At 41.8% G+C, this 57,671-nt stretch carries 40 protein-coding genes and 4 pseudogenes (2 of these 44 running past the window's edge); 30 read left to right on the top strand and 14 right to left on the bottom strand.

Features of this window, described 5'->3' with window-relative positions; genetic code table 11:
• The 7 genes from V7K40_RS26245 to V7K40_RS26215 form a co-directional block, all read left to right on the top strand.
• A protein-coding gene (locus V7K40_RS26245; protein ID WP_334964933.1) for a beta-ketoacyl synthase N-terminal-like domain-containing protein crosses the window boundary here: on the top strand, positions 1-1,115 show its 3' end. Its footprint begins 4,471 nt before the window's first position; 1,115 of the gene's 5,586 nt are visible here — the last part of the coding sequence; its start codon lies beyond the left edge, outside the window; the stop codon is at positions 1,113-1,115.
• A gap of 134 nt (positions 1,116-1,249) precedes the next feature.
• Entirely contained in the window at positions 1,250-2,977 is a 1,728-nt protein-coding gene (locus V7K40_RS26240) for an SDR family NAD(P)-dependent oxidoreductase (RefSeq protein WP_334964931.1), read from the top strand.
• A 254-nt stretch (positions 2,978-3,231) separates the two neighbouring features.
• A complete protein-coding gene (locus V7K40_RS26235; protein ID WP_334964929.1) occupies positions 3,232-8,004 on the top strand; it encodes a PfaB family protein in 4,773 nt (1,590 codons plus the stop codon).
• Positions 8,005-8,205: 201 nt separating this feature from the next.
• Positions 8,206-9,879 carry a PfaD family polyunsaturated fatty acid/polyketide biosynthesis protein gene (locus V7K40_RS26230; RefSeq protein ID WP_334964927.1) on the top strand — a complete coding sequence of 558 codons (1,674 nt, stop codon included), beginning with the start codon at positions 8,206-8,208 and terminating at the stop codon, positions 9,877-9,879.
• Between the two features lie 2 nt (positions 9,880-9,881).
• Positions 9,882-11,405 (top strand): thioester reductase domain-containing protein, encoded by a 1,524-nt coding sequence (locus V7K40_RS26225; protein WP_334964925.1) that lies wholly within the window; start codon positions 9,882-9,884, stop codon positions 11,403-11,405.
• 29 nt (positions 11,406-11,434) lie between these two features.
• Positions 11,435-11,704 (top strand): hypothetical protein, encoded by a 270-nt coding sequence (locus tag V7K40_RS26220; RefSeq protein WP_334964923.1) that lies wholly within the window; start codon positions 11,435-11,437, stop codon positions 11,702-11,704.
• Between the two features lie 468 nt (positions 11,705-12,172).
• Positions 12,173-12,976 (top strand): SDR family oxidoreductase, encoded by an 804-nt coding sequence (locus V7K40_RS26215; RefSeq protein ID WP_334964921.1) that lies wholly within the window; start codon positions 12,173-12,175, stop codon positions 12,974-12,976.
• A gap of 20 nt (positions 12,977-12,996) precedes the next feature.
• Here the strand turns inward: V7K40_RS26215 and hetI are convergent, their stop codons facing one another.
• A complete protein-coding gene (hetI, locus tag V7K40_RS26210; RefSeq protein ID WP_334964919.1) occupies positions 12,997-13,719 on the bottom strand; it encodes a 4'-phosphopantetheinyl transferase HetI in 723 nt (240 codons plus the stop codon).
• Between the two features lie 328 nt (positions 13,720-14,047).
• On the opposite strand from hetI, the gene V7K40_RS26205 reads away from it, so the two are divergent.
• Positions 14,048-15,013: an acyltransferase gene (locus tag V7K40_RS26205; RefSeq protein WP_334964917.1), complete on the top strand. Its 966-nt coding sequence runs from the start codon at positions 14,048-14,050 to the stop codon at positions 15,011-15,013.
• A gap of 240 nt (positions 15,014-15,253) precedes the next feature.
• On the opposite strand, the gene V7K40_RS26200 is transcribed toward V7K40_RS26205, so the two are convergent.
• A complete protein-coding gene (locus tag V7K40_RS26200) occupies positions 15,254-16,318 on the bottom strand; it encodes an alpha/beta fold hydrolase (RefSeq protein WP_334964915.1) in 1,065 nt (354 codons plus the stop codon).
• Positions 16,319-16,475: 157 nt separating this feature from the next.
• On the opposite strand from V7K40_RS26200, the gene V7K40_RS26195 reads away from it, so the two are divergent.
• Positions 16,476-17,219 carry a response regulator transcription factor gene (locus tag V7K40_RS26195; protein ID WP_334964913.1) on the top strand — a complete coding sequence of 248 codons (744 nt, stop codon included), beginning with the start codon at positions 16,476-16,478 and terminating at the stop codon, positions 17,217-17,219.
• Between the two features lie 592 nt (positions 17,220-17,811).
• Here the strand turns inward: V7K40_RS26195 and V7K40_RS26190 are convergent.
• Positions 17,812-18,603: a hypothetical protein gene (locus V7K40_RS26190; protein WP_334964911.1), complete on the bottom strand. Its 792-nt coding sequence runs from the start codon at positions 18,601-18,603 to the stop codon at positions 17,812-17,814.
• Between the two features lie 272 nt (positions 18,604-18,875).
• Here V7K40_RS26190 and V7K40_RS26185 point away from each other — a divergent pair, with 272 nt between their 5' ends.
• The 3 genes from V7K40_RS26185 (at position 18,876) to V7K40_RS26175 (ending at position 22,773) form a co-directional block, all read left to right on the top strand.
• A complete protein-coding gene (locus V7K40_RS26185; protein WP_334964909.1) occupies positions 18,876-19,781 on the top strand; it encodes a hypothetical protein in 906 nt (301 codons plus the stop codon).
• Positions 19,782-19,792: 11 nt separating this feature from the next.
• Entirely contained in the window at positions 19,793-21,739 is a 1,947-nt protein-coding gene (locus tag V7K40_RS26180) for an Hsp70 family protein (protein WP_334964907.1), read from the top strand.
• 209 nt (positions 21,740-21,948) lie between these two features.
• Positions 21,949-22,773, top strand: coding sequence for a M90 family metallopeptidase (locus V7K40_RS26175; RefSeq protein WP_334964905.1), 825 nt, complete (start codon positions 21,949-21,951; stop codon positions 22,771-22,773).
• A gap of 90 nt (positions 22,774-22,863) precedes the next feature.
• Here V7K40_RS26175 and V7K40_RS26170 read toward each other — a convergent pair whose 3' ends face one another.
• Positions 22,864-23,508 (bottom strand): class I SAM-dependent methyltransferase, encoded by a 645-nt coding sequence (locus V7K40_RS26170; RefSeq protein WP_334964903.1) that lies wholly within the window; start codon positions 23,506-23,508, stop codon positions 22,864-22,866.
• Positions 23,509-23,646: 138 nt separating this feature from the next.
• Here V7K40_RS26170 and V7K40_RS26165 point away from each other — a divergent pair, with 138 nt between their 5' ends.
• A complete protein-coding gene (locus tag V7K40_RS26165; RefSeq protein ID WP_334964901.1) occupies positions 23,647-25,305 on the top strand; it encodes a glycosyltransferase family 39 protein in 1,659 nt (552 codons plus the stop codon).
• A 47-nt stretch (positions 25,306-25,352) separates the two neighbouring features.
• On the opposite strand, the gene V7K40_RS26160 is transcribed toward V7K40_RS26165, so the two are convergent.
• Positions 25,353-27,080, bottom strand: coding sequence for a hypothetical protein (locus V7K40_RS26160; RefSeq protein ID WP_334964899.1), 1,728 nt, complete (start codon positions 27,078-27,080; stop codon positions 25,353-25,355).
• Positions 27,081-27,454: 374 nt separating this feature from the next.
• Between V7K40_RS26160 and V7K40_RS26155 the strand changes: the two genes are divergently transcribed.
• The 4 genes and pseudogenes from V7K40_RS26155 (at position 27,455) to V7K40_RS26140 (ending at position 31,458) form a co-directional block, all read left to right on the top strand.
• Positions 27,455-27,922: a MarR family transcriptional regulator gene (locus V7K40_RS26155; protein WP_334964897.1), complete on the top strand. Its 468-nt coding sequence runs from the start codon at positions 27,455-27,457 to the stop codon at positions 27,920-27,922.
• 159 nt (positions 27,923-28,081) lie between these two features.
• A complete protein-coding gene (locus V7K40_RS26150) occupies positions 28,082-29,554 on the top strand; it encodes an HlyD family secretion protein (RefSeq protein WP_334964895.1) in 1,473 nt (490 codons plus the stop codon).
• A 114-nt stretch (positions 29,555-29,668) separates the two neighbouring features.
• Positions 29,669-29,800: pseudogene (locus tag V7K40_RS26145) on the top strand (MFS transporter); the annotation flags it as partial.
• 62 nt (positions 29,801-29,862) lie between these two features.
• On the top strand, positions 29,863-31,458 hold the full coding sequence (locus tag V7K40_RS26140) for a DHA2 family efflux MFS transporter permease subunit (RefSeq protein WP_334964894.1): 1,596 nt from the start codon (positions 29,863-29,865) through the stop codon (positions 31,456-31,458).
• 9 nt (positions 31,459-31,467) lie between these two features.
• On the opposite strand, the gene V7K40_RS26135 is transcribed toward V7K40_RS26140, so the two are convergent.
• The 4 genes from V7K40_RS26135 to V7K40_RS26120 form a co-directional block, all read right to left on the bottom strand.
• The gene (locus tag V7K40_RS26135; RefSeq protein ID WP_334964977.1) at positions 31,468-34,080 is read right to left on the bottom strand and encodes a chloride channel protein; all 2,613 of its coding nucleotides are present in this window, start codon (positions 34,078-34,080) and stop codon (positions 31,468-31,470) included.
• A gap of 465 nt (positions 34,081-34,545) precedes the next feature.
• Positions 34,546-34,773 carry a winged helix-turn-helix domain-containing protein gene (locus V7K40_RS26130; protein ID WP_334964975.1) on the bottom strand — a complete coding sequence of 76 codons (228 nt, stop codon included), beginning with the start codon at positions 34,771-34,773 and terminating at the stop codon, positions 34,546-34,548.
• Positions 34,774-34,860: 87 nt separating this feature from the next.
• Positions 34,861-35,838, bottom strand: coding sequence for a hypothetical protein (locus V7K40_RS26125; RefSeq protein ID WP_334964892.1), 978 nt, complete (start codon positions 35,836-35,838; stop codon positions 34,861-34,863).
• Positions 35,839-36,632: 794 nt separating this feature from the next.
• Positions 36,633-37,862, bottom strand: coding sequence for a hypothetical protein (locus V7K40_RS26120; RefSeq protein ID WP_334964890.1), 1,230 nt, complete (start codon positions 37,860-37,862; stop codon positions 36,633-36,635).
• A gap of 1,026 nt (positions 37,863-38,888) precedes the next feature.
• On the opposite strand from V7K40_RS26120, the gene V7K40_RS26115 reads away from it, so the two are divergent.
• The 4 genes from V7K40_RS26115 to V7K40_RS26100 are packed head-to-tail and all read left to right on the top strand — an operon-like array spanning position 38,889 to position 44,378.
• Positions 38,889-40,382 (top strand): CHASE3 domain-containing protein, encoded by a 1,494-nt coding sequence (locus V7K40_RS26115; protein ID WP_334964888.1) that lies wholly within the window; start codon positions 38,889-38,891, stop codon positions 40,380-40,382.
• Positions 40,383-40,404: 22 nt separating this feature from the next.
• Complete coding sequence (locus V7K40_RS26110) at positions 40,405-40,833, top strand: response regulator (RefSeq protein WP_334964886.1); 429 nt, start codon at positions 40,405-40,407, stop codon at positions 40,831-40,833.
• An 11-nt stretch (positions 40,834-40,844) separates the two neighbouring features.
• On the top strand, positions 40,845-41,882 hold the full coding sequence (locus V7K40_RS26105) for a histidine kinase dimerization/phosphoacceptor domain -containing protein (RefSeq protein WP_334964884.1): 1,038 nt from the start codon (positions 40,845-40,847) through the stop codon (positions 41,880-41,882).
• Between the two features lie 21 nt (positions 41,883-41,903).
• Positions 41,904-44,378 carry an EAL domain-containing protein gene (locus tag V7K40_RS26100; protein ID WP_334964882.1) on the top strand — a complete coding sequence of 825 codons (2,475 nt, stop codon included), beginning with the start codon at positions 41,904-41,906 and terminating at the stop codon, positions 44,376-44,378.
• Positions 44,379-44,481: 103 nt separating this feature from the next.
• Here V7K40_RS26100 and V7K40_RS26095 read toward each other — a convergent pair whose 3' ends face one another.
• Positions 44,482-44,955, bottom strand: coding sequence for a hypothetical protein (locus tag V7K40_RS26095; protein WP_334964880.1), 474 nt, complete (start codon positions 44,953-44,955; stop codon positions 44,482-44,484).
• A 314-nt stretch (positions 44,956-45,269) separates the two neighbouring features.
• Between V7K40_RS26095 and V7K40_RS26090 the strand changes: the two genes are divergently transcribed.
• From V7K40_RS26090 to V7K40_RS26075, 4 genes and pseudogenes are all read left to right on the top strand, one after another.
• Positions 45,270-46,166 carry a YihY/virulence factor BrkB family protein gene (locus tag V7K40_RS26090; RefSeq protein WP_334964878.1) on the top strand — a complete coding sequence of 299 codons (897 nt, stop codon included), beginning with the start codon at positions 45,270-45,272 and terminating at the stop codon, positions 46,164-46,166.
• 94 nt (positions 46,167-46,260) lie between these two features.
• Positions 46,261-46,767, top strand: coding sequence for a DUF4112 domain-containing protein (locus tag V7K40_RS26085; protein ID WP_334964876.1), 507 nt, complete (start codon positions 46,261-46,263; stop codon positions 46,765-46,767).
• A 19-nt stretch (positions 46,768-46,786) separates the two neighbouring features.
• Complete coding sequence (locus tag V7K40_RS26080; protein ID WP_334964875.1) at positions 46,787-47,719, top strand: alpha/beta hydrolase; 933 nt, start codon at positions 46,787-46,789, stop codon at positions 47,717-47,719.
• A gap of 1,203 nt (positions 47,720-48,922) precedes the next feature.
• Positions 48,923-49,309, top strand: a pseudogene (locus tag V7K40_RS26075) (class I SAM-dependent methyltransferase); the annotation flags it as partial.
• A 569-nt stretch (positions 49,310-49,878) separates the two neighbouring features.
• Here V7K40_RS26075 and V7K40_RS26070 read toward each other — a convergent pair.
• The 3 genes from V7K40_RS26070 to V7K40_RS26060 form a co-directional block, all read right to left on the bottom strand.
• The gene (locus V7K40_RS26070; RefSeq protein WP_334964874.1) at positions 49,879-51,663 is read right to left on the bottom strand and encodes a fasciclin domain-containing protein; all 1,785 of its coding nucleotides are present in this window, start codon (positions 51,661-51,663) and stop codon (positions 49,879-49,881) included.
• A gap of 723 nt (positions 51,664-52,386) precedes the next feature.
• Positions 52,387-52,734 (bottom strand): hypothetical protein, encoded by a 348-nt coding sequence (locus V7K40_RS26065; protein WP_334964873.1) that lies wholly within the window; start codon positions 52,732-52,734, stop codon positions 52,387-52,389.
• Between the two features lie 81 nt (positions 52,735-52,815).
• Positions 52,816-53,037, bottom strand: a complete 222-nt coding sequence (locus V7K40_RS26060; RefSeq protein WP_334964871.1) for a hypothetical protein — start codon at positions 53,035-53,037, stop codon at positions 52,816-52,818.
• Between the two features lie 144 nt (positions 53,038-53,181).
• On the opposite strand from V7K40_RS26060, the gene V7K40_RS26055 reads away from it, so the two are divergent.
• The 4 genes from V7K40_RS26055 (at position 53,182) to V7K40_RS26040 (ending at position 57,130) form a co-directional block, all read left to right on the top strand.
• Positions 53,182-53,508 carry a hypothetical protein gene (locus V7K40_RS26055; RefSeq protein WP_334964869.1) on the top strand — a complete coding sequence of 109 codons (327 nt, stop codon included), beginning with the start codon at positions 53,182-53,184 and terminating at the stop codon, positions 53,506-53,508.
• Positions 53,509-53,557: 49 nt separating this feature from the next.
• On the top strand, positions 53,558-54,829 hold the full coding sequence (locus V7K40_RS26050) for a lipid-A-disaccharide synthase-related protein (RefSeq protein ID WP_334964868.1): 1,272 nt from the start codon (positions 53,558-53,560) through the stop codon (positions 54,827-54,829).
• Positions 54,830-55,092: 263 nt separating this feature from the next.
• Positions 55,093-55,317, top strand: a complete 225-nt coding sequence (locus V7K40_RS26045; protein WP_334964866.1) for a hypothetical protein — start codon at positions 55,093-55,095, stop codon at positions 55,315-55,317.
• Positions 55,318-55,393: 76 nt separating this feature from the next.
• The gene (locus V7K40_RS26040) at positions 55,394-57,130 is read left to right on the top strand and encodes an ABC transporter ATP-binding protein (protein WP_334964864.1); all 1,737 of its coding nucleotides are present in this window, start codon (positions 55,394-55,396) and stop codon (positions 57,128-57,130) included.
• 208 nt (positions 57,131-57,338) lie between these two features.
• Here V7K40_RS26040 and V7K40_RS26035 read toward each other — a convergent pair.
• Positions 57,339-57,518 (bottom strand): annotated as a pseudogene (locus V7K40_RS26035) (Na+ dependent nucleoside transporter N-terminal domain-containing protein); the annotation flags it as partial.
• 5 nt (positions 57,519-57,523) lie between these two features.
• Here V7K40_RS26035 and V7K40_RS26030 point away from each other — a divergent pair.
• Positions 57,524-57,671 (top strand): annotated as a pseudogene (locus tag V7K40_RS26030) (protein kinase) (its annotated part continues 311 nt past the right edge of the window); the annotation flags it as partial.

Raw genomic sequence — 57,671 nt, 5'->3', positions numbered from 1 at the left:
CTGCAACTGATGAAGTTGTAGACTTAAAGGTAGTCACTTCACCTGAACCAAGCATAGTTGTCACATTCAACCCAGCACCAGAACCTGCTGCAATTGATGAAGTTGTAGACTTAGGTCAAACCCTACTAGCGATCACCAGTGATAAGACCGGCTATCCAGTCGAGATGCTGGAACTGGAAATGGACATGGAAGCCGACTTAGGGATTGACTCCATCAAACGGGTGGAAATCTTAGGGGCGATGCAAGAAATGTACCCCGACTTACCCAAGCCAAATATCGAAGAACTCGGAGAACTCCGCACCATCGGTCAAATAGTCGATTACCTACAGCAGTTAGCTGGAGGTGAAAAAAAAAAGTTTCAGCCTGAGTTTGTCCAACAGCCACCCGAATTAGAGCATCATATCCAGCGCCATCCCGTCAAACTCAAAAGCTTACCACAGCCCGATTATTTGGATTTCACGTTACCAGAGGGACATATCGGTTTAATTACCGATGATGGTTCCCTCACCACTTATAAATTAACTGAATCCCTAATCGAGAAAGGCTGGAAAGTAGTAGTTGTCAGCTTTCCCCAATCGCTCATCGCCCAACAAGCGCCCTTACCCACAGGAGTAACCCGCGTTACCTTAGCAAACTTGAGTGAAGAACATCTCCAACAACAATTGCAAGCGATCGCATCTCACTGCGGAGCGATTGGGGCCTTCATCCATCTCCATCCGCTCTTTGTAGGAAATCACACCGGGACAATTCCCTATCACGAACAAGAAAAGGCGATCGTCAAGCACGTATTTTTGATGGCGAAACACCTCAAACCCTCTCTCAACGAAGCCGCACGTCATAGACGTAGTTGTTTTTGCACAGTTGCTCACCTCGATGGCGCTTTTGGCTTAGAGTACAAAGTCAACTTTGGGGCGATCGGCGCTGGTTTATTCGGATTAACCAAAACCCTGAGATGGGAATGGCCAAAGGTGTTTACTCGTGCGATCGACCTAAGTCCCAGACTTGATGCCAAACAGTCAGTACAAAACATCATAGCCGAGCTTCATGATCCCAACCTTTATATTAGTGAAGTTGGCTACGGCTCACAAGGACGAGTCACCATTATCGCCGATTAAAAAGCAGGTTATATCTCTTCATCTCTTCTCTCTGCGCTCTCTGCGTCTGGAGTGGTTCGTTAAAAAAAACCGCAGAGGCGCAGAGGACACAGAGGAAGAAAAAACCAAATTTATTCAGTTATTTACGAGGATTTATGACACAAACAGCCCAGCTTAGTCCATCATCTGTCTTTGTCGTGAGCGGCGGTGCAAAAGGGATTACGGCTGAGTGTACTATCAAATTAGCACAGCAGCAACCCTGCAAATTCATCCTCCTCGGTCGCTCCGAACTATTAGAAACCGAGCCAGATTTTGCTCAAAATTCTGATGAATCAGCATTAAAAAAATGCATCATGGAAAATCTTCTTTCCCAAGGAGAGAAGCCCACACCCATGAGTGTGCAAAAGATATATAACAAAATTACCTCCAGCCGCGAAATTAAAAACACCCTAGCAGCAATTCAAAAAACAGGAGCTAAAGCAGAATATATTAGCGTCGATGTCACAGATACGCAAGCTTTAGAAGAAAAACTTGCCAATGCTGTGCAACATCTTGGCCCGATTACAGGAATTATCCACGGCGCTGGAAATTTAGCCGATAAGTTAATTGAAAAGAAAACAGAACAGGATTTTGAAAAAGTTTACACCGCCAAAGTTCAAGGATTAGAAAATTTACTTAGTTGCGTTAACCCTAGTCAACTTCAGTATTTAGTTTTGTTTTCTTCTGTAACAGGCTTTCATGGAAATATTGGGCAGTCTGATTATGCGATCGCTAATGAAATTCTCAATAAATCAGGGCATATTTTCAAACAACAATATCCTTCATGTCATGTAGTGGCAATTAATTGGGGAGCTTGGGATAGTGGGATGGTGTCACCAGAACTTAAAAAGGCTTTTGCTGAACGAGGAATTGAAGTGATTCCCGTAGAAGCTGGGACACAAATGTTAGTTAAGGAATTGCATCCTGCCTATCGAGAAAATACACAAGTTGTCATTGGTAGCCCCCTAGTACCCTTTGCTAGGGAGTTAGATTCTGAACTGTGCACCTATCGGATGCGCCGCCGAATGACAGTAGAAGAGAATCCATTTTTATTGGATCATGTGATAGCTGGTTCTCCAGTGTTACCTGCTACATGCGCTCTATCATGGATGATTGATTCTTGCGAACAACTTTATCCAGGATATAGATTTTTTGCTGCTCAGGATTTCAAAATTTTGAAAGGAATTACTTTTAATGAAAATCTGGCAAGTGAATATATTTTAGATGTTGAAGAGATTTCTAAAACTAATGCTCAACAGATTACATTCAATACCAAAATATCGAGCAGAAATGTAGATGGAAAAACATTTTATCATTTCAGTGCTCAAATCCAACTATTACTAGAAATACCCTCTATCCCAATTTATGATGCAGTAAATTTAGAACCAGATAATATCATCACTCTCACTGGCAAATCTTTTTATCAAAATGGAGAAACTACATTATTTCATGGCCCCTCTTTTCAAGAAATCCAAAAAGTTATAAATATCACCACAGAAAAAATTACTACACAATGCCTGTGGGAACAAATCTCAGATAAACAACAAGGACAATTTCCAGTCCAATGGGTAAATCCATATACAACTGACCTAAGTATGCACGCACTCTGGGTTTGGACACAGCATTTTCATCAAGAAGGTTGCTTACCTGGACAAGTCGCAAAATATGAACAATTTGCAACCACACCACCCAATGAACCATTTTACGTTTCTTGTGAAGTGAAAGCCAAAACACCCAGTAGTGCAACCGCCGATTTTATCATCCACAATCGAGAAGGACAAGTTTACTCACGTCTACTCGGAGCAAAAGCAATTATTTGGTCGATGAAATTACTCAGAAGCTAGTACCGCAAGGCGGAAGTTAAAAGTCAAAAGTCAAAAGTCAAAAGAATTATATTCCGGGCTTTTGCGCGATTTTGAATAGTTGGTTTATTTACGCCATGCTGTACTAGTAATTTTCAACTTCTTCTCTCTGCGCCTTTTTTACCTTGTACGTAAGCTTTTTCTTTAGCAACCGCCTGTTGAAAGTTTGGGGAACAGCGTAAATCCTGCGTTTTAAATATCTCTTGCCTAATACCCAAACCTTAAGGATATAACTAGTGGAAAAAATAGCCATCATCGGATTATCATGTCTATTCCCCGATGCTAAAAACCCTGAAGAATTCTGGCAGAATATTGTTAATCAAAAAGATTCGACATCTTCTGCAACAGTCGAAGAAATCGGAGTAGATCCGACAATCTTTCACAATTCAGTCAAAGGTACACCAGACAAAACCTATTCCCTCAAAGGCGGATACATCCGCAACTTTCAATTTAATCCTTCCGAATACAATCTCCCATCAGAATTTGTTACTGGCTTAGATAACACCTTCAAATGGTCATTGTATGCTGCTAAACAAGCAATTGTACAGAGTGGTTATTGGGGTAATCAAACTGTTCTCTCAAAATGCGGCGTAATTTTAGGTAATTTGTCATTCCCAACAAAATTATCTAATCAATTATTCTCTCCCATTTACCAGAAAGCGATCGCACCTGCTGTCAGACAACTTTTGCAGTATGAAGACTTTGATTTAGCTGTCCCAAGTGCAACTAAAGCGTCTTTGTACAATGCGATGATATCTGGTTTACCAGCATCTATAATTGCTCATGCCTTCTCACTCTCCCAGATTAATTTATGTCTGGATGCTGCTTGTTCGTCATCATTTTATGCGATTAAACTAGCATCTCATTACTTATGGTCACACAAAGCTGATGTCATGTTAGCTGGAGCCATAAGTTGTGCAGATTCCCTATTCGTGCGGATGTTATTTTCCGGTGTTCAAGGGTATCCAGAAAACGGGATCAGCCGCCCTTTAGATAAGTCTTCTAGAGGGCTAATTCCTGCCGATGGTGTTGGGATGGTGATGCTGAAAAGATATTCTGATGCTGTTAGAGATGGCGATAATATTCTCGCCACTATTTGCGGCAATGGACTCTCGAATGATGGCAAAGGTAAGCACCTACTTAGTCCTAATCCTAAAGGACAAATCCTAGCTTTTGAACGAGCCTATAAGGAGGCAAATTTTAGTCCTAAAACCATTGATTATCTAGAATGTCACGCCACTGGAACATTGCTAGGAGATACAACCGAATTCAACTCCATAGAAACATTTTTTGGTCAAAATCAAGCTGCACCTCTGGTAGGTTCTGCCAAGGCAAATACTGGTCACTTGCTAACTGCTGCTGGCATGGTTGGCTTAACTAAAGTGATTTTGAGTATGTCTCATGGCGTAATTCCACCAACCATAAATGTTACTGAACCTTTAGCTTCCGAAAATAGTACAATTTCTGCTGAAAAAATTGTTAGAACAGCTACGTCATGGCCCAATAATAATACACCAATTAAACGGGCAGCTATCAGTGCTTTTGGTTTTGGTGGGACTAATTCTCATCTGATTTTGGAACAAGGAACTACAGCACAATCTGTTGATTCAACTGCACCTATTCCACCAGCCAAAATTGCCATTGTCGGCATGGATGCCTTTTTCGGTAACTGCAATGGCTTAGATGCTTTTGAACGGAGTATTTATGATGGAACCCAACATTTTATTTCTCTACCACCTCAAAGATGGCACGGTATAGAAAATCAAGAAAATGTCCTGAAAGAGTACGGTTTAACAGATGGTAAAGCACCAGTTGGGGCATATATCAAAGATTTTGAAATCGATACTTTATCGTGCAAAATCCCACCGAATGAAATAGAAAAATTAAATCCACAACAATTATTGCTCCTGAAGGTTAGCGATCGCGCCCTAAAAGATGCGAAACTACAGGAGGGTAGCAATGTGGCAGTTATTGTCGCTGCTGAGACAGAGTTTTCTGTGCATCAGCTACAGCAAAGATGGAATCTGTCTTGGCAGGTTAAGGACGGCTTACTGGCGCAAGAAGTTTCTTTGCCTGCTGAACAGCTGGCGCAACTGGAAACCATTGTCAAAGATAGCATTCACCACCCAGTAGAAATCGGCGAATATGTCAGTCACATTGCCAACATCATGGCGAGTCGAATTTCTGCTTTATGGAATTTCACTGGCCCTGCATTCACGATGACGGCTGGCGAAAATTCTGCCCTGAAGGCGTTGGAAGTTGCACAAATGCTACTTACTACGGGCGAAGTTGATGCAGTGGTTGTTGGTGCGGTAGATTTGGCAGGTGGTGTAGAAAATGTCTTGTTCCGCAACCAATTTGCATCAATTAATACGGGTGTGAATACGTTGAGTTTTGACCAACAAGCCAATGGCTGGACGGTTGGCGAAGGTGCGGGTGCAGTTGTCCTGAAGCGTTACGAAACTGCTAAGGAAGACAATGAACGCATCTATGCAGTTATTGATGCCATGAGTTTCGCTCAAGATAATTCTACTTTGGGTAACGCTCTGGTAAAGCCTGATGCTTCAGCTATCAGCAATGTCTGCAAACAAGCTTTCCAGATTGCAGATATTCAACCCACAGATATTAATTATCTGGAAGTTTTCGGTAGTGGCATTTCCCAGGAGGATGAAGCCGAAATCACAGGTTTACTTCAAGCTTATCCGAAAGTGGGAAGTGGTTTGCACTGTGCATTGGGCAGTGTCAAAGCCAATATCGGTCACACCTGTACAGCATCGGGAATTGCTAGCTTAATCAAAACTGCTCTGTGTCTTTATTACAGGTATATTCCCGGCACTCCCAAATGGTCTGGTGTCAAAACACCGCAAGTATGGGAAGGTAGCCCTTTCTATGTCGCTATGGAATCAAGACCTTGGTTTGTCGATAAGGATGCCACACGCAGAATAGCAGCAATTAATAGTATGGGTATAGATGGGAGTTACGCCCATTTAATCTTATCGGAGGAACCCAGCCAAGAGGAGCGGGACAATAGATATTTGCAGCAAATGCCTTTTCATCTGTTCCCGATCGCTAACTGCGATCGCTCCAACATCCCAGATTTACTTAACCATCTTCAACAAACCATCGAAACTAGTTCCTCTTTATCCACTACCGCCAGCCAAACATTCGCTACTTTTGAAGGGCATCCTGAGGCAAAATACGTCTTATCAATCACAGGACGTAATAAAAAAGAACTACTCAAAGAAATTGAATCTGCCCGTAAAGGTGTAAACAATGCCTTTGAGAACGGCACAGATTGGCAAACACCAGTAGGAAGTTATTTCACAGCTAAACCATTGGGTAAAACCGGAGCGATCGCTTACGTTTATCCAGCAGCTGTCAATTCTTATGTGGGTATCGGTCAGAATCTCTTCCGCTTATTCCCGAAAGTTTACGATGACACGATATTCAATAGTCTTGCAAACCGTGCCGTCGAAATTCATCAGCGACTTTATCCCCGAAGCTTGCATAAGTTTTCCACCAGACAACTAGAAACTCTTGAAAAAGAATTCCTAGACGATTCCCTAGCCATGTTTGAAACAGAAATCGCTTATTCTCGACTGATTACTACAATTATTCGAGATGATTTCAAAGTCAAACCACAATGTGTCTTTGGCTATAGTTTGGGCGAAACTAGTATGATGTCTGCCCAAGGAGTTTGGAGCAATTTTTCTGGTGGAAGTAACACTTTAAACTCGTCTCCTCTGTTTGGAGATAGATTATCTGGCCCTAAAAATGCTGTACGTGAATATTGGGGATTGAAAGATGTTCCTGATTCACAAAACAACTTTTGGGTAACTTATGTTCTCATGACCACACCATCTCAAGTTAGAGAATGTCTTAAACATGAGAATCGGGTTTATTTAACTCAAATCAATACACCAGAAGAAGTGTTAATTGCTGGTGATGAAGCAGCCTGTAAGCGAGTAATTCAAACTCTAGGTTGTAATGCTTTTCCGGCTCCCTTCGACCACGTAATCCATTGTGAAGCGATGCGATCGCAGTATGAGGAAATCAAGAAGGTAAACACTTTACCATCGCAAACTCTCCCAGGTATTGTTTTTTATTCTGCTGCTGATTATCAACCGATCGCACTTGAAAGTGAAGCGTTCGCCGGAGGCGTTGGCGAAGCCATCGCTCACAACATTGCCAAAGGATTATGCCAAGAGCTTGATTTTCCCCGATTAGTTAATCGTGTCTACGGTGATGGTGTGCGAATATTTTTAGAAGCAGGCGCAGGTAGTGTTTGTTCACGATGGATTGATAAAATTCTTGGCAACCAAGAACACCTCACAGTCTCTCTGAATCGTAGAGGTATGAATGACCATGCTTCTATAGTCAAAGCATTAGCAAAACTACTCAGTCATCAGGTGAAGGTGGATTTATCACCACTGTACAGCAAAGTCCAAGAAACTACCAATCAAACTAAAGCAACATTGAGAACAGTTACCTTGGGTGGGAAAGCGATCGCTGCTACAATTTTGAGCGACGAAAATCGCAAACTTGTTGAAGATTTTGCTGGGAACTTCAAAAAACAGCATCCAAACATACCTAATATCCAACAATCTGAAATCACAGATTTTCTTAATACTTCCAACAAAATAACTCAAGAAGAAAGTTATTCCCCTAACATCTTGCCATCCCTTAGTCAGCCAGAAGAAGTTAAACCGAAAAATATCATTGATAACGGTTTTGAACCGAGAGAACAATTACAATCTTCTGAGTCAAGCGCAATTGGGCAGCAAATTCCTCTTTCTTCTCCACCTGTCATCACTCAAAAAATTAGTAGCATCATCAGCATGTTCGATTTAAATAAGACTCAGTATCAAAAGCTCAATGCTAATAATTCAAAGATAACTAAAGCGCACACTGCTTTTTTACAAGCTAGACAAGATTATAGTCAACAAATGAGCGAAATCATTCAATTGCAACTAACTTGCGCCCAAAATTTGCTTAAGGAGGAATCCTAATAAATCATATCAATTCTCTCTCAACTTGCACCAACTAATTCTTAACTTATCTCTTCCTTTGTGCCATACCCTGCGGGAAGCTCGTTTAATAATTATTACGTGCATCTTCATAGAGAATTGGATGAAAACATAGACTCCTATAAAGAGTCTACACCCTTCAGCTTTTATCATCCATTGCTTGTAATCAGAGGGATAACTGCCGTGACAACCGTAGATACGGTGCTAAGTAAACACGATAATGGTCTTAATTTCTCTGCCTGGTCTTATAACAAAAACCAGGTTTGGAAAGGTTCTTTAGAAACTGTATCTTTTGAGCAACAAACCATCAAAAGTAAATTGATGGTGTTAGATAAACCCTGTTACATCGTGAAAGTTGCCGGAAAAATCGGTGTCACTAATGAGGGGTATTTATCCCCTGGTGATAATGGCACAACAGCACAAGTAGAACTGCTGACATTTGCAGCACCAATCCACATTCAACAGTTTGGAGATCCTAATTTTCTCTCCTTTCATGGAGTGAAATATGCCTATGCTACTGGCGCAATGGCTGGCGCAATTGCTTCTGAAGAAATGGTCATTGCACTAGGAAAAGCGCAAATTTTGAGTTCCTTTGGTGCAGGCGGTTTAATTCCAGAACGTTTGGAAGTAGCCATAAATCGCATTCAACAAGCTTTACCTCAAGGACCCTATGCCTTTAATTTAATTCACAGTCCCAATGAACCTGCGATTGAACGTAGGGCAGTGGATTTATACCTCAAATATCAAGTGAGAACAGTAGAAGCATCTGCATTTCTCGACTTGACTCCCAACATTGTTTATTACCGTGTTGCTGGATTGGGGTTGAATAACGCCAATCAAATTGAAATCAAAAATAAAATCATTGCCAAAATTTCTCGCCGAGAAGTTGCTACTAAATTTCTACAACCAGCACCAGCCAGAATTCTCAAAGAACTTCTTGAACAAGGATTAATTACTGAGTTACAAGCAACCCTTGCAGCTAAAGTTCCGATGGCTGATGATATTACCGTCGAGGCTGATTCTGGGGGTCATACAGATAACCGTCCCCTGGTTTGTTTGTTACCTTCTATTATTGCCTTGCGGGATGAAATTCAAGCACAATATCATTACCAAATACCTATTAGAATCGGAGTAGCAGGGGGAATTGGTACACCACAATCAGCATTAGCAGCCTTTATGATGGGTGCTGCTTATGTAATGAGCGGCTCAATTAATCAGTCATGCGTTGAATCTGGGGCTTGTGAACATACCAAAAAATTACTATCTCAAGCAGAAATGGCTGATGTGATGATGGCCCCAGCAGCAGATATGTTTGAAATGGGAGTCAAATTGCAAGTCCTCAAACGGGGTACGATGTTCCCCATGCGAGCGCAGAAATTATTTGAACTATATCGCGCTTATGATTCGATTGAAGAGATTCCTTTGGTAGAAAGAGAGAAATTAGAAAAACAAGTTTTCCGCAAGAGTATTGCTGAAGTATGGGAAGGAACAGCGGCTTATTTGTCCCAGAAAAATCCTGAAAAACTGGGTAAAGCAGTCAATAATCCTAAACTGAAAATGGCGTTGATTTTCCGCTGGTATCTAGGATTATCTTCCCGTTGGTCTAGTTCTGGTGAAAAAGGTAGAGAAGTCGATTATCAAATTTGGTGTGGCCCAGCAATGGGCGGTTTCAATGACTGGGTACGGGGTTCTTACCTGTCTGAAGCAAATAATCGTCAGGTAGTTGATGTTGCTAATCAAATTATGACTGGTGCAGCCTTTTTGTATCGTGTTCAAAATTTGAAAATTCAAGGACTGCAAGCTTCCGATTATTACAGTCACTATCACCCTGTCCCTTCTACATTAGTGGAGATTTAAAAATGACTATAAAACAGTCTTTTACAGCAGATGATATTCAAGTATTTTTGATATCTAATTTAGCTGAGTTGCTAGGAGTAACAACTAATGAAATAGATGTCAAAGAACATTTAGAAAATTCTGGCTTGGATTCAGCCCAAGCAATGATTCTAGTAAGTAAATTAGAAAAATTGCTAGGATTTCAACCATCTCCGTTGCTCCTTTGGCATTACCCAAGTATTGAAGCTCTTTCACAGCGTTTAGCTGAAGAAGTACAAGAGGGTTTACCAGTTCAAGATACAAAAGTTGTGCGTCAGACATCTTCTAATGCCAATGCTGCCCCCTCTGTTTTAAATTTAAGTGCCGAGGCTGTTCTTGATCCCACCATCCATCCCGGCGCTGCATCTAATGTCCCTGTAGGTGAACCCAGAAACATCTTTTTAACTGGAGGAACAGGCTTTTTAGGAGCTTTTGTTATCCGGGAATTACTACAGGAAACTAATGCGGATATCTATTGCTTAGTGCGTGCTGCTAATACCGAAGAAGGCAAAAACAAACTCCAAAATAATCTGCAACAGTATGCAATTTGGCAGGAACAATTTAACTCCAGAATTATTCCTATTATCGGCGATTTATCTCAGCCATTGTTAGGTGTTAGCTCTGAACAGTTTCAAATTTTAGCTGCCAATATTGATACTATATATCATAGTGGTGCTTTGTTAAATTATGTTTTTCCCTACTCGGCATTGAAAGCAGCTAATGTTTTAGGAACTCAAGAAGTTTTGAGATTAGCATGTCAAATAAAAGTCAAGCCTGTACATTACGTTTCTAGTGTTGCTGTTTTTGAATCGACTGCTTATGCTGGCAAGGTTGTCAAAGAACAGGATGAATTCAATCATTGGGAAGGTATTTATCTTGGTTACTCCCAAACTAAATGGGTAGCTGAAAAGTTAGTCAAGATTGCTCGTGACCGAGGACTTCCTGTAACTATCTATAGACCGCCACTGATTTCAGGAGATAGCAAAACAGGGATTTGTAATACACATGACTTTATCAATTTGATGACCAAGGGCTGTCTACAAATGGGAAGTTTCCCTGATGTAGATTATATGTTAGATATGTCTCCTGTGGACTATGTAAGTAAAGCCATTGTTTATCTATCACGGCAAAAAGAATCCATAGGCAAAGCTTTCAATTTACAACATCCCCAACCTGCCGCTTTGAAAATGCTAGTTGAGTGGATACGCTCATTTGGTTATTCAGTTGAGATGATTCCCTATGAAAAATGGCAATCAGAGCTAATTAATAATGTGTCTTCTGTGGACAATCCTTTATACACTCTGCGACCCTTTTTACTGGAACGCTGGTCTGATGAACAACTGACTATTCCTGATTTGTACCTACAAGCTAGAAGACCCCATATTAGCTGCCAAGATACCCTTCATGCACTAGCAGGCAGTTCTATTGTTTGTCCTCCCATTGACTCTCAATTGTTTATGACTTATACCGCCTACTTGATTCAAAGCGGCTTCTTAAATATCGCTTAGGAATTCACAACTTTCGTAAGGTGCGTAGGGTGCGTTACGTTCCTAACGCACCATCCTGGATATTTTCGGTGCGTTACGGAAGCCGTAACACAACGCCAGTTGCTACAACGGATAGCGCAGCGTTAGCGAGTCATCGAGCGTCAGGAACTTCCCTTCGGGTGACGCTCCTACGTCGCTACCGCTACGCTAACGTCAGTCGCCTACGGCGGGAAACCCGCCTACAGCGCTGGACTCACCGCAACGCACTGGCTCCCTTAAAAAACAGAAGTTTTGTGTTTTGTTTAGTCCATGTTTTTTAGGACTCAGTACTCTTTAATAGTCAATATTTCAGATGCCAGCAACAACTCATACACCAACAACGGCAATCTAATTGCCCTGTTTTTTTATACATAATAATGTAAACTTTTAGGATTCACCCCTTGACAGAAGCGATCGAGGATAGAATGGTTAGTGTCAGGCATAAAAGTTTGATTTTACCCGCTTGCTTTTGTGAGGAATCAAAAGCGATATTTTGCGACAAGCCGCCACGCATCTACATTAGCAGTCTAAAATAACCAAACTTCTTTAATGCCCAACTTATTCGATGCATAAGTCCTAAATTTACGTTTGTACTGCTACATCTATCCAACGCATCACACAAGCACTTGAAAGGGTAATAACTCAAGACATTTCTCGTCGGTTCAGATATTACGCGCACTTATTTGTAGAACGAGAACCACTGTAAATGTAATGCAGCTTCATCAAGTCGAATTCACCAACCTTTTTACATGAACACAACACACCAAGGACAGAACAAACAAACTGCTCTTATTACTGGAGCAGCAGGTGGAATTGGCTATCAATTAGCATGTCTTTTTGCTGCTCATGATTACAATCTTGTCTTAGTAGATAGAAATGGGGTAATGCTTGTAGAAATTGCAGTTAAATTCCAAGAAGAATTCGGAAATTTTGTTACAACTCTTGTTAAGGATCTATCTATACCAACAGCTCCTGAAGAAATTTTTGCAGAGTTGCAACAAGCCAATATTAAGGTTGATGTGCTGGTAAATAATGCTGGATTTGGTATTTATGGATTATTTCATGAAACAGACCTAGCTACTGAATTGGAAATGCTACAGGTAAATTTGGTGTGTCTCACCCATTTAACCAAGCTATTCCTGAAGGACATGGTAAAGCAAGGTGAAGGAAAAATATTAAACGTCGCCTCAGCCGCTGCTTTTCAACCAGGGCCTTTGATGGCGGTTTATTTTGCGACTAAAGCCTATATCTTATCTTTTTCAGAAGCGATCGCTAATGAATTAGAAGGTACAGGTGTCACCGTGACAGTTCTTTGCCCAGGCTCAACAGCATCTGCGTTTCATGAAAGAACCGGAATGGCTGACTCTAAGTTGCTCAAGGGTAAGAAAATGATGGATGCACAAACAGTAGCCGAAATTGGTTTTCGCGCCTTAATGAAGGGCAAAACCATTGTCATTCCTGGTTTTATGAATAAACTACTTGCAAAAAGTGTCAGATTTGTACCCAGAAACCTGGTGACAAAAATTGTCAGAAATATGCAGGAAGATAAATAAACGATTTAAAATACTGAACATTAATACTGCCAACACTTTAAACGCCAGTCAAAATTCTCTATAGCAACAGCAGCAACATAATTGTTAGCAGGTAGTAGTTCAAAAAGACTCCAGTCTTCTTCAGATATCTGTAACTTGGCTGCTTCTGTGAGAGTCAGCGACACTTCAACTTGCTCTAACTGAGCTAGTCCGTCTCCAGTTGCTTTTAAATAAGCTTCTTTACAAGTCCAGTAACGGAAAAATACCTCTTGCTGTTTGCTGGGAGATAGCGATCGCAACATTTCATATTCTCTCGGTAAAAAGAACCGTTTGGCAAGAGCTTCTAAATCAGACATCGGGCGAATACATTCTAGGTCTACACCAATTTCGCTAGTACAATTCACCGCACATAAACCCAACCCTTGGGAATGAGACAAGTTAAACGCCAGTCCAGTATTGGCAAATGCATCTGCCAATACTGGTTTGCCACGCTGTTGATAATTAAACTGAACTTGTAGCGGCTGAATACCCAAATAGCGACCTAATATAGTTCGGAGAATACCACGGCCAGCAATGAACCGCTGCCGATGTTCCTGAAAATAGAACCGTTCAGCACGAGCCATTTCGTCACCGGAAAGAGTTGCTGCTAAATTTTGCAGCTGTGGTTCTGGTTGGTCAAGTTCTATCCGCCAGACATGAATCTCATCGGGTAACAAAGTTAAATCTGTTGGTGTAGGTAGCCAGAGATTATGAGTAGCAGTCATGATAATTCGTAATTCGTAATGACGTTCGCGGACTCGCTAGCGCTACGCTAACGTAGTTCATAATTCATAATTAAATTTTGAATTGGGTGTGAGATTAATTTTGATTAGGTTCTTGTTGGTGTTGACATTGTGATTCAGTAAAGTAAAAAGTACTACTTTAGCATTAAGGGAGCGGTAGAGCCAAACTATTCATACTCCAGCCCGATCAAATACTTGCTAGCTTTCGTGTGTTTTTCCATGTGTTGAATAATTAACTGATCTTCCAACAAAAATTATTTCTTAATTATATTAGAATAACCCTAGGTAATTTTATTTTTGGAGATGTCTAATGGGAATCTATCGTTTCCTGTTATCAATCTTTGTTGCTATAAGTCATACAGGAGTACTTATAAACGGTTTAAACCCTGGAGTGATAGCCGTAATATCATTCTTTCTTATAAGTGGATATGTAATGACAGCCTTGATATCTAAAAATTATTTTGAGCCTAAAAAAATTGTTTGGTTCTATCTCGATAGGATTTTGAGAATTTATCCGCAGTATTTATTTAACACAATAGTAGTTTTAATTATTTATTTTCTTTTTGGATTCAACTCACATTATCTTAGTAAACCTACAGAAATTGGATTATTACAAAATCTTTTGATAATACCTATGGGATTTTATATGATTCCTTGGGTAGGAGAGAAATTCATGATTATTCCACCTGCATGGTCGCTTGGTCTTGAAGGATGTTTTTATATCTTAATTCCATTTTTCTTAATATATAAATTACAAAAAGTATTTTTTTTATTATCATACATAATTTTTTTGATGGCTTATTTAGGAATTATTAATACAGATTATTTTGGTTATAGATTAATATTTGGAACAATATTTATGTTTTTTTGTGGTAGCTTTTTACATAAAAATAATAATATTACTACAAATCAGCCAGTAAAGTATACATTAATTTTTTCCTGTTTATTATTAGCAGCAACTTGTTTATATCCCCGTTTGATATTGCCCTACAATCGAGAAGTATTGATAGGATTAATATTAGGAATTATAATTATACCTTTATTAGTAAAAATTAAAAGAACATATTTGGATGATTTTTTAGGTAATCTATCTTACGGATTATTTTTATCTCATTATTTAGTAATTTTTGAGTTCGAGAAACTAGGTATAAACTGGAACTTAAAATGGATTTCGCTAATGCTATTATTTTCTACATTTCTTTCAGTAATAGGTTTTTTCTGTTTTGAAAAGCCAGTAATTACTTGGCGTAAAAAAATTAGAAATCAACATAATTAAAGGATATCGATAGACAGAAGACCACGCTGCTATTAGTAGACAAGGGTATACGGTAGAGCATAGAGTTTGAATACAATCAAACTAGGATTTGGTTGTAGCCCCCTTCTTATTTTACTATCTCCCTCATGTTTACATCCGTATACGCTGTAGACTTACCAAGGATACCTCATTAGATTTAATCTGACGAATCTTAATTACGAATTACGTAGCTTGCTTGTTGGCAAAGGTGAGTATTACGAATTACGAATTACGCTGTTGTTCCAACCATTGTAAAATCCGATTCCATGCCCACCAAGGATCAGGATCTTGTAATTGGCGCTGGCACTCTTTACTACTCAAATAGCTAACATGACCGCCGTACTGAGTGAGTAACAAATCTATTGCCGGATTGCGATCGCAGGCTTGTTGTAATTCCGGTATGATGGCTGGGTCAAAAAGTGGGTCATCAGCAGCATATAAAATTAAAGTCGGTTTCGAGATTTGTGGCAATATATGTAAAGGACTACTAGCTTGGTAATATGCTTCCACAGAAGGAAAACCTAGTCGGTTAATTACCAGTTCATTGTCAAAACCCCAGATACTATTCGCCCGTTCAATCGCTGCTGGATCAATGCTTCCAGGATGGGCATCGTGTATTTGCCATGCCAGTTTTTTTAAATTCTGTGCAATCCCTGCTTCCAAATATCTGCCGAAGGGCGTTGTAACTAGATAAGATAGCGATCGCTCAGAATCCAAGCTGGGACAAATCACCATACCACCGCCAATATCGCTATCTTCTAATCCTAAATCTCCATGCTCCCTAATCACTTCAAGAGCTACCTTCACCGCCCATAGTGCTAATTGCCCTCCTAAAGAATACCCTGTAAACCAAAATTTACCAGGACATCCCATTGCCTTAGCAGCAGCAGCGATGCGAACAAAATCTTCCCCCTCATACAGTCCATCGGAAGTTAGAGTCGGGGACAATTGAGCAGTTTTGCCGTGGGCACGCCAATCAAATAACACTACAGCATATCCTTGAGCGTAAGCCTTACGTCCTAGCACTCTCAAAAACCATTCTGTCTCTAACTCTCCAGTAATGCCATAAGTACCGATAATCGTGCTATGAGCATTTTCAGGGATGGCAACCAAGCCAAATATTGGCACACCTTCGCCACCAATAAAGATTTTTTCCTGATAATACGGTTCTTGTAATAGAGTAGTACTTTTCCAGTAACGTCTTCCCCACAAAGCGGTGTATACAGTCATCTTTACACCGTTTTGTAAAAATCGAGACGGATTGTAGGGAGCAGTATAACACATCATAGACTATAAGATTTCGTGTAGTTGAGTCTTGATTTCACAGTCATTTAATCTTAATATTTATGTAAGATTTAAAACTTTTTCATAATCGATTCAAAAATCTTTGTATCTATACAAAGGTTGTTATTTATCCTTAATAAGTAGTAATAATTTTTTAAGAATGCCGAGGATTCTTGTCATAGACGATGACCCAGCGATTTCAGAACTAGTTGCCGTCAACTTGGAAATGGCTGGCTACGATGTAAGTCAAGCTGAAGACGGCATCAAAGGTCAAGCGCTGGCTCTCCAGCTACAACCAGACTTGATCATGCTCGATTTAATGTTGCCCAAGGTAGATGGGTTTACTGTTTGCCAACGCCTGCGTCGTGACGATCGCACCTCTGAGATTCCGGTGTTAATGTTGACGGCTTTGAGCCAAACTCAGAACAAGGTGGAGGGCTTCAATGCTGGCGCAGATGACTACCTCACTAAGCCTTTTGAAGTTGAAGAAATGCTGGCACGGGTGCGGGCACTTTTGCGGCGTACTGACCGCATTCCCCAAGCAGCAAAACACAGTGAGATTCTAAACTATGGCTCACTCACTCTGGTTCCCGAAAGATTTGAGGCAATATGGTTCAATGAGACGGTGAAATTGACTCACTTGGAATTTGAGCTACTTCACTGCTTGCTGCAACGCCACGGTCAAACGGTTTCTCCCAGCGAAATCCTCAGAGAAGTTTGGGGCTACGATCCCGATGACGACATTGAAACGATTCGAGTCCATATTCGCCACTTGAGAACCAAGCTAGAACCAGATCCCCGCCACCCCCGTTATATCAAGACAGTATATGGTGCCGGATACTGTCTTGAGTTACCCGGTATACCTCCATCAAGTGAAGGGGCTTCAGTAACAGTCGTTGAATGAAATCACGCTAAATTAACCTTAACTAAGCCATCACTTAGGCAAGAACTCTCAGAAACTTTTATTCTTTACCGTTTAGTTAAGGTTATTGGTGAGATTTTCGGATAGTAGAGATGTTGCAATGCAACGTCTCTACAAGCGCATCTGTGCATATTTAGGATAAAACGTCAATTCGTAGCGAATTAAAGAAAGGTAATACCTCGCAATGCTAATACGTTGGCCGCATTGTCAATGCATTCCGATACAATGCCAATGCGTTGGCCGCATTGTCAATGCATTCCGATACAATGCCAATGCGTTGGCCGCATTGTCAATGCATTCCAATACAATGCTAATGCGTCGGCCGCATTGTTAATGCATTCCGATACAATGCCAATGCGTTGGCCGCATTGTTAATGCATTCTCCTGCATTAAAAACGCTATGCTTTTACGCAAAACTGTACTTAGGGACTTTCCAAATAAAAAAATAACCAATTGCTGAGTGAGCAGGGGAAGCAGAGGGAGAAGAATCTGATAGTCGTCTTAGATGCAGGAATTGGGTAATTTAATTTTTGGAGTTCCCTTAGCCACGGTAACAGAAGCCAACTACCCGATTTTAGGCAATTCGAGTTACCTGCTGATTTACACGGGGACGGCCAAAGCGCTCCCAAGCACTCCCTCCTCGCAGAAATAGCTCTAGGAAGCGCAATGGTTCTCCAGAATCACCTCTTGACCAACCGGAACTACCAGGAGCAAAGGCCAAAGTTCCTTCAGACACCTTGAAGCTGCCATCAGAATACACTGCATCACTGACCACATCTCCAATCCGGATCACAATCTTGCTTTGAGGCTCCAAATTAAGTGTATGCGCCCCAATAGTTGTTTTGATGTTGCCGTAGCCATCAATCCAGGCAATTCGATCTGGTGGAGCATCTGGGATTTGCTCACTCTTAAGGCTATCTCCCAAAAGGCTAAAATCTTCACCCATCACCGCAGCCGCAGCCGGAGGAAACACATCTCGTGAGCGAAACTGCGAGCCACCACGAGAAACGTTAACCACTCGCAACTCCTTTGTATAGTCTTTGATAAAGGAGAGGGTGTAGCCTGCATTCACACCTACTACTTTTACACCATTGGATAAAAGGGCATAAGTTAGTCCTTCACCTTCATTGTCCCGACGGGCTTCGGGATCATCTTGACGAGGCGCACAGTTGTGATAAATTAGGCGATCGCTAGGGCCTGGGTTGAGTCCCAATTGAGCAATCCAGAATCCCGTTGCCAAGGTACTGAATGCTGGAACCGAAAGCAAATGAATTTGGGCATCAGGAAAAGCCATCAGCAGACGTTGTGTGACTTCTGTAAATGCCGGATCTCCTGTACCGTAGTCTGCAATGACGCAGATAAACATTCTGTTTCTCCTTTTTGAGGGTAGTAATTTGCAATCAACCTAATTCATAATTATTAATTCATAATTCATAATTCATAATTAAAAAGGGTTTGTACGCGGTGCTTCTAGAAGCAGTCCTGTTTCAATTGGGGTTTAAATTCTCGATGTAACATAATTATGAATCATCAATTATGAACTATAAATTATTCGGTCATCATGTGATTACAAGATGAAATGAGCAAACAACTGCTCATTTTACCCCTATTAGTAACGTTAAAGTCTTAGTCAACGCAATGAAAACAATAAGTTCACTTTTTAGCGAAGAACGCAACCAACTCCAGACAGATATTGATAACACAACCAACATCGAGCAGATAGTTAAGTTGGTTCAAAACCGACTCGATCATCTCGAAAGAATTTACATTGAAAAGCTTAATCTGGCTCAAGTTCGTCTGGCTTCCTTTTTTCTAGATACGCTGCGGCAGTCCATTGCTACTCTCGCTGCGGCTAACTATTCTCAACTTGCTCCAATAGAGCAAAGGCAAATTACTAACCCAGGTACAAAGTTTTTTGCCAATAGATTAATCCTGAAACTGCTACAGGCACTAATTTGTATAGGCATCTTAGGTTCGTTGTTTTCTTTAACTAAAACCACCCCAGGTGTATGGATGGCTATCTTACTAACCTCTTTACTTCTAGGACTAGAAGTTGTACTTCAACTCGACTTAAACAACCAGCAAAATTCTATCTCTCAAGAGCTATTGGAATTACCTCAACCTGTTCTCCGGGTTGATAGCAAAGTATTTCTAGATCACCTTGGCGATGCTCTCAACACGATCGACCTAGCAGTGGCTAGAGTAGAAGAATCGAATAAACATGAAGGCGATTTAGCAATAGAAGAACTGCCAGAGCTATTGAACTTTCTGCAAAGGCTAATGGGCGCATCAAAACTTGATAAACCCCAAATGGCTCATGAACTGGCGAAACTTCTGCCACAGATTTTAATGTCTCAGGGAATTAACGCTCAAATTTACCGACAAAATGACCCTCATAGCGATCGCGAGTATTTTGACTTTGAGCCAAGTATTGACCCCGATACCAAAGATCACGTAACTCTAACTCCTGCTTTGTTGAAAGGCGATCGCCTCCTGAGGCGCGGCCGGGTAATTGAGCCAGTGTATTCTTCTAGAGAATCATAGACAATAAGGGTATGGAAATTTTAGAAACAATCGGTTTTGATTTGGGACACGGTGAAACGGCTGTAGCTAAAGCTATAGTGGAAAGCATCGAACCCCCTCAGATGCTGGAGATTAATAACAAGAAGAACCAAGTTACAGCTCTTGGTTGGCATCCTAAACTCGGTTATCTTGTCGGCGAACAAGCATTAATTCAAGCTGGCGTTACCCAACTGACAATCTCTTTCAAGCAAAAACCCAACAACGATCCCAAATATCGGGAAACAATTAGCACTTTTGTCGCAACCTACTACCGCCTTTTGAAAGAAAGCAAACAAGTTGAAGGTGGGGAAGGTAGCTATTTTTACATTGGTTGCCCTTCAGGATGGTCAGTTAGCGATCGCTCAGAATACCAAAAGCTACTTCAAGAAGCTGGCATTCCCCAACTAAATGTTGTACCAGAATCGCGGGCTGCTTTCATGCAAGCCAAGGAAGCCGGGAAGCTGGAGTATGACAAACTTGTTGCATCGGTGCTAATTGTCGATATTGGTTCTTCAACCACAGATTTTACTCTGGTTAAGAGTTTAGAAGAGATCCCCATAGATTTCGGGAGTAATACTTTAGGAGCATCTTTAATTGACAAAGCTATTTTTGCCCGGACTCTCGCCAACCACGAGCAAAAAGCATTACTCGAAAAAGTATTTCAGGAATATCCGCATCACCAAGCTCGTTGTGAACTTGCTTGCCGCAAAGCTAAAGAAGATTACTTTTCTAATGAACAACTATACAGCGATCCTGAATCCTTTGCGCGTGGCTTCGAGTCTATCAACGAACAGATTTATTTTATTCCCCAAGTAAATAAATTGATGATGGAGGAAATCTTAAACCAACCCTTACCTGAACTGAAGCTGCATAGTTGGATGCGATCGTTTCGCGACTCTTTAACCGAGGCAAAAGAAAAGCTGGACGAACTTGGAATTGTGCCAAAACTTGTGCTGATGACTGGCGGTGCATCTCGCATGAAGTTTACGCACTTTCTTTGTCAGGAAATGTTTCCGGAACCAGAAACCCTGCTTCGCCCTGATCCGGAGCCGGAACGGTGCATTGCAATGGGTTTAGCACGAGTAGGACGATGGGATCTGCGTGCTGCTGCTTTTAAAGAAGAAGTCAACAAACTATTTACCTCGAATCAGCTTAAAGGTTTGATTGAGAGGCATATCCCGGAGTTAATCGAATCACTAACTAAGCCTTTGACAGATGGCTTGATTCTCAACGCAGTTAAACCTGGTTTAAAAGATTGGCAAAAAAACAAAATACGGACTTTAGCAGATTTGGAAACATCTTTGATCAGTCGGGCAGAACAGTGGCTCAAAAGCGATGCCTCCGGCAACGTCTCCGACGAACGCGCTGGGCAGATAATTAATAATCAATGCACTTCTTGGTTTAATAAGAAAATCCAACCTGATTTAGCTGCACAAACTGATCCAATCTGTCGAAAGTTTCAGATACCTAGAAGCAGCTTGAGATTCGAGGATAGCATTGACCCAAATTTTGTTAACCCAGAGCTACGAATTGGAGATGCTATCATTGCTGAGACAGTGGCGTTTATTGTCAATGTAATAATTGGTGGAGGCGCTGTGGCTAGCATCATCACTCTAATACTAACTGGACATTTAACCTGGCCTATTGCACTAGTATATGGGGCTTCGCTTATGGCAGCAGGAATGGAGCTAAATCGCAAAACTGTTCAAGAAGTAATCAAGACAAATGTGGATGTACCTGGTTGGATTCGTTCTAGTTTTTTGGGCGACAGAAAAATCGAGGATATATGTGAGCAAATAAAGCCTGAGTTAGAGAAAGTTATTCAAGAACAACTGACAGCGGATCAAGAGGCTTTTGACAAACTGATTGGCAAAGTTGAGCAAGGGCTTCAAAAAACCCTTTCCACTAAGGTTCAATCTTGCATAATTCTGATCCAATAGCGGTGATATGTGCCAGTAAGTATAGTTTTTCTAAATTCTGATTGCATCTACTAAGGATTTAAAAATGATGGTCATACTTAGAGTGCTGGCAAAGGTAAAATTAGAAAACCCCCAATTTTAATTTAGTTAGCGAGCTTCAATAAGAACAATTATTTTATCTAATTTTTCTGCTTACCAGCGACGGAAGTATTAAAATTGCTCAAAAGTCAATGATTCAAACAATAGTTGTCTTTCTGATCATTGGGCTGATTATTACTGGTATTTTAGTCAATCCTGTTCTCCTAACAAGGCGAAGAAACCGTCTTAAACATCGTCCTTTTCCCCCACTTTGGAATGCCATTATTGAGAATAATCTTCCCATTTATCCTTGTCTTTCTCCCAATGAACTCAGACGACTTCAGGGACATATTCAAGTGTTCTTAGCAGAAAAGCAATTTATTGGCTGTAAAGGATTACTGGTGACGGAGGAAATAAAACTGACCCTTGCAGCCGTCGCCTGTTTACTCCTATTAAATGAACGTGGGCAGTACTTCCCCAGACTTCGTTCAATTCTGGTGTATCCCAATACTTATTTTGTTCAGGAAACGACTTCTATCGGAAATTATGTTGTTGAAGAAAGGCGTGTGGCAAGATTAGGGGAATCGTGGACAACTGATCAAGTAATACTGTCTTGGGAACAGGTAAAACAAGACACTAATAACTGGAGGGATGGACGTAACGTTGTGCTTCATGAATTCGCGCATCAGTTGGATCAAGAAGATGGTAAAGCTGAAGGAGTTCCGATACTGCAACGCAACTCAGACTATCCTATTTGGGCTAAGGTGATGACACAAGCATATCAGCAACTTTGTAATGATGTTATGCAAGGTGTAAAGACGGTAATGGATAGCTATGGCGCAACAAATCCCGCAGAATTTTTTGCCGTAGCGACTGAGACATTCTTTGAGAAACCGCACCAATTGTTGTCCAAGCATCCAGCAGTTTATGAACAACTGCAACGTTACTATCAATTAGATCCTGTGCAATGGGCGTGAAGTACAGGGGCTTTAACAAGGGATTTTGCCCCAAATCTTGTTCGAGATGGTAGCTGGATTACGCCCCCGCTGTACTGGTGACTATTTGGCTTAACTGCGGTAAGCTATAACGGCATAAAATGGGTCTCCTCCAGCTGCACCCAACCACTGTAATAAATTTGGTAATGTTGACTTATGAGCTATAACTTCTGCGGTTGTAAATCCTGGAACTGAGGCAAAGTACTCTTTGACTAATTCTACTCGCTGTGCTTCTGAAGCCTCCCGCCAAGCTTGAATTGCCTTTTCAAAAAACATCCGGTTAGAAAAGCTGATAATTGCCACACCACCGGGTTTCAGAATGCGGTAGATTTCGGAAAATACTGCTTCTGGATATTGCACATACTGCACAGATACGCAATTGAGAACAGCATCAAAATCTTCATCTGGTAAAGGTAGCTGCGGATTTTCGTTAAGATTTTGCACAAAGTAATGATTTAAGCGGGGATTTCGTGCTAGTTCCTCACCGTTGAGTCCGTGTCCCTCCACATGGTCAAACTGGATCTCTTCTGGCAGATGAGACACCCAACTGCTCATCATATCAAAAATGCGGGTGTTGGGTTTGAGGCGATCGCGATATAAATCCGTTAGCCGTTGAATAAATCCTTCATCGACATGGGTGACGAAGCGGGGATAGGCATAGAACAGCTTATCATCTGTGTCGTCTAATTTCAGGCGTTGATTCGGTCTTAACTGCATAAATCTCTGTTTGGGATTACTTTTTCCGAAAAATGCGGCAATTTCAGGTATTTCTTCACAATCACTATGTAAGATATTTTAATAACAGCAGGACACATAAACTCGTCTAAATAGCAGCATTCAATTTTGAGCAATTCAATGTTCTATAAACTACACTTATTGCAGCATATTTGGCGACAAATCCGTCTAGTCGGATCATTACCCTATTTTAGTTTGTTAATTTGGATACTGCCCTTATTATTATTTACTTCTGGGCACAATAGTCTGATGGCACATGATGAAGGGCTTTACGCATCGCGTGCCCGTCTGATGTTTGATTCTGGTAATTGGATAGATCCTTGGGAAAGAGCACATCATAAAACCCCTGGTCCTTATTGGTTAATTGCCAGTTTCTACAAGCTGTTTGGTATCAGTGATACCAGTGCGCGTCTTCCTAGTATGATTGCTGGAATTTTTAGCTTATGGCTTGTGTATGAAATCGGCAAAATTATGCTAGGCAAAAAATTAGCTTGGTTAGCTGCTGTAATTTTAAGTGTGGAATTTCTCTGGCTACAATACTGCCGCTTAAGTACACCTGATGTACCGATGATTTTCTTAGTACTTTTAGCTATTTTGTCTTTAATAAAAACAGAATTACATCCTAAATATCGCTATTTTTGGAGTTTTATAGCTGGTTTAAGTTTAGCTTTAGGCTTCTTAGTCAGAAGCTTTATGATTTTTTTGCCTATCATAGCTTTATTCCCTTATTTAATTTGGGAACATCGCCGTCATCGTCATCTTACTAACCCAATTTTGTATTTAGGCTTTTTCGTAGGTTTAATCCCTACTTGTGTTTGGCTGTGGTTAAACTGGTTGCACTACGGAAATCAAAGTTTTGAGGAGTTGTTCAAGTTTGTTGTGCGGCAAGGTTCTGAGGATCATTATAATAATGGGCCGCTGTTTTATATATGGAATATCCCTTTAATAGCATTTCCTTGGGCTTTTTTCGGGATTTTAGGTTTAGTTTCGACTCTCCGTCGTCCCATTCCTGATTACCAGTTAATATTAGTTGGCTTTCCACTTGTCCTATTTTGTGAACTTAGTATTTTTAGCAGTCGTTTACCTCACTATAGTCTTTGCGTTTATCCGTTCATAGCTTTGTTTGCATCTGTGGGTTTGAACTGGTTAGGCAATATTTACCAGACAGGGATTCCCTCACAATTCCCTCTTCAAAAACGTGGAATAAATATATTATCCCTTTTTGCCATCAAGAATCTTCCTCGAAATCTCAGTTATGGCTTTGGTGGATTAGGTGTTTTACTTGTTATAGCGAGTATTGGCGTTCTTAGTTGGGGTGGTTCTGATATTCGCAAGTATGCAACTATTGGCTTGGCTATGGGCTTGGGTTGGTTAATTTTGCCTGTAGTGTGGATTAGTAGTTACCACTTTGGCATAAAGTTTCTCACAGCCCGTTACTGGATTGCAGGTTGGTTAATTCCCTGTTGGCTGGCTTTGGCGGCGACAGGTAGCATAGGGCTGTTAAGTGACTATAACCCTGCTTTAAAAGTGTTTTTACAACAACCTGCGATCGCCTCAATTGTCCAAACTCATCCTACCTACTATGTGGAAATAGACGCTAAAACCAAAGTACTGCTTAATTTCTATCTTTCTATTCGCCCCCAACGAGTAGTCTCTATTTCTCAAGTACCAGCTTTGAGCTATGCTTGGATCTATACTGACCAGTCGGCTAAATTATCTCGACCTCACCGCATTCTTGGTACAGTAAAAGAGTCCCAGTTGATTCAAGTTCTTCCCTAAGACCAATGCAAAGCAACTGTTGCTAAAAAGATTAATCTAATTAGTGTTCAAGTCTTGGTAACGACTTTGATACATTCTGTATTGAGAAGGACTAAATTATCAGTCTCAAAAACTGCACAAGAGTTAATTAATGTAGCTAAGACAGGTACAGCCTTCTGTAGCTTTGCGTTCGCTTGTTGTGCTGCTGGCTGATATTGTTGTAGCCAAGTGTTTTTAGTTATATATTCAGGAATGAATGCAGAACGTTCTAATAGCCAAAAAGTTACGTGGTATTTTTGGATAAAGTCTTTAATCTGGTTAATATCTTCAGTATATTGGGCATTAATCAGGTCAAACATCCGCTGGCGAAATTGAGCGTAATATTTTGTATGGGTCGGTAAAGCATATTCTTTACCCACCAAAATTGTTCTTTGAGCAAAGATAGGTATGTTATCTGCTTCTTTGGAAGTAGAGGCTATGACAATATTTTGCGGTTGCTTTTGCAAAAAATTATATAATGTTGGGACTTTACCCTCTATATAAGGGATTTTGGGAAAAACTTTTAAGCTGCTAGGGTACAAAACGAGTCCTGCACCAAGGGTTATAATAGTCCCCAAGATTAAAATTTGTCTCCCATTTTGTCTCGACCATCGAAATGTAGCATCTAAAATCAAAGTAATAGAGATTGCTGCTGCAAGAGCAAGTACCATTTTAAAAGTATGATGAGTGTAGCGGCTAGGCCAGTACAGTTTAAAAGCTAAAGCATGGGCAGTAAAAAACATTATTAAACTAGCTATTACTACCTGTGGTAATAGTTTGACTTCATCCTTTACTTGCTTGGTTAAGAGAAAGTGAGACTGGAATTTCAGAATAATTGGTAATAATAAACCAAATAATAGTTGAGCAGGTGCAATTAAAGCAAAAAAACCGCTATCTCTACCATCAACCCAATAACTAATAATATTATGACTAAAATATCTGACTCTTCCTCCATCCCAGTAGTCTGGCATAGTTCTGGCAGCAGCAGCAGTAATTACCGGACCAAATTGTGATGATTGAATGGCATAAGGTAAGATTGCAATACCAGTAATCATAATGGCTACTGCAAATAAAATAAAATCTTTTCGGTTATGAGAAATAGTTATCTGCCCATTTTGCCAGCGAAATAATCTCAAACCTAAAATTAATAAATCAACAAAACCTATTAAAGGGTATATTAAACATTGGAGCGCAAGTACAACTAATATACCAAAGCCAAAAGACCGGATTGAATAATATAGAAAAGCTAAAAATAGGGGATAAATAAAATCTCTAGGAGTAGCAGAAAATAGATCATCATGCAGGCAAAGACTTTGATTTAAAAGTAAAGATGCGATAAACCCCACCATTGGCACTGGTAATATCTGCATACAGACTACAAAGCAATAGCTAGTTGTAATTAGTCCCAGTACTATTGGAAAAATTTTGCTAAAGAAAGTTAGATCGATATCTAAAGCCGCAATTATTTTATAAAGAATACCATATCCAATTGGTGTCACCGACTGAAAATAATCAGCGATTAAATCCCCAGGAAATAAATCTGGGTTAAAGTAACGATACATCCAAGAAATATATTCCCGTGCATCGTCGCTGACTATATATTTACTAGTGAAAGCTTGTCGCAGCCCCATAAAAATATAACCAACAGCAAAAATTAGACTTAAACTGTACCAAAAGATGACGGTCAATCTAGATTTATTTTGTCTGTTTTTTTGAGTAATAGGTGTTGTTAAAACTTTTTGTAATTGTGTTAGCATTGTGCGCGTCCATATCTGAAGAAATCGTGTTAATTAGGAAAATCAAAAGCTTTCTTGAATTTTTCTGATTGTACAATCTTCAAACTCGTCCTATCTACTTTATTATGCAAATAGACGCTAAAACCAAAATCTGTTTAAGTTTTATCTTTCTATTCGCCCCAACCAGTAGTCTCTATTTCTCAAGTACCAGCTTTGAGCTATGCTTGGATCTATACTGACCAGTCCCCGAAATTATCTCGACTTCACCGCATTCTTGGTACAGTAAAAGAGTGCCAGTTGATTCAAGTTCTTCCCTAAGACAGATACAAAGCAACTATTGCTAAAAAAGATGAATCTTGGTAAAATAATAGTACGTACACTAAATATTTTACTCAATGGTTTCTACATCTAATCACTCCCCACCTTTACAGTCGTGGCAGCAAAATCTGGCACCATACAATTTGGGCTACAGAATCAAATTAGTTTCACAACTGGTCAGTCGCAAGTTTACTGAGAGACTAGAACCGTTTGGATTGACGCCATTTCACTGGCTGGTGTTGTGCTGTCTTTGGCAAGAAGATGGTTTACCAACTTCTAGTATTGGGGACAAACTCAAACAAGTGGGAGGGACTTTAACAGGTGTACTAGATCGGATGGAAGAACGCGGCTTGGTGCGTCGAGAACGCGACACCCACGATCGCCGCATCTGGCGAATCTGGCTAACGGATGCAGGTAAGCAACTAGAAGCTGTCTTACCGCCTATTGCGGCAACAGTGCGTGATGAAGCAATGGACGGTATTTCCTTCGCTGACCGAGAACTGTTTTCTCAAATCTTGAACCGGATGATCGCTAACCTCTCCTAAAGATTATCGCAGAATCACCCGACCGGGGGAGGTACTGTGAAGATTTATTTTGAGATAATACTACGCATACTAAGGAAAAAAAATTTTTCAGGAAATATTACGCATTCTAAATAAACGACTATTAATCAAATAATTGAATGAGCAAGCGAGATAACCATCATGGGCGCTAATACTTTGAACGAACGCAACGGACATAAGACCCCAGTTTTAGAAAAACAAGTAATTCCTGATTTAGAGAGTTTAGAAGCTTTGACAACAGAGACATCCGCAACAGCAGAAGCACCGATTGTAACTCCTGAGATAGAGAAAGAAGTTCCAGCGAAACCGAAACGGAAAAAACCGACTGGGTTAATTTTGGCAGGATTAGGCGTGGGTGCGATCGCCGCAGGTACTTTTGGTCTTCACTACTGGCAATACGCCTCCACCCACCAGGAAACAGACAACGCCACCGTTGCCGGAAATATTCACCAAGTTAGTACCCGCATTCCCGGAACAGTAAGTGAGGTGCTTGTGAATGATAACCAACTGGTGCAACCGGGACAATTGTTAGTCAAGTTAGATCCACGGGACTATGAAAGTCAGGTACAACAGGCACAAGCAGCCCTAGAAAATGCGCGTGGTCAGGCGCAAGCTGCCCAAGCAAATATTGCCTTAACTTCACAAACTACCACTGGTAAGACAAGTCAAGCGCAGGGCGATGTCAGCGGTGCGGTAGCAGCAATTTCTACAGCTCAAGCAGCAGTACAAGAAGCCCAAGCCGGGATACCAGCGGCGCAAGCTGAAGTCAGACTAGCCCAAGCGGGGATTCCCGCCGCCCAAGCGCAGGTAGCGCAAGCAAATGCGAATTTGGAAAATGCCCAAGCAGATTACAATCGTTACAACCAGTTGTATAAAACAGGGGCGATCGCTCGTCAGCAACTAGACGCAGCCAAGGCAACTTATAATGTGGCTACGGCACAAAAGAACGCCGCGATTCAGGGAGTAGAACAAGCCCAAGCTAAGTTAGCCTCTGCCAAAGTTGGTGTAGCCAAAGCCCAGTCTCAATTAGCACAAGCGCAAGAAAATGTCACCAATGCCCAAGCTAAATTGGCAGCATCTAAGGGAGGATTGCAACAAGCGACTGCTGGCGGACAAGATACAACAGTAAAACGTAGTCAATACGAAGCGGCAAAAGCTGCGATCGCCCAATCAGAAGCATCGCTCAAAGACGCACAATTGCAACTATCCTATACCAATGTTATTGCTCCCAGTGCTGGACGAGTCGGGAGGAAAAATGTGGAAATTGGCAACCGAGTTGCAGCAGCAACACCATTAATGGCGATCGTGGATAACGAGTATTGGGTAGTTGCGAACTTCAAAGAAACCCAATTAGAAAAGATGCGCCCAGGAGAACCAGTAGAAATCAAGCTGGATACTTTCCCTCATCACACCTTTATTGGTCGTGTTGACAGTGTTTCGCCAGCTTCCGGCGCTCAGTTTGCCTTATTGCCACCGGATAACGCTACAGGTAACTTTACTAAAATTGTCCAACGTATCCCTGTCAAAATAGTTTTTGACCAAAAGAGCATTCAAGGGTACGAATCGCGGATTACTCCGGGGATGTCTGCGGAAGTTGCTGTGGAAGTCAAGTAATATCATGTCCACTAAATTACCCCATAATACAATAACCCCACCCCGCCGGCGGGGAGGGGAGACAAAGCACAGTTTTGGCGGGGTGGGGTTCTCGGGGTTTAATTAAGTCAGGACTTGAGTTTGTTTCAAGGATTTATTAACGCCTTAAATGCTCCAGCCTGCCAAGCATTTGTGCCAGAATTAGTTGAACACAGAGAATATTTAGCCAATGCGATCGCCATCAACTCTACAATGATCAACGGTGCGTAATTAATTGGCCCTGCGATCGCGGTAATTTTGTTACTTAACCTTGGAACTGGAACAACACTATGGCTAATACAGGTGTAATTCGTCAGCAAGGGCAAAATCCTGCTGTACCACCAGAACGTGTACCGCTAAGAACCTGGATTGGTGTATTAGCCAGTATGCTTGGTGCATTTATGGCGGTATTGGATATTCAAATAACTAATGCTTCGCTGCAAGATATTCAAGCAAGTTTAGGAGCAACTTTAGAAGAAGGTTCTTGGATTTCTACGGCGTATCTCGTAGCCGAAATTGTGGTAATCCCTCTAACAGGATGGTTATCACGAGTATTTTCTTTGCAACGTTATTTATTAGTCAATACTGTACTATTTATCTTCTTTTCTATTTGCTGTGCTTGGGCGTGGGATCTCAATTCCATGATTTTATTTCGCGCCTTACAAGGTTTTAGCGGAGGAGTATTAATTCCCACTGCTATGACAGTTGTATTAACGACTTTACCCCAATCTAAGCAATCAGTTGGATTAGCTGCATTTGGGTTTAGTGCAGTTTTTGCACCTTCAATTGGCCCGACAATAGGAGGTTGGTTAACAGAAAATTTTGGTTGGGAATACAACTTTTATATAAATGTAATCCCAGGGGTATTAATGCTAGCTGGCGTTTGGTACGGAATCAAGCAAGAACTACCCCAAATTAATTTACTGAAACAAGGTGATTGGTGGGGAATTATTGCGATGGCTATTGGGTTAGGTTCCCTGCAAGTTGTTTTAGAAGAAGGTAGTCGCAAAGATTGGTTTGGTTCAACGCTGATTGTACGCTTAAGTGTGATTGCGGTAATTTTTTTGGCAATATTTTTCTATATTGAATTAACTCGTAAGCAACCATTTATTAATTTACGGCTTGTGCTTAGGCGGAACTTTGGTTTAGCGAGTATTGTGAATGTGTCGCTGGGAGTAGGATTGTATGGTTCAATTTATATTTTACCGCTGTATCTTGCCCAAATTCAAAAATACAATGCGCTGCAAATTGGTGAAGTATTAATTTGGGCTGGTATTCCCCAACTATTTATTATTCCTCTCATACCCAGATTGATGAAACGCATTGATGTGCGGTTAATAGTGGCTGTTGGTGTGACTTTGTTTTCCATCAGTGCATTTATGAACTCAGGAATGACTAATGAAACAGGATTAGATCAGTTACGCTGGTCGCAATTTGTCCGGGCAATGGGACAACCCCTAATTATGGTGCCGCTGAGTTCTATCGCAACTGCTGGTTTGAGTCCGAAAGAAGCAGGTTCGGCAAGTGGTTTATTTAATATGATGCGGAATATGGGTGGTTCTCTCGGAATTGCTTCTTTAGCGACTTTATTGACAAATAGAGAACAATTCCACTCGAATAGATTGGGTGATACAGTATCTTTATATAACCCAGAAACTCAACAGCGAATTGACCAAATGACACAGTATTTTGTCAGTCGGGGAGCAGATTTGAGTACAGCCCAAAACGAAGCGATCGCATCAATATCTAACATTGTCCGCCGGGAAGCGTTTGTGATGGCTTTTAACGATTGTTTCTACTTTATTGGCATTGCTTTGTTAGTTAGTGGACTTGCTATTTTATTCCTCAAAAAGGTGAAGGCAACTGGTGGCGCTGTCGCTCATTAAATTTGTAAATTAATTAACTTCTCCAATAGTAGATGCTGCACGGACTAAAATCACAGTTTGGTTATTATTGCGGCAGATAGTTGCTGGGATATTACCATGTACTACTTGCTGCAACATTCCCTCACGAGAAGCTCCCAAAATAATCACATCACTCTGGTTGCGTTTAGCACAATCCAAGACGGCTTCTGACACAGAATTTGCATACAGTGGATCAATTGTTACTAAACCTTTGAGCCGTTGTTTGAGAAAATCAGCAGCTTTTTTGAGAGTTGTTGTATCCGCTTCAGTTTTATTTGGTTCAAACACTTGACATAAGTTGACCATTGGAGTTTTACTCACTGAAGTCAGTGCTGGAAGCAATTGAATTGCCTGTTGGGCATTGGGGCCACCCGCTATCGGCACTAACCAGCGTTCCAAGTGAGTTTGCTTATTCAGCTTGACTAACACTACATCACAGGCTGCTTGCCGGATAACCGTATCTACGACGCGACTAAAGACCCTTCCCGGTGTGGCTGTGCTACCCTTCCAACCCATCAGCATGAAATTAATATGGCGGTCTTGGATAGTTTGCAAAATTGCTTCTGACAAGTCGTGAGCAACTCGAATTTGGGTATGTACTGGGATATGCCATGTCTGTCCCAAACGCATTGCTTGCTCCAGTGGGCCCATAGCTGCCTTGATATTCACTTGGGTTTCTGCAAGAATCTTGTGCTGGGGGACAACAATAATATGCAGACATTCTATTTCATAATGGCGATCGCGGGCAATTGCGATCGCCATCTGCAACAGCATACCTGCTGTTTTCGGGTTACTCAATGGCACTAGTAACCTTCCCTGTCCAGTTTCCGGCGCACTGGTATGGTAAATCACGCGGGATGGTTCGGCTTTAGGACCTACAAAGTCTTCAGAACCATTGAAATAGGCAGCTTCCACCCGAATAATATCACTACGGGTAATGATACCCACCAAGCGGTTTCCTTGCACAACTGGTAAACAGTTAATCTTGTAACGGTTGAGCAAGTGCAGCACATGGGCAAGGGTATCAACAGGAGAGGTAGTTACTGGTTCTGGAGTCATCACTTGGGCAACAGTGTGATGCTCACTTAAACCTGTTTGGGAGAGATTTGTGATATCTTGTTGGGTTAAGATTCCGACCAATTTACCCTTTTCCAATACTGGAAAGTGGCGGTGGGAGGATTGGGAAAATGCCTGCAATGCCTCATCCCAACTCATCCGGCTCCCCAGAGTTTCTACACTCGGTTGCATGACATTGGCTGCGGTTAGTTGCGTCCAAGGTGCTTGGGGATTAGTTTCTTTTGGCAAATGAATGCCTTTAAATTCTAATAGATGGTCGTATAATGACCCCGTTTCTAGGGCTTCTGCCACCAAATAAGCAGTTACCGAAACAATCATCAGCGGTAATACCAAATTAAAGTCAGTTGTCATCTCAAACACGATGATCACTGCCGTAATTGGGACTCGTGCCACCCCACAGAAAAATGCCCCCATCCCGACTCGTGCATAAGTTGTCGCCAAACTCACAGCGAGGAAGTGGTGTTCTAAGGTTCCTACCAAATAACCCAAAGCTGCTCCCAGTCCTAGTGTGGGAACCAGCAATCCAGCAGGCGCACCAGAAGCGTAGGTAAACAGGATAAGTAGGAACTGAAGAAAGAAAACTAGCGCCACTAATTGCCAGTTTGCTTCCCCCGTCAGCAATAGTTCCCGCAATCCAGCGTTGTCCCGAAATAATGAGGGAAGGCAAGCAAATACCAATCCCGTCACTAATCCAGCCAGTCCCATCCGCCAAGGTAAGCTGATTTTGAGAAAGCGACGACTTAAACCCAAACTGGCGAGAACTCCCCGATTGAACAGCACGCCCCCGAATCCTGCCAAAATCCCCAACAGCAGGTAAAAGGGAATTTCCGACACATAAAAGCTGGTGTTAGCAGCCGCTAAATGCAGATTTAAATCTAAACTATGAGTGTCACAAATACGGGCAACAACAGAGCCAATAAATGAAGCCAGGATTGCTGTTCCCAAGGTAATGTCAGAGACATCTTGCAAAAGTTCTTCTACAACAAATAATACCCCAGCAATCGGGGCATTAAAGGCCGCTGCCAGTCCCGCTCCGGCTCCGGCTGCAATCAGTTGACGACGGTGTTCAGGGGAAGTGGGAAACCAGCGACTAAACTGATTAGCTAAGGCTGCACCAATTTGCACTGTAGGCCCTTCCCGCCCCAAGGGTATCCCAGATGCTAACACCAGCGTTGCACCGACCAATTTTACCAAAGCAATTCGCAAGTTGAGGGGCATGGGCACCTTTGCCAGCACCGCTTTTACTTCCGACATCCCGCTACCAGCAGCTTCAGGGGCGATGCCCTCCACCAACCAGCCTGCAAGAAATCCGCCCACTAACCCAATTATCGGCAGTGCCAACAAAGCAGGAAACTGATGGGATATTTGCTGTCGCCACCCACCTAACAATCCCACGCCTTGCCCTAACAAGACAGCAGCCAATCCAGAGACTAAACCAATCACACAAGCTTGCACCATTGCAAGGCGTTTAGTGGGCAAAAGCTTATGGGAGAGCCGCTTCCAATAAATCTGCCCCATGCGTGCCATCTTGATTCTAAACTTGATAACCAATTGGCTACTCATTCCATTCAATCACTATATATAATAATCATACGAATAAGTTACTAAGGGGCGATCACTTCAATTCTAGAGATTTTGCTGGTGCTGGTGTTGACACCGTAGTTGAAGTATCAGAGGATTGTCAGGGCAATTGGTGATGGATAATAAATACAATTCTTTTCGCCCAACGTTATCGGCTGAGTTTTCAGTCAAGCTGGATTGAGATAAATTCGAGTTTTAATCACCAGTGTGATGTCTCATAGAATACCTCCAACTTGATTGTTAGCAACATGGAAGAGGATTTTTATTAGTTGAAATCAAAAACCCTCGAACCGAATTACGTATTTGGTTCGGGGAAATTTTGCTGTGTAGTGTTCCGAGGAGTTATTCAGAATATCAGCTAAAAAAGAGTTGTGGAAATATCAGATAGAAATCGGGTAGACAATCACAAAATTAAAGCTGCTTCAGACAATAACTTAGTCTGTGAACTGTGTCAATAAAATCATCAGGAGCGCCAACTTCTCGGAGTTGATGACGTAAACTTTTGATATGAGATTTAACAGTTTCTTCGCTGGGTGGGTCTTCCAATGACCAAATTCGCTCAATAATTCCACCTTGACTCAGTACCAGGCGATCGCTAGAAACCAGCAGTTCCAACCGGGCATATTCTTTTGGAGTCAGGTGTAAAAGTTCGTCTGCATCTGTAACTTAATAGGTGCTAGAATTTAAACGCAGACTTTCCCAACAAAAGTCAGCTGAAGTTCTAGATTATAGAGTTTGTCCAACAATTATCCAGTACATCCCATCTGGTGCAACTAACCCAAAAGAGGGTTCGCCAAATTCATTAGGCAAAATTGGGCTAACTTTAGTAGCAGCGCTGGCGGTAATGCGCTGATGAAAAGCGGTAATATCGTCAACTTGATAAGTGAAAAGACTCAGTCCCAAAGAACCGGGTTGAGAGTATTCTCGTTTATCTGGTGTGGGGTAAAGTGGGCTGTAGACTTGAAATAAACCCACATATGTCTTAGGTGAAGCAAAACCTGAAAGATAAAACTCCTGCCCTTCATCAAGCATCAATGTCTGGCGAGTAGAAGGTTTTTCATAACCCGATCGCTTGGGGTTGCTCTCAAAGGGTACAAGTCCAAAAACCTCTGCGTAGAAAGAACTGAGGCTGTGATCCGAGATGATCAAACTGGAATGAGTTCCTTCGCTTACCAACAATGGGGAACTAGGATCAATCGTGCCGTAACCGGGTCTATTATAGTTATATCGCTGAAAAAACGCCTGTCGCGTCTGTGAACTAATCACAAACATTTCGCGCACCCCGACAAAGCGGTTATATAAACCCACTCCTAAATTGCCTGTAAACTCGATCGCGCGAACTGGTTCTGAATAAATCCAGTCTCCACCGTTAGCTTTATCATCGTTAAAAGCATCGGCCAGCGCATAAATATCTTGAACCAAAGAAGCAAACCAGCGGCTACCATTCACTACTGGCAAGGTATGACCTAGACCTTGATTACGAGGTTGTTTCCACGATAGCAACCGTACTAATCCATGATCTGATGAGTTACCATTTTGCAGTCGTAACGATGTCAAATCTGATGCATGACCGTAGAGTAATCCCGCCTGTTCTGCTGAGAGTTGTCCTCTATTGACCTCTCGATAACCGAACTCAGTCCAATATTTTAAGGTGGCTTCAATATCCTTTAAGCCAATACAGTTTTCAAAAATTCCACTAATCATTGCAATTTCCCTAAATTTAAGAAGTATAGCAATACCTTGTCCTAAAGGACACGCTACGCGAACGCCAATTTACGAGGGTTCAATTACATTCTCGAATAGAGACATTTTGGTGTTGTTTTCTAACGGGACTTAAACATTTTTGAGGGAAAAATAAGCCTGTCACAGATTATCGATAATTTAAAAAAGTAAAATTACCGTTCTACAGAGGTTTCAGCGATAGCGTTCGTGCAACGACTCCGCAGGAGTATCGCGTTGCGAAAAAAATGGATAAATTCGAGCTAAGAGGTTGTTTGAAAAGTATTAGGCGAATATAATTCAATACAGTTCAGTTAAGCATTTTTTCCTTCTCTCTGTGTTCTCGGCGCCTCTGCGGTTCGTTAAAAAAATTGACTTTGATAAAGAGTTTTAACCTTAACCCAAGCGTATTGGAATATAATTCACTACTACACAAGCAAAGTCCACCTCTGTGGACTAAGAGAAAATCAAGGGTTTCAAACCCACCTGCATCGGTTTTAGCTGTATAGCCAAGCCAGTGCGATCTTCTCACATTGGGAGAGGCTAGCGCCTTCTCTACGAGAGGCTACACCAACGCGGAGCGGATCGTAGAGAAGGGAGTTTCCTCATGAGAAACTAGCCTGCGACTTCTAGTCGCCAGGACTAGTACCGCAAGGCGGAAGTCAAAAGTCAAAAGTCAAAAGTATTATGGAATAAGCTCTTTAGGGCTTTTCAATGGTCTGCTTATTTACGCCGTGCTATAATAGTATGAATTGAGACTTTCCAACCTCTAATATTGGCTACAAATTTGCTTTTGAGACTTTTTCAATTTGCCCAGTAAAGTATGCTTCCTGATGTTTGAGTTGGTGCGCTAGTTCTAAGCCTTTTTGAAAAGCTGTTAGTGCTTGAGGAAACTCTTTACGTTCTAGATACAATTGCCCAATTTGGTCATAAGCTTGCATCAACCCGTAAAAGTTGGCGGCTTGCGCCTGTATCTGCACAAGAATTTGGCTAGCCTGCAAAGCCTCGTCTGTTTGTCCTTGAGAACGGTACAGCGCAATTAATTTTTGCAAAGCTTCACCAGCACGAACGTACTCCTGTAATTGCCAAGCAGTAGTATAAGCTTCTTGATAATTTTTAAAAGCTTCTAGCAGTAAGTTAGGATCTTTCTTTGCTAGAGATTCGTAATCTGAAGCGATCGCTAACTTTAATTCTGGTATTTCAGTAAGATTATTTTCATTGACGTAAATTTCTGCTAATTTATTAAGTACATTCAATGACTGCTGTGGTTGGTTTGTCTGCTCGTAAATCTCAGCCAGCCGTTGCAAATATGTTAGCTCGTTTACACGGTCGCCAACAGAAGTAGCTAAACCTAACAATTCCTCGTAGATTGGCGCAGCTTTACGATAATCAAACCAACTCAAATTTAGTTCCCCAATTGTCTTGAGGATTTCTACTAGGGCTGTTGTATTTTTTTGCTGTCGCACCACTAGCAAAACTTGGTCGTAAGCTTCTAGAGCGAGTTTAGGCGAGCGCACATTTTGGTAAGCTTGCCCTAGCGATCGCCACAATTCTAGATCAATTTGAGCAGTTTTTTTCTGAGATTGTACCTGCTTTTGAATTGCTTGCAATCGCTGCGTAATATATTGTACTTCTTGACTGTCGTTTTGCTTCCAGGCGATCGCCCCGACTCGTGATAGTGCTTGCACCTCTAGTGATGAACCTAAAAAGCGCCGCAAGCGAAGTTCCCGGTTCCAAATTTCAAACGCCGCCACCTGATCCCCTGCTTGCAGTTTTGCCGCTGCTTCTTGGTTTAAGGCATCCAGCGCTGGTTCTAACTTTTGCTGTTCTTCGAGAGTTAAGGGCTGTTTATCCTTGGGCAAACGTGGTAGCAGTGGATCGGGTGTGGTAATTTCTAGGGGACTAGGAGGAAATTTATCTGGTGGTTTGGGCTTTTTACTGTCTGCCAGCGTCAAGGAGCTACTAAAGAGTGTAGCAGCAGTAACAATCACAATTAAGCGCCTGAGCATGGGTACTTTACCTTGCCTTGAGTTAGTTGCATGAGATAATTGGTAATTATCACTATGCCCTATTATTTACTAACTATTCCCCAGCTTTACAAGGTTGGGTTGAAGTACGAAAGTCAAGACGAGCCAGTGCGGTAGGTGGGTAAAGCCTGAATTGTACTCTTTGGGAGAACCCGCAAGGTAGCAACTAGCGTTTAATAGTCAAGGGTTATTATCCAATACGCTTGGGATAAGCTTTTTTTCTCCCCCTGCTCAAGAACAGCCTCCCCTGCCTCCCCTGCCTCAATGGATAAATTTCCTTGACTAAACCATATTGGGTTATTATCCTGCTCTCCTACATGACTTTATGTCTCTATCTAGTCTACGTATTTAGTAAGTCTATTTAATATCAAGCTAATATTATCAAGTTTTTTTAAGTGTAATTACTGATAATTTATAGTACATTAATATAATTTATGCAAGCGAAAATCTCTTGAAGATGGCTGCAAAAATATACTAAATAATTTGATTAAATTTATTATTGGCGTTTGCATCACTCAGAAAATATACCCTCCCAATAATTAATTAATACAGATATCCTTTATTAAAGCTAATTCGCTCTCGAAGTTAAGAAACTTGGTATCAGTTTCCAGGACTATGACGAGTAGTGCCGTGAAAAAGTTTTGACGGTGCTAAATTGCAGTATGAATACAGATGTAGAGACGCGATATATCGCGTCTCTATATGGGTTTTGACATCAAACAAAATCATTTTCATACTTCTTATTCAGCAATGCCAATTTTTTCATGGGTGCTGTTTGGTGGAACGAAGATATAGCGGCTTAGGGACTGACAAAAATTAAATTACTCAATTCGTGTAATCCAATACGACTATCCGATTTCTTCTCCCCCTGCTTACCAAAACGATTGATTATTTTTTTATTTGGAAGTCCCTTAGACTGGGGCTGCTAGTCATCCTTCTCCTGTGGTCACGCAGGGACGGGTTTGCCACTTTAGTCAGCAACTACTTTTTTAAATAGGAAGGTAAAAAATGGAATGGGCTATTTACAAAAAGAATACAGGCACTTTTGTAATAGCAGTGGCAATTATGACTGGTGTTGGCGTCGTCTCTTATCTGAGTTTGCTTCAGTATAAAGAAAACGCTCAATGGGTCACACATACACTCGAGGTGCTTGAAAAGACTAAAGAAGTAATGTCACTGCTCAAAGATGCAGAGACTGGGCAACGCGGCTATCTGCTCACGGGCAAAGAACGGTATCTAGAACCCTATCGCGCTGCAACTGGCAAGATTGCTCAGAAGGTTAAGGCTCTGCGCCAATTAACTGCGGATAACCCCAATCAACAGCGGCGGCTCGATAGCCTTGAACCGATGATTGCCAAAAAATTGGTTTTGATTGAACAAACGATTAAGGCGAGGAACGAAAATTTAGAGTCCGCACTGCAAATAGTTCAGACAGATCAGGGTCAGCAGATCATGGAAGACATGCGAATGCTCACTACAGCTATGGAGAAGGAAGAAAATCAGTTGTTGAAAAAGCGGTCAACAGAGGCAGAAGCCAGTGCTCGTGAAACAACTTTGCTGACTATTTTTGGCAGCATTTTAGCTTCTGTTGTCGTCGGTTTAGCAGCCATGATCACCAATCAGGAACTTGTTAAACGCCAGCGGATGGAGAAGTCTCTGCAAAAGGCTCGCAATGAATTAGAAATAGAGGTGAAGAAACGGACTGCCGAACTTGTAAACACTAACGAAGAATTGCAAACTGAAATTAATCAGCGCAAAAGCGCGGATTCAGAGATTCTACGCTTGAACGTTCAGCTTGAACAGCGAGTCGTCGAACGCACAGCACAACTCGAAGCCACTAACAAAGAGATGGAAGCATTTAGTTATTCTGTATCTCACGACCTGCGGGCCCCCTTGCGGAGCATCGACGGCTTTAGCCAAGCACTACTAGAAGACTATGCTGACAAGCTGGACGCACTAGGTCAAAACTACCTCCTGCGGGTGCGTGCAGCCACGCAGCGGATGGCACAACTCATCGACGATTTACTAAATCTGTCACGACTGACGCGCAGTGAGATGCGTTGCGAAAAGGTTGATCTGAGCGCACTGGTGGAGGCGATCGCCACAGAGTTGCACAAAACCCAACCAGAACGCCAAGTAGAGTTTGCGATCGCGCCGGGATTGGTTACCAATGGTGATGCTCATCTGTTACGGATTGTGCTAGAAAACCTGCTGGGTAATGCGTGGAAGTTTACAGGAAAACATCAAAAAGCACAAATAGAATTTGGGCTTTTGCAGCAAGATGACATTCATGCGTATTTTGTCCGTGATGATGGCACAGGCTTCGATATGGCCTATGTTGACAAACTCTTCGGTGCCTTTCAGCGCCTGCACGCCATGACTGAGTTTGAAGGTACTGGCATCGGATTAGCTACTGTGCAGCGGATTGTTCACCGTCATGGTGGCCGTGTCTGGGCCGAAAGCGCAGTGGAGCAAGGCGCAACATTTTACTTCACCCTTTAACTACAAGAAGATATAAAACAAGATGATTTTATTAGTAGAAGATAATCCTGACGATGAAGCGCTAACCTTACGCGCACTCAAAAAAAACAATATTTTGAATGAAGTGGTAGTGGCACGTGATGGGGTGGAAGCCCTAGATTATCTCTTTGGTAAAGGTGTGTACGCTGATCGCGACATGAGCCTTATGCCGAATCTCATCCTCCTGGATTTGAAGTTGCCTAAAATGGATGGTCTGGAAGTTTTGCGACACCTGCGTGCCGACGACAGGACAAAAATCCTTCCTGTGGTCATTCTCACCTCGTCCAAGGAGGAGCAAGACTTAATCAATGGTTACAGCTTGGGTGCCAACAGCTATGTTCGCAAACCAGTAGATTTTTCCCAATTTAGTGAATCAGTGCGACAACTAGGGTTGTACTGGTTTGTTTTAAACGAATCACCGCCGAGGCTATAGTTTAGATGGGTATGGGTACACCTCTGCGCGTATTACTTGTTGAGGATTCAGAAGACGACGCTTTGTTGCTGTTGCGGGAACTGCAACGTGGTGACTATGAAGTAACCTTTGAACGGATTGATACACCCACAGCCATGAAAGCTGCGATCGCAGAGCAAACATGGGATATCGTCATCTGCGATTATTCCATGCCGACCTTTAGCGCCCCTGCTGCATTGAAGCAGGTTAAGGAAAGTGGGCTTGATCTGCCATTCATTATCGTCTCAGGCACTATTGGTGAAGATACCGCAGTAGCCGCCATGAAAGCTGGTGCTCATGACTACATCATCAAAGGCAATTTAGCGCGACTTACCCCTGCTGTTGCACGCGAGTTGCGTGAGGCACAGGTGAGACAGGAGCGTAAACGAGCAGAGGAGCAGATTAAAGCATCGCTTCAAGAAAAAGAGGTGCTATTGAAAGAAATTCATCACCGGGTAAAAAATAATTTGCAGATTATTTCTAGTCTGCTCAACCTGCAAGCAGATTATCTCAAGGACAATCAAGCCCTTGAGGTATTCAAAGATAGCCAGAACCGGATTGAATCAATGGCTCTAATCCACGAGAAACTATATCAATCTCAAGACTTGGCAAGGATTAATTTTGCTGACTATATCCAAGATTTAGTAACTAATTTATTTTATTCATACAACGTTAGTTCAAGCACTATAACCTTGAAAATGAACGTTGAGGAGGTTTTTCTAGTCATTGATGCAGCTATTCCTTGCGGCTTGATTATCAATGAACTTATTTCAAATTCCCTAAAATATGCCTTTCCCCAAACAGAACCGGGAGAAATTTGTATTGACTTTTTCTCCATAGAAGCAAATTTATTTACACTTACTATCAGTGATAATGGTATCGGTTTTACCCAAAATTTTGACTTTCAAAATACAGAATCATTAGGTCTGCGATTAGTAAAAGGTCTAGTACATCAGCTACAAGGCAATATCGATTTTATCAGCCAGAACGGAGTGAAGTATAAAATTATATTTCCGACTAAAAATTTATAAAATTATAAGTTAAGCAAAATCATGAACCCAGTAAATATATTAGTTGTTGAAGATGAAATCATCGTGGCAATGGATATACAAAATCGGCTACGAAAATTTGGATACACTGTTCTAGCGCTTGCCGATTCTGGAGAAGAAGCAATTAAGAAGGCAGCAGATAATTCTCTAGATTTGGTTCTAATGGATATTCACCTCAAAGGAAACATGGATGGTGTGGAGACCGCTCAGATAATTCATAATATTTTTAATGTTCCAGTCATATATCTTACTGCTAATGCAGATGAATCAACATTAGATCGAGCAAAGGTAACAGAGCCGTTTGGGTATATTCTCAAGCCTTTTAAAGAAAAAGAATTAAAGTTCACTATTGAAATTACCCTTTCCAAACATCGGACGGAAAAAAAATTAAAGCAGAATGAACAATGGCTGACTACTGTACTTAAAAGTATTGGAGATGCTGTGATTACTAGCGATGCATTAGGAGCAGTAACTTTTATGAATCCTATTGCGGAGGAACTGACGGGTTGGAATTATTCAGATGCGTTTGGTAAAGAAGCAACAGAAGTATTCAATATTGCTCATGAAAAGACTCGTACAAGAATTGAAAGTCCTGTTACACAAGTCCTTCAGTTGGGTGTTACTGTCGATCTACCAGAAGAGACAATACTTATTGCTAAAAACGGTAGAGAAATACCAATTGATGATAGTATTGCACCGATTAAAGATGACAATGGTAACATCACTGGTGCAGTTTTAGTCTTTCAGGATATCACGGAGCGGAAGCAGATATTGGAGGCACTAGCGCGTCGCCAGCAAGAATTCAAAGCATTAGTTGAAAATGCATCTGATATTATTTCCAGATTTAACACTCAATTGCGCTACGTTTACGTTAATCCAGCTATTGAAAAGGTTACAAGAATATCAGCCGAAACATTTATCGGCAAAACAAACGCAGAGTTAAATCTGCCGGAAGAATTTTGTCGGATATACGATTATAAACTCCAGCAAGTTTTCCAAACTAAGCAAGAGATGGAGTTTGAATGTAGTTTAGCGATCGCTTGGGAAACAAGACATTACCATACCCGTCTTGTGCCGGAATTGGCTAGCGATGGTTCAGTATATTTTGTCTTGAGTATCGCTCGCAACATTACTGCTCTCAAACTTGCGGAGGCGCAATTAATTCATGATGCTTTTCACGATGTGCTAACTGGGCTACCAAACCGCGCCTTATTTATGGAACGGCTAGAACGTGCGCTCATGCAGACAAAACGACGTGCGAACTATACATTCGCTATTCTCTTTCTAGACCTAGATCGCTTCAAAGTTGTCAACGACAGTCTCGGTCATATGATTGGTGATCAACTACTAACTGCGCTTGCTCGCAGATTGGAGAATTGCTTGCGCTCTGGAGACACAGTTGCCCGTCTAGGGGGAGATGAGTTTACAATTTTGCTTGATGATCTCAACAACATCAATGACGTAACAGGCGTAGTGGAGCGGATACACGAAGCTCTGACATCTGCGTTCAAACTCAGCGGGTACGAGGTATTTACTACTGTCAGCATTGGCATCGCCCTGAACAAGGGTAATTACAACCGACCAGAGGAACTCCTGCGCGATGCTGATATTGCAATGTATCGCGCTAAGGCATTGGGTAAGGCACGCCATGAGATATTCGACTCAACCATGTATACCCAAGTTACGAAGCTATTAGAGTTAGAGATGGATCTACGAGGGGCAGTTGAACGCCAGGAGTTTCAGATTCACTACCAACCAATTGTTTTGTTAGAAACTGACAAGATTATTGGCTTCGAGGCTCTCGTTCGCTGGCAGCACCCGCAACACGGATTAGTTCCTCCAGACAACTTTATTCCACTGGCGGAAGAAACTGGGCTGATTATCCCTATTGGTTATTGGGTACTCCGCGAGGCTTGTCGTCAGATGCGTGCTTGGCAGGTACAATTTCCTACTGACCCACCCTTGACAATCAGTGTAAATCTTTCCACTAAACAGTTTTCACAACCCGAGCTGATTGATCAAATTAACCAAATAATGCAAGAGACTGGTCTGGAAGCCGGCAATTTAAAGCTGGAGATTACCGAAAGCGTACTTATGGAAAATATTCAATTAGCAACTTTTATGCTCTTGCAACTGCAACAGATGAATATCCAATTACACTTAGATGATTTTGGCATCGGCTATTCATCTTTGAGTTACCTACACCGCTTTCCAAGCAATGCCTTAAAGATTGATCGTTCCTTTATTATCAAAATTGGTGCTAATGGAGAAAACTTGGAGATTATTCAAGCGATCATCGCCTTAGCACACAATCTAAATATAGATGTCATCGCAGAGGGCGTAGAAACGGTGGAGCAACTGGCACAACTTAAAGCCATGAAATGCAATTACGCACAAGGATATTTTTTCTCTAAACCTCTGGATAGCAAATCGGTAGAGACATTAATTGCATCTGGCATTCAGCCGAGACAAGGATAAGGTTAGGGAATGTACTACAAACGAATAGATAGAGTTAACAATTCAAAATTCTTGCATTCGTTTTGGAAAGCTCTGATGCCTGTCTGGAAAAATGACGAAATAATTACGAATTATTTTGACTCTCTTTTTCTCCTTTGGCTCGTTCCCGTGTCAAGCTATCAATAGCATCACCCAAGGCAGTAGTCAGGCTATTGCGGGTTTGAGCGTGGTTATCCTGCTCAGTTTTTAAAGCTTGCAAAAGGCGTGAGCGTTCTTTGATCACAGCCATGAGTTTAACTTGCAAGTCCTCCACAGATTTTAGTTGTTCTATTTCTTGTTGGATCGCTGTTACTGGTGTCTCAACAGCCATTATCTCGACCTCAAGACCCTGAAGTTTATGCAGGTCTGCCTTAAGGGATGCGATCGCCTGTTGGGACAGTTGGGCATCTGTACGGCGTTGTTCTGCTTCAGTGTTGTAAAGCTGACGCCATTTTTGAGCACTTTCCCAAGCAGCATCGCGATCGCCCTGAAGTCCCGCCATCTGCTCTTTGAGTACCTGAATTTCTGTCAACCACTGTTGTGTTAAATCTTGATTCATAAATAAATAGTTATTAGTCAATGGTCATTAGTCAATGGTTATTAGTCAAGAGTCATTAGTCAAGAACTCTCCTCCTACTCCCCTGGTTACTGACCTTGTCCTGACTTGTACTGAGCGTAGTCGTAAAGCCTGCGGCATAGCTACGCTCGTTGGCGCAGCCTCTCCAAGAGTTGTAGCGTAACCTCTCCAAGAGTTGTATGCTCCTCTACTCTCCCACTCCCGACTCGGTATTCTTGCGGTAAAAATATAAATGCGATCGCTACGCAAAATTTGGGAAAGTAGTTAATAAACGCAACCACTTTTAACTTGTAATCATGTCAAAGCCTCGTTTTATCCGCTTCTTTCGCCACTTCAATTGGCATACGCTCAAAAAAACTTTTGCGAGGACAATCGAAAGACGACTTTTAGGACTTGCCTCGGAAATCGCCTTCAATGCCATGCTATCGCTGTTTCCAGCAATTCTGGCTCTGATCACAGCCATTGGCTTATTGGCACAATCTTTGCAAGCCACCTTTAAACAACTGGCAGATCAGCTAAGTCAAGTCCTACCTGAACAAGCCTTGGATCTGATTCGTGATTTTGCCACCACAGAAATTACCAACTCCAAAAACAGCGGTTTATTTTCTCTAAGCTTTGTATTAGCAATTTGGACTGCTTCTGGGGCGGTGAGTACCGCTATGACAGCTCTCGACCAAATCCATCAAATTCCTCCAGAAAACATTCGCCCCTTTTGGAAAGCCAAGCTCGTCTCTCTGGGATTAACAGTCGGTACTATGTTGCTTTTAGTATTGGCTTCTTTCTTAGTGTTTACCAGCGACTGGCTATTGGCAATGGTAGTACGCGGAAATGGTTCTTTGATCTTCTTGTTGCATCTTTGGCAGCTGTTACGCTGGCCTTTAGCTTTAAGTATTGTTGCTGTCGCCTTTAGCTTTGTCTATCGCTATGGCCCAAGCCAGTGGAACTCAGGCACGCCAATGATGCCTGGAGCAATTTTAGCAGCTGTTTTTTGGGCAATATTGTCTGCCCTATTTCGGCTTTATGTGGCGAATTTTGGCAATTATAATAAAGTCTATGGTGCAGTAGGGGCTGTGATAGTTTTAATGCTCTGGCTGTCGATGAGCGCTGCTGTTCTGTTAATCGGCGATCAGTTGAACGTGACTGTCGGCGAAGATATGCGCCCAAAAGCACAGTCAGAATCCCCCGAAAAATAGAAAATATAGCTAAAATCTCTGAGGAAATTTTTGTCAAAGCTCAGTAGAAGAGTAGAATATCTAACGATTCAATCCAAAGCTAGCGATCGCCTTTATGCCTGAATCTCCTCCTCGGTTTTCGATGATTGAACCTGATGCCAAAGCACCCACCTTGAAGCGCTTGCGTCAGTTAAGTCGGCTGATGGATAATGTTATTACCCTTCCTGGTACGAAAATTGGTTTTGGTCTAGATCCAATTTTAGGACTTATACCTATTGGTGGTGATTTTTTGGGAGTCATGTTTTCTAGCTACATCATCCTAGAAGCAGCGCGGCTGGGTGTATCTAGAGCCACTTTAGGCAAAATGATTTTGAATGTGATCATTGATGGCTTAGTAGGCGCTGTCCCAGTTTTGGGAGACTTTTTTGATTTTGCTTGGACAGCTAACAGCTATAATATCAAGCTATTGGAAGAATACTTAAAGTTTCCTAGCCAGCAAAAGAGTGCAGACAGGTGGTTTATCTTTGCCGTTTTGGCTGGATTGTTGCTAATCTCCATTGTTTTAGTGGCATTACCAGTAATACTAATTAGAATATTGTGGAACGCCTTAACTGGCGGTTAAATTATTTATTGATAAAGGAATGAAAGATTGGTGGCAAGCTACTTTTCCTAAAGGGCGGCAAAGTCTAGTTATTACTGATGCTAAAGGGTATCCTGTACAAATTGCTTATGGCGAAAAAGGTAAAGGTAAACCGCTAATTTTATTACATGGTATGGGTAGTTGGAGCTATAATTGGCGGCACAGTATAGCACCATTATCGAAATATTTTCGGGTAATCTGTTTTGATGCCAAAAATTTTGGTTTTTCCGAAAAACCATTGTCTCGTAGAGAACACAACAGTCATCAAGTTATTGAGTTTAAAAGAATTATTCAGGCATTATGTGATGAACCCGCAGTGATTGTAGCTGAATCTCTGGGGGGATTAGTTGCCCTTGCCCTTGCTCAAGAACATCCGCAGTTAATCGGGCAGCTTATAGTAGTAAACGTACCTATTTTTACTGAACATCTACCGCATTGGGCTATGTGGTTACTTGCCCAAATGCCCCTAGAAATAATGCAAACAATTGACTCCTTACGGCTGGTATATTTGTTTGCACCTCTATTTAGAGAAATTATGGCAATAGAAAGACGTGGGGTATTATTCGATCCATCAATTTTGACACAGGAAGATGTCTATTGGATAACTTACCCGTTTATTGAACTGCCAGGTACGGTTGTGAAAGTCGCTGAAGAGTTACAAATAGCAGCGCGAGAAATTGAGAATTGGCAAGCAAATAAGCCCAATATGCTCACCCAAATTCAAAATAATCTGAGTTCAATTAACTGTCCTACACTAGTTTTGTGGGGTGATCAAGATAGTTGGTTTCCTGCTAGTCATGGTGAAAAATTGCATCAGCATATTCCCAATTCCAAATTACAAATTTTGTCTAACTGCTGTCATGATGCCTCAACTGGTGCTTTTGAGGTGTTGAATGCAGCGATTCTTGAGTTTTTACGGGATAGTGATTTATAAAAAGAATTTATGTTCTAATTGAGTAGATGGTTGTTTTTTATTGGCATATCTGAGAGCGATGCTAGCAACAGTCACTGAGCTTGCGTTGCCCTAAGCTTTGCCGTAAAGCCTGCGACATAGCTACGCTTAGGGCGCAGCCTCTCCAAGAGTTGGGCCGAAGTGCGGGCTATGCTTACGCTAAATAAAAAGAAGAGTGGGAGGAAGCATATCAGTCAGCTTTCAAACTCCCACTCTGCCATTTGCCACTGAAGTGAACAGGAATCTATATAGACGTTGCCCGTTATTTAGGGGCTAATGCGTACTTAAACAACAACGCCCATATATTTAATATTCCTGTTGCAGCAAATGTCAAACCTGATTATTGATATTTATCTACTGAGAAAAATCCTCTGCAAATAATTGGTAGAAATAGTTTTTTATTTTTGTAAATCACTTAGTAGATAGTGTTTTACAAAAGTAATTTTTACGTGGTAGTCCCTGATAATAAAACCCTTGAAGTCGTTTATCTTTATACAATTTAACTTGGCTAATTAAAATCTGGTTGCCATTTTGGCAGGTTTTTAAATTTCCTAATTGGTGATAAGTAGCCTTTATGAACTGCGTAACCATCTGATCATCCCAATACTTTTTGGCAAGTATAAAAATGCATCATGCATCCAATCCAATAATTTCAACACACTATCTCCTCAATCTTCTCCAAACCAGCCTGCTTATTATCGCGATCGCTGATTTTATTCCTCTTTTTTAGCTGTTACTACACTGTATTTAATGTCACTTACATTGTTTATTTCTAGCTATGAGAATTTAAATACCCGTATAATAAATCAGTCATGATCCCAGAGGAACAAGCCGGTTACAAAGTCCCGAATTAGCGATCACATGGGTACGCAGACGTGTAGAAAGTGGCGGTCACAACATCCCTGAAGATAGTCTTCGCCGTCGCTACGAAGGAGGAAGAAAGAATTTAATTGAATTATACTTACCCTTGTGCGATCGCTGGATTGTTTACGATAACTCTAATCCAATTTTGCAGATAATAGCTGAACGCCCTTTCAATCAAGAGCCTATAATTTATCAACCCCAACTATGGAGCCAAATCACTACTAATACTTATGAATAAGCCAATTCCTGAAAAATTATCTAGCCAAATCGACGCAGGGGTTAAACTCGCTATGAAGAAAGCGATTGAAAGACACCGCAAATAGTGAAGAATTTACTGCGATCACCCGCCGATATTGGCAAGAAGCCGGAGTTGCTGATAAAATCGATCTGCGATTGGCACCAGCTTTGGAAACTTTAGATGCATTGTTCGCATCTGGGCAAGCCGAGACATTTGATTTTGCTTTTATTGATGCTGATAAAGAAAATTATGATGGATATTATGAGTGATCGCTGCAATTGGTGCGTCCAGGTGGATTGATTGCTATTGATAATGTTTTACGGTCAGGACAAGTTGCTGAGGAGCAAAATCAAGATGAAAGAACCAAAGCTATCCGGGTGCTTAACGAAAAGTTACATCATGACGAACGGGTTACCCTCTCCCTTGTCCCCATCGCTGATGGACTTACTTTAGCAATCAAGCGACCTTAATACAACATGAGTTTGATGAACCTCTGCCTGACTTGAACTTTAATTCAAGTTTGTACTTCTGCAAGTCGCAGAGGGACGGTTGTGCATAGTAAAATCTGTTCCCAGTCTCAGGCTCTTAATGCCTACTGGGAGGTTCCGCCTTCCTTACTCGCTGTAGAACCGCAGTTAGGTGCATTTCCTTTTTAGTAGGACTTATGCATTGACAGGAAAGACCAAATATGAATGATTTTAAAAACCACATCTGGTGTAGGGGCACAGCAATGCTCATTGGTGTCAATTTAAGCTAAAACTCTTTTAAAACCTTGTTTCCAGCCAGAGACTGGAAATGCTCTTTCATTGCAGTGCCGCTAGTCTTGAGGCAGAGCCTCTCATTCGTCTCGTTCCCAGTCTGAGATTGGGAACGAGACAAATGAGACAATCTCTAAAAGCTTATTCTAGACTGGCTTTTGTCTTAAGTTGACATGTATCAGCAATGCTGTGCCCCGAAAGTGCGAGTCTCTTTACTATCAAAGAATGATTAATAAAAGCCTGAAACGACTTATGCATGGGAAATGCATACTATTATTTACTTAGAAGTTATAGCCAACTCCTAATTGTAGTCCGACATCAGTGTCATCCACAAAAGCAGCATTTACACCACCTGTTAACGTAAGTTTAGAACCGAGAGGAACGTCTACACCACCAGTTAACAGTAATCCAATATCAGTATCAGCGTTAGCTTCAATTGCTACGCCAGCACCTATGTAAGGAGATATAGCAAAAGTTCTTTCACCCACCGAACCTGCTCTGCGGGGAGAAAAATCCAAAGTTACGGGAACTAGAAATACTGTATCGTCCCCGAATATCACGGATGGTCGCACTGATATAAAGTTTGTCAGACCAAGTTTGCTGATTACTGTAAAGTTAGTATCGCTCAGAGCTGTATCGTCGCCGCCCAAACCAATGTTACCACCAACCCCGATGTAGCTTCTGCCACCACGAGTAGCTCTACCTACCGTTGGTGTCCCATTGCTTCCTGTTGGTGGCTGATTTAACTTACTAATGTTAACATCTGGCGGGATCAGGACTTGGTTGACTGCATGGATAATACCATTGCTAGCTTTCACGTCCGCCTGGATAACTCTGGCATTATTCACCTCGACTTGATTGTTAGCACGATCAATTTTAATATTTACAGGTCTTCCTTCATCGGTTCCCAGTTCCCCAGGCGAGAATTGACTAGCAGTTACTGCACCAGGAAGCACATGATATCTCAAAATCTTAATCAATGCTTCTCTGTTTTCTGGTTGCTGTAACTGCTGTAAGGTAGCAGCAGGTAAAGCCGCAAATGCTTCATCAGTAGGAGCGAAGACTGTATAAGGGCCTGGCTGTTGAAGAATATCAGTTAAACCAGCTGTCTTTAATAAAGAAGTCAGAGTTGTCAAAGAACTACTGGATGCAGCAAGAGAAACAATATCGGTACCTCTTTGAGCTCCACCAACAATATACTGAGTAGCTGGAAGATTACTAGCAATGGGTTGCACCCTTCCCTGTTTAGCCAAAGCTTGATATAAGAGTGCCGCAGCTTCTGCACGAGTCAGGGACTGTTGCGGATTAAGTTGTTTTACATCTGGATAATTAACAACAATACTAGATTGTGTTGCTGCTGTCACACTATTTACAGCGTAGTTCGGGATACTTGAGGCGTCATTGTAATAGGTGCTGAGGTCACTACTTGTTCCAGTGCTGCTAGGAGTTAAACCTAAACCACTCGCTAAGGCAACGATCCCCTGCACTCTAGGAATTTCTTGATTTGGTCTAAACACATTCCCAGGATAACCTGCCAGAAATCCAGTTTCATAGGCGCTCTGAATTGCAGAAGCCGCCCAATAGTTAGCAGGAACATCACTAAATCCACCTGGGTTTAATTGCCGAACTCGGTTTTGGTTACCGAAAGCTTTTTGAATTAAAGCGGCAAATTCAGCACGAGTCACAGCTTGATTCGGCCTAAAGCTGCCATCAGGAAAGCCAGCAATCACGTTATTGTCAGCTAGGGCTTGAATGAAGGGACGCGCCCAATAATCTGACGAAACATCAGACAAGTTAACTGTTGAAGTAGGTGATGGTGTTGTAAGCGATGGTGTGTCAGGCGATGGTGTTGCAGGCGATGGTGTGTCAGGCGATGGTGTTGCAGGCGATGGTGTATCGAGCGATGGTGTCGCAGGCGATGGTGTGTCAGGTGATGGTGTCGTAGATGGAACAGTATTTTGAGATGAAGCTGGGGTAGAAATTACGATGGGAGCTATTATAGCAGATGTCATTCCTAGAACTAGTAAAGCAACCCTTGTTGATGACCAACGAAACAAACTAGACATGGAAATATCCTCTTTTCAAATTCTTGGATTGACTATTGGAAAATACTGGATACAAGGTTAAGTGAATACAAATATCGAGATGATTGTTTGGTTTGCCTCGATATGGAAACCACAAATACAACCGTTAACTCTGGAAAATTTAAATGTTGGGCATTATAAGTAGCTGCTCTGACATCTGATCAAATTTATCCAAATGTTCACCACACATAGTATAGGATTCCTATTCGATTTTTAAAGAACCGCAGATAACACTAATAAGGATAAACAGGCATACTGTGGTAATATGATATGTTGCAACAATCAACAGAATAAGTGCAAGTAGGCGATTTTATAACTGATAAAATCGCAGTCAAGCACTAGGAAAATTGGCTTTTAATAGCCGTCTCCTTATGATTGCCTAGGAGGGTTAATGCCGTCAAGCCTAATGTATCATGATCTTTAGCAAGATTAAAGAAATAAAATTTTTCTTGGCGATATGCTGTATCACTACATCTTTGATAAAAATTATACAACTAACTAAGGGCTGGATTCCAAGGAAAAACTTTCACTCTTTAGATAGTTGTCCCTGATGGGCAATTTTCAAATGCTAGACCGGAAATTAGCGATCGCAATCAAAATTTTCGAGCATGATTGCGCCAAGATTTTTGGCTAGGAATTATTTTTTCGCAAAAGACAATTTTATGAAAATGAACCCACAGATAAACTAGGATTTTCGGAAGATGTCTAATCTGCATCAATTTTGCTCATAACTATAACTCCTTTGCCATTGCCTGGATTTCTACTGGTCTTGTAGCCCCAACCTTGAGCAATTTCGTAATTAACATTAGAATTTCGCTGCTCAATTAGATGATAAATGTAGAGTATCCTATAGTGCCTGAAATTCATCTGTATCAACTTGTTGAGTATCTTCAGCACAGCTACAGTTTTTCTCAAGCTGCGCCAATAGATTCCGAAAAAGTTGTCACGATCGCGTCGGGAGTAGTTCATCGAGCTTGGAACAGAGGTTGTGAAGACTAACAATAGCCCTCTTTGCTCACCATTTGGCTGATAAAAGCCACACACCACATTCAAGCAAGGTTTACCTGTATTCTGGGTAATGATCGCAGAGTAAGTTTCACCTCCGAAAGGAGAGCCATCTTCATAAATAAAATGCTACCTGGGATTAAGCAAATTTTGCCCCACAAGCTGTTCTGCGGTCAGTCCCAGAATGCGATCGCAAGTTGCACTGCAAGTTTGGATAGTGTCATCAGCCAACTGAAGCACCATTTCCTCTTCTTTCCTGGCTACTGGCGAATAATTTGCTTTTTTACTAACTTGGCGGTGCAGCAGCTTCTCATTAGCCAGCTGGTTTTGGGGCTTTTTTGCATCTGGCATACTAAAAAGTTAAATAGATTTAAAGTTAATCTAAGATTTTGCGGGTCATACAAAACATAAATTTTAGGGCAATATCTTCCACCTTTAGGCTGAATATAGCTAATTTATCCACCTTTAATCCTCCTTGATCCACCTTTAATACTCGTGAACGAGTCTTTAATCCTCGTTGATCCACCTTTGATACTCATTAACGAGTCTTTAATCCTCGTTGATCCACCTTTAATACTCGTGAACGAGTCTTTAATCCTCGTTGATCCACCTTTAATACTCGTGAACGAGTCTTTAATCCTCGTTGATCCACCTTTGATACTCGTGAACGAGTCTTTAATCCTCGTTGATCCACCTTTGATACTCGTGAACGAGTCTTTAATCCTCGTTCATCTCCAAACGATGGGAGCAATCGCTAATCATTCCCAACTTGCCCACAATCAACCCAAAGTACACGCATCAATAATGCTACCGGAGCCATAAAATAAGATAAAATTCGCTGTTTTTTCCCTTTTGCTATCCAAATACCAAGATGCCTTCTAAGCGAATCTTATTTATCAGTAACGGCCACGGAGAGGACAACCATACCTCTCATGTTATTCAAACCCTGCGCCAATTGTGTCCTTCTCTTGAGATGGCAGCAATGCCGATTGTCGGGGAAGGAAAAGCTTACCGCAACTTGAACATTCCCATTATTGGCCCGACGCAAACGATGCCCTCTGGAGGATTCTTCTATATGAAGCGCCTCTATTTGCTCAAAGATTTTCAATCGGGATTGATTGGGTTAACATGGCGACAGTTACAAGCGGTGTTGGATTATGCTCCCAATTGCGATTTGATTATGGCTACTGGGGATTTTGTCTCTCAGACATTTGCTTACTTAACAAAGCGCCCCTACGTCTCCTTTATCTCTTGTCTTTCTGCCCTCTACGAAGGGCGGTTACGACTCAATCCGCTTCTGTGGCATGACCTTAATTCTTCTAGATGTCTGGCAGTTTTCACCAGAGATTCCTATACGGCTGATGACCTTCAACGGCAAGGTTTAAGTAAAGGTCAGTTTGGTGGCATTCCGGCTTTAGATTGGCTCGTCCCTGCTGGCAAAGACTTGCACCTGAAAGCAAACGTTCCAGCGATCGCTCTTTTGCCAGGGTCACGGATGCCTGAAGCGGCGCGAAATTTCTGTTTGCAGTTGCAACTGGTGGTAGAAATCGCCAAGGTGATGCCTGAGTCAGGATTACAGTTTCGTGCAGCCTTAATACCAGATTTAATGGAGCAACTAGACGACATTGCCAAAAGTCAAGGTTGGCAGTTGACTCAAGGCATACTCACTTATTCGCCTCCAGAAAGTTCTGCTGAGGAATCACCGATTGTGGAAGTGAGATGTTATTCAGATGCCTTCAGTGACATCCTATGTTACTCTACCCTCGTCATTGGCATGGCAGGGTTGGCAGTGGATCTAGCTGTAGCGATCGGGAAACCTATCATCCAGATTCCCGGAGAGGGCCCTCAATTTACCTATCAATTTGCAGAGGCGCAAACACGGCTGTTGGGCATTTCTGCCCAAACCATCGGCACTAAGCCAGCAACCTCTGAGATTCTCAAGCAAGCGGCTCAACGAGTAGTTGAGACTTTACAAGATTCAGACTATCTCGCTAAGTGCAAAGAAAATGGCCCAGAGCGATTTGGCCCGCCCGGTGCATCTGAGAGAATTGCCCGCCTTCTGCTAACCTATCTAGGAGAAACTGAGGAGAAATTACCGTTGCTGCCAAATTTCAATAATGAAGGTAAGGATAAGAGAATGTAGGTAAAACAGCGAGTTATTACCGCAGTTTTCATGTATTTAAACCACATCTGTCGTAGGGGCACAGCAATGCTCATGCGTGTCAACTTAACGTAAAATCTGCTGAGTGTATGAGTTTTGCCCTCACCCCCAGCCCCTCTCCCAATATTGGGAGAGGGGAGCAAATTCTCCAGTTCCCCGAATCCCATGTTGGGAGAAGGGGTTAGGGGATGAGGGCAACCCTAAAACGCTTTCTCTTACCTAACTTATACGTTAAGTAGACACCAATGAGCTTTTTCTATGCCCAAGAAGATGTGGTTTATTTAGCTGAAAATAGCTGTAAAAAAAATCATCCGGCATGGGAGCAAAAAGATGTTATGTGTGGAAAGCTACTAATTATTGCATTCGGCAATCCTTTATCTATGGTCATAGTGCCATCTTCCAATCAGATAGACAAGTTAATGCAGCCAATTCAAGAGGACAAAAGTTTAGCTGCCAAGATTGCACAATAAATTTTGAGATTGTTGGATAAATCATGGAAGGGATACTTTGCGGCGCTGGCAGAATATAACCATACAGAATTGAACTATGAAAGTGCGCTCTAGCTACTGGCAACTGTTGCCTTATCTGTGGCCCCAATGGCCGCTGTTAATTCGGGGATTAGCTTGTATTTTAGGATTTGTGTTATTCACCCTAGCAGTGCCCTATTTAGCAGGTAAGGTCGCTTTTTTTCTTGGCCAAGGAAATGTTAACCAGATTGCCTACTGGCTCGGACTAGCCACTTTAGTATTTTTGGTTCGAGGCCTTTGTCAATACGGGCAAAATGTTTTTATGATCGCTGCTGCTCTGGAAATGGCTTTAAACTTGCGTAAGCGAGTTTACGCTCACCTGCACAAACTCGGATTGGATTACTTTGAAACCACACAAACGGGAGACCTCACTTATCGCCTAACTGAAGATATCGACCGGGTAGGCGAGATTATTGATAAGTTATCCCATCAGTTTCTTTCCAATTTGTTGCAGTTAATTGTAATTCCCATTTACATGCTCTACCTGAATTGGCCGCTCACGCTTGCAGGTTTGATTTTGGCTCCCCTCATGGCTTGGTTGATCGGAGAATTTGGTCAGCGATTACTCGTGCTATCTCGCCAGAGTCAAAATCAGGTTTCCAATTTGTCTGCGCTGCTAACTGAAGTATTTAGCGGGATTCGCGTTGTTCAGGCATTTGCGGCACAAGAGTATGAAGTGAAGCGATTCAATCAAGAAGCAGAACACAATCGTCAGGCTCAGTATCGCACTCAACAACTCAAATCCATTCAGTTTCCCGTTGTCGGTTTTTTGGAAGCAGTTAGTATTATGCTGCTATTTTTATTGGGAGGATGGCAGATTTCTCAGCATCAACTGACAGCTCAAGGGTTTATCAGTTTCTTAGCTGCTGTGGCTTTACTGATTCAGCCAATCGACCTAATGATTAGCAATTACAACGAGTACAAACAGACCGAAGCTTCCGTGGAACGCATCTTTGAACTGATGGCGAAGCAGCCTAGTCTCAGCGAAAAATCGAATGCTCAGGAAATGCCACGAGTTATTGGCAAGGTAGAGTATCGTCATGTCAATTTCGCCTACAATCCCGACGAGCCAGTGCTAAAGCATCTTTGCCTGCACGCTTCTCCGGGTGATGTGATGGCTTTGGTTGGTTCTTCTGGAGCAGGAAAATCGACGTTAATTAACCTTTTACTTCGCTTTTATGATCCTCAGGCGGGTCAAATTCTGATTGATAATATAGATATCCGTGACGTTACACTCACCAGCCTGCGCCGTCAAATTGGGATTGTTCCCCAAGACATTACCCTTTTTTCGGGAACGATCGCCGAAAATATCGGTTACGGTCAGGAAAAATTAGATTTAGTAGCGATTCAGGAAGCAGCAAAGATTGCCAACGCTCACTCCTTTATCACCCAGTTTTCTCAGGGTTATCATACCTGGGTAGGCGAACGGGGAGTTAACCTATCAGGAGGACAACGCCAAAGATTAGCGATCGCCAGAGCGATCGCCAACGATCCGCGAATTCTCATCCTGGATGAGGCCACCTCTGCTTTGGATTCGGAATCAGAAGCACTAGTTCAAGAGGCGCTGGAGCGAGTCATGCAAAACCGTACCGTGTTTATTATTGCCCATCGCTTGAGCAGCGTTCGTCGTGCTGACTGCATTCTCGTACTAGAACAAGGACAGGTGGTTGAAGCTGGTACCCACGCCTCCCTACTATCTCAGGAAGGACGGTATGCCCGTTTTTACGCCCAACAGTTCTACTCTACAGATGAGTAGGGCATTGTTAAGCCCCTTCCCTACGGGACGCTACGCGAACGGGGAAGTCAAAAGTCAAAAGTCAAAAGTCAAACATTTTTAATCCCCATAAATAAATTTAGGGGCAAGTAAACGGACGCCGTATTTCTGGCGCAACGCGTCACTACATACATTTTTTTCTTCTCCATAAATAAATTTAGGGGCTTGTATCATGAGTCTTTTTCGGTCATGCTAAAAATTGGCTGACAATATTTCCTAGAGATTTAAACACATTCAAACCCCAAGGAGTTTTAAGAATCACTCGCGCCAATGCAAACTCTAATCCCAAACCCCACGCCACTCGCCAACACACTGGACGACGATTAACAGAGAAGGTGTAGGATATACCGATAAAAACTAAAATTCCCAACGCAGATTAGAGAATCAGACAAAATGCCAGTAGTGATTAAACTGTTGCGGCGTGAATATCCTACATTTTATGAAATCGTGTGGTTCCGCAATCAGTACACCATTACTAAAAACTTAGATATTGATGGGATTATCAAAACCTATAGCCTGGAGA

Source organism: Nostoc sp. (assembly GCF_036917195.1).
In the GTDB taxonomy this organism is placed as follows: domain Bacteria; phylum Cyanobacteriota; class Cyanobacteriia; order Cyanobacteriales; family Nostocaceae; genus Nostoc.
Note: the sequence above shows the minus strand (reverse complement) of the source record. Positions and strands in the feature narration are given on the sequence as shown.

Excerpts from the sequence above, each read along its gene's own strand:
- V7K40_RS26135 (WP_334964977.1), bottom strand. The coding sequence starts at position 34,080 with ATGGCACGCATGGGGCAGATTTATTGGAAGCGGCTCTCCCATAAGCTT.
- V7K40_RS26115 (WP_334964888.1), top strand. The coding sequence starts at position 38,889 with ATGGAATGGGCTATTTACAAAAAGAATACAGGCACTTTTGTAATAGCA.
- V7K40_RS26195 (WP_334964913.1), top strand. The coding sequence starts at position 16,476 with ATGCCGAGGATTCTTGTCATAGACGATGACCCAGCGATTTCAGAACTA.
- V7K40_RS26180 (WP_334964907.1), top strand. The coding sequence starts at position 19,793 with ATGGAAATTTTAGAAACAATCGGTTTTGATTTGGGACACGGTGAAACG.
- V7K40_RS26085 (WP_334964876.1), top strand. The coding sequence starts at position 46,261 with ATGCCTGAATCTCCTCCTCGGTTTTCGATGATTGAACCTGATGCCAAA.
- V7K40_RS26165 (WP_334964901.1), top strand. The coding sequence starts at position 23,647 with ATGTTCTATAAACTACACTTATTGCAGCATATTTGGCGACAAATCCGT.
- V7K40_RS26185 (WP_334964909.1), top strand. The coding sequence starts at position 18,876 with ATGAAAACAATAAGTTCACTTTTTAGCGAAGAACGCAACCAACTCCAG.
- V7K40_RS26125 (WP_334964892.1), bottom strand. The coding sequence starts at position 35,838 with ATGATTAGTGGAATTTTTGAAAACTGTATTGGCTTAAAGGATATTGAA.
- V7K40_RS26070 (WP_334964874.1), bottom strand. The coding sequence starts at position 51,663 with ATGTCTAGTTTGTTTCGTTGGTCATCAACAAGGGTTGCTTTACTAGTT.
- V7K40_RS26040 (WP_334964864.1), top strand. The coding sequence starts at position 55,394 with ATGAAAGTGCGCTCTAGCTACTGGCAACTGTTGCCTTATCTGTGGCCC.
- V7K40_RS26110 (WP_334964886.1), top strand. The coding sequence starts at position 40,405 with ATGATTTTATTAGTAGAAGATAATCCTGACGATGAAGCGCTAACCTTA.
- V7K40_RS26240 (WP_334964931.1), top strand. The coding sequence starts at position 1,250 with ATGACACAAACAGCCCAGCTTAGTCCATCATCTGTCTTTGTCGTGAGC.
- V7K40_RS26095 (WP_334964880.1), bottom strand. The coding sequence starts at position 44,955 with ATGAATCAAGATTTAACACAACAGTGGTTGACAGAAATTCAGGTACTC.
- V7K40_RS26050 (WP_334964868.1), top strand. The coding sequence starts at position 53,558 with ATGCCTTCTAAGCGAATCTTATTTATCAGTAACGGCCACGGAGAGGAC.
- V7K40_RS26160 (WP_334964899.1), bottom strand. The coding sequence starts at position 27,080 with ATGCTAACACAATTACAAAAAGTTTTAACAACACCTATTACTCAAAAA.
- V7K40_RS26140 (WP_334964894.1), top strand. The coding sequence starts at position 29,863 with ATGGCTAATACAGGTGTAATTCGTCAGCAAGGGCAAAATCCTGCTGTA.
- V7K40_RS26155 (WP_334964897.1), top strand. The coding sequence starts at position 27,455 with ATGGTTTCTACATCTAATCACTCCCCACCTTTACAGTCGTGGCAGCAA.
- V7K40_RS26060 (WP_334964871.1), bottom strand. The coding sequence starts at position 53,037 with ATGCCAGATGCAAAAAAGCCCCAAAACCAGCTGGCTAATGAGAAGCTG.
- V7K40_RS26080 (WP_334964875.1), top strand. The coding sequence starts at position 46,787 with ATGAAAGATTGGTGGCAAGCTACTTTTCCTAAAGGGCGGCAAAGTCTA.
- V7K40_RS26200 (WP_334964915.1), bottom strand. The coding sequence starts at position 16,318 with ATGATGTGTTATACTGCTCCCTACAATCCGTCTCGATTTTTACAAAAC.
- V7K40_RS26150 (WP_334964895.1), top strand. The coding sequence starts at position 28,082 with ATGGGCGCTAATACTTTGAACGAACGCAACGGACATAAGACCCCAGTT.
- V7K40_RS26170 (WP_334964903.1), bottom strand. The coding sequence starts at position 23,508 with ATGCAGTTAAGACCGAATCAACGCCTGAAATTAGACGACACAGATGAT.
- hetI (WP_334964919.1), bottom strand. The coding sequence starts at position 13,719 with ATGACTGCTACTCATAATCTCTGGCTACCTACACCAACAGATTTAACT.
- V7K40_RS26215 (WP_334964921.1), top strand. The coding sequence starts at position 12,173 with ATGAACACAACACACCAAGGACAGAACAAACAAACTGCTCTTATTACT.
- V7K40_RS26205 (WP_334964917.1), top strand. The coding sequence starts at position 14,048 with ATGGGAATCTATCGTTTCCTGTTATCAATCTTTGTTGCTATAAGTCAT.
- V7K40_RS26190 (WP_334964911.1), bottom strand. The coding sequence starts at position 18,603 with ATGTTTATCTGCGTCATTGCAGACTACGGTACAGGAGATCCGGCATTT.
- V7K40_RS26045 (WP_334964866.1), top strand. The coding sequence starts at position 55,093 with ATGAGCTTTTTCTATGCCCAAGAAGATGTGGTTTATTTAGCTGAAAAT.
- V7K40_RS26225 (WP_334964925.1), top strand. The coding sequence starts at position 9,882 with ATGACTATAAAACAGTCTTTTACAGCAGATGATATTCAAGTATTTTTG.
- V7K40_RS26100 (WP_334964882.1), top strand. The coding sequence starts at position 41,904 with ATGAACCCAGTAAATATATTAGTTGTTGAAGATGAAATCATCGTGGCA.
- V7K40_RS26105 (WP_334964884.1), top strand. The coding sequence starts at position 40,845 with ATGGGTACACCTCTGCGCGTATTACTTGTTGAGGATTCAGAAGACGAC.
- V7K40_RS26120 (WP_334964890.1), bottom strand. The coding sequence starts at position 37,862 with ATGCTCAGGCGCTTAATTGTGATTGTTACTGCTGCTACACTCTTTAGT.
- V7K40_RS26175 (WP_334964905.1), top strand. The coding sequence starts at position 21,949 with ATGATTCAAACAATAGTTGTCTTTCTGATCATTGGGCTGATTATTACT.
- V7K40_RS26090 (WP_334964878.1), top strand. The coding sequence starts at position 45,270 with ATGTCAAAGCCTCGTTTTATCCGCTTCTTTCGCCACTTCAATTGGCAT.